Annotated in this window: 56 protein-coding genes, 1 tRNA gene, 3 pseudogenes and 1 riboswitch (2 of these 61 running past the window's edge); of the genes and pseudogenes, 36 read left to right on the top strand and 24 right to left on the bottom strand. The window is 67.9% G+C overall.

The window, feature by feature from the left end:
- Window positions 1-670, top strand: the 3' portion of a protein-coding gene (rbsK, locus tag ASC92_RS13900) for a ribokinase (protein WP_056516209.1). Its footprint begins 296 nt before the window's first position; only the last 670 of its 966 coding nucleotides appear in the window; the start codon falls outside the window, past its left edge; the stop codon is at window positions 668-670.
- Complete coding sequence (rbsD, locus tag ASC92_RS13895; protein WP_056516206.1) at window positions 667-1,059, top strand: D-ribose pyranase; 393 nt, start codon at window positions 667-669, stop codon at window positions 1,057-1,059. Before rbsK ends, rbsD begins: the two co-directional genes overlap by 4 nt.
- 10 nt (window positions 1,060-1,069) lie before the next feature.
- Here the strand turns inward: rbsD and ASC92_RS13890 are convergent, their stop codons facing one another.
- On the bottom strand, window positions 1,070-1,948 hold the full coding sequence (locus ASC92_RS13890; RefSeq protein WP_056516203.1) for an MOSC domain-containing protein: 879 nt from the start codon (window positions 1,946-1,948) through the stop codon (window positions 1,070-1,072).
- Between the two features lie 181 nt (window positions 1,949-2,129).
- Here ASC92_RS13890 and ASC92_RS13885 point away from each other — a divergent pair, with 181 nt between their 5' ends.
- The 6 genes and pseudogenes from ASC92_RS13885 to ASC92_RS28045 all read left to right on the top strand — a co-directional run bounded on the left by ASC92_RS13885 (window position 2,130) and on the right by ASC92_RS28045 (window position 7,107).
- Complete coding sequence (locus ASC92_RS13885) at window positions 2,130-3,266, top strand: FAD-dependent monooxygenase (protein ID WP_056516200.1); 1,137 nt, start codon at window positions 2,130-2,132, stop codon at window positions 3,264-3,266.
- Window positions 3,267-3,305: 39 nt separating this feature from the next.
- Complete coding sequence (locus ASC92_RS13880) at window positions 3,306-4,028, top strand: DsbC family protein (protein ID WP_056516194.1); 723 nt, start codon at window positions 3,306-3,308, stop codon at window positions 4,026-4,028.
- Window positions 4,028-5,854, top strand: a complete 1,827-nt coding sequence (locus tag ASC92_RS13875) for a M61 family metallopeptidase (RefSeq protein WP_056516193.1) — start codon at window positions 4,028-4,030, stop codon at window positions 5,852-5,854. The genes ASC92_RS13880 and ASC92_RS13875 overlap by 1 nt, the downstream gene beginning before the upstream one ends.
- 81 nt (window positions 5,855-5,935) lie before the next feature.
- Window positions 5,936-6,276, top strand: a pseudogene (locus ASC92_RS28050) (enoyl-CoA hydratase-related protein); the annotation flags it as partial.
- Between the two features lies 1 nt (window position 6,277).
- Window positions 6,278-6,831: pseudogene (locus ASC92_RS13870) on the top strand (enoyl-CoA hydratase-related protein); the annotation flags it as partial.
- Between the two features lie 27 nt (window positions 6,832-6,858).
- Entirely contained in the window at window positions 6,859-7,107 is a 249-nt protein-coding gene (locus ASC92_RS28045) for an enoyl-CoA hydratase-related protein (protein WP_082519590.1), read from the top strand.
- A gap of 21 nt (window positions 7,108-7,128) precedes the next feature.
- Here the strand turns inward: ASC92_RS28045 and ASC92_RS29070 are convergent, their stop codons facing one another.
- Both ASC92_RS29070 and ASC92_RS13860 read right to left on the bottom strand, forming a co-directional pair.
- On the bottom strand, window positions 7,129-8,316 hold the full coding sequence (locus tag ASC92_RS29070; protein ID WP_200935982.1) for a hypothetical protein: 1,188 nt from the start codon (window positions 8,314-8,316) through the stop codon (window positions 7,129-7,131).
- Window positions 8,313-8,978 (bottom strand): sigma-70 family RNA polymerase sigma factor, encoded by a 666-nt coding sequence (locus tag ASC92_RS13860; RefSeq protein WP_056516189.1) that lies wholly within the window; start codon window positions 8,976-8,978, stop codon window positions 8,313-8,315. The genes ASC92_RS29070 and ASC92_RS13860 overlap by 4 nt, the downstream gene beginning before the upstream one ends.
- Before the next feature lie 134 nt (window positions 8,979-9,112).
- On the opposite strand from ASC92_RS13860, the gene ASC92_RS13855 reads away from it, so the two are divergent.
- The 3 genes from ASC92_RS13855 to ASC92_RS13845 all read left to right on the top strand — a co-directional run bounded on the left by ASC92_RS13855 (window position 9,113) and on the right by ASC92_RS13845 (window position 11,589).
- A complete protein-coding gene (locus tag ASC92_RS13855) occupies window positions 9,113-10,609 on the top strand; it encodes a vWA domain-containing protein (RefSeq protein WP_082519589.1) in 1,497 nt (498 codons plus the stop codon).
- Window positions 10,610-10,663: 54 nt separating this feature from the next.
- Window positions 10,664-10,740, top strand: a tRNA-Met gene (locus ASC92_RS13850).
- A 399-nt stretch (window positions 10,741-11,139) separates the two neighbouring features.
- Window positions 11,140-11,589 (top strand): hypothetical protein, encoded by a 450-nt coding sequence (locus ASC92_RS13845; RefSeq protein ID WP_056516181.1) that lies wholly within the window; start codon window positions 11,140-11,142, stop codon window positions 11,587-11,589.
- Window positions 11,590-11,759: 170 nt separating this feature from the next.
- Here the strand turns inward: ASC92_RS13845 and ASC92_RS13840 are convergent, their stop codons facing one another.
- Window positions 11,760-13,400 carry a 3-(methylthio)propionyl-CoA ligase gene (locus ASC92_RS13840; RefSeq protein WP_056516178.1) on the bottom strand — a complete coding sequence of 547 codons (1,641 nt, stop codon included), beginning with the start codon at window positions 13,398-13,400 and terminating at the stop codon, window positions 11,760-11,762.
- Window positions 13,401-13,601: 201 nt separating this feature from the next.
- Here ASC92_RS13840 and ASC92_RS13835 point away from each other — a divergent pair.
- The 4 genes and pseudogenes from ASC92_RS13835 to ASC92_RS13820 all read left to right on the top strand — a co-directional run.
- Window positions 13,602-13,826, top strand: a pseudogene (locus ASC92_RS13835) (nitroreductase); the annotation flags it as partial.
- A 58-nt stretch (window positions 13,827-13,884) separates the two neighbouring features.
- A complete protein-coding gene (locus ASC92_RS13830; protein ID WP_056516174.1) occupies window positions 13,885-14,679 on the top strand; it encodes a phosphodiesterase in 795 nt (264 codons plus the stop codon).
- 24 nt (window positions 14,680-14,703) lie between these two features.
- A complete protein-coding gene (locus ASC92_RS13825; protein WP_056516171.1) occupies window positions 14,704-15,480 on the top strand; it encodes a helix-turn-helix domain-containing protein in 777 nt (258 codons plus the stop codon).
- A gap of 36 nt (window positions 15,481-15,516) precedes the next feature.
- Window positions 15,517-16,410 carry a DMT family transporter gene (locus ASC92_RS13820; protein WP_056516168.1) on the top strand — a complete coding sequence of 298 codons (894 nt, stop codon included), beginning with the start codon at window positions 15,517-15,519 and terminating at the stop codon, window positions 16,408-16,410.
- Between the two features lie 42 nt (window positions 16,411-16,452).
- On the opposite strand, the gene ASC92_RS13815 is transcribed toward ASC92_RS13820, so the two are convergent.
- Window positions 16,453-17,631, bottom strand: a complete 1,179-nt coding sequence (locus ASC92_RS13815) for an acetyl-CoA C-acetyltransferase (RefSeq protein ID WP_056516165.1) — start codon at window positions 17,629-17,631, stop codon at window positions 16,453-16,455.
- Between the two features lie 32 nt (window positions 17,632-17,663).
- Window positions 17,664-18,446 carry an SDR family NAD(P)-dependent oxidoreductase gene (locus ASC92_RS13810; RefSeq protein WP_056516162.1) on the bottom strand — a complete coding sequence of 261 codons (783 nt, stop codon included), beginning with the start codon at window positions 18,444-18,446 and terminating at the stop codon, window positions 17,664-17,666.
- A 102-nt stretch (window positions 18,447-18,548) separates the two neighbouring features.
- On the opposite strand from ASC92_RS13810, the gene ASC92_RS13805 reads away from it, so the two are divergent.
- Together ASC92_RS13805 and ASC92_RS13800 are read left to right on the top strand one after the other, a co-directional pair.
- Window positions 18,549-21,218, top strand: a complete 2,670-nt coding sequence (locus ASC92_RS13805) for a LuxR C-terminal-related transcriptional regulator (protein WP_056516159.1) — start codon at window positions 18,549-18,551, stop codon at window positions 21,216-21,218.
- A gap of 173 nt (window positions 21,219-21,391) precedes the next feature.
- Window positions 21,392-22,207 carry an AP2 domain-containing protein gene (locus ASC92_RS13800; protein ID WP_082519588.1) on the top strand — a complete coding sequence of 272 codons (816 nt, stop codon included), beginning with the start codon at window positions 21,392-21,394 and terminating at the stop codon, window positions 22,205-22,207.
- Between the two features lie 7 nt (window positions 22,208-22,214).
- Here the strand turns inward: ASC92_RS13800 and ASC92_RS13795 are convergent, their stop codons facing one another.
- The gene (locus ASC92_RS13795; protein WP_056516153.1) at window positions 22,215-22,397 is read right to left on the bottom strand and encodes a hypothetical protein; all 183 of its coding nucleotides are present in this window, start codon (window positions 22,395-22,397) and stop codon (window positions 22,215-22,217) included.
- On the opposite strand from ASC92_RS13795, the gene ASC92_RS13790 reads away from it, so the two are divergent.
- Window positions 22,396-23,106 carry an AP2 domain-containing protein gene (locus tag ASC92_RS13790; protein ID WP_056516150.1) on the top strand — a complete coding sequence of 237 codons (711 nt, stop codon included), beginning with the start codon at window positions 22,396-22,398 and terminating at the stop codon, window positions 23,104-23,106. The two genes, ASC92_RS13795 and ASC92_RS13790, sit on opposite strands and share 2 nt — an antisense overlap.
- 73 nt (window positions 23,107-23,179) lie before the next feature.
- On the top strand, window positions 23,180-23,557 hold the full coding sequence (locus ASC92_RS13785; protein WP_056516147.1) for a hypothetical protein: 378 nt from the start codon (window positions 23,180-23,182) through the stop codon (window positions 23,555-23,557).
- 12 nt (window positions 23,558-23,569) lie between these two features.
- On the opposite strand, the gene ASC92_RS13780 is transcribed toward ASC92_RS13785, so the two are convergent.
- On the bottom strand, window positions 23,570-24,718 hold the full coding sequence (locus ASC92_RS13780; protein ID WP_056516144.1) for an acyl-CoA dehydrogenase family protein: 1,149 nt from the start codon (window positions 24,716-24,718) through the stop codon (window positions 23,570-23,572).
- Between the two features lie 33 nt (window positions 24,719-24,751).
- On the bottom strand, window positions 24,752-25,864 hold the full coding sequence (locus ASC92_RS13775) for a CaiB/BaiF CoA transferase family protein (RefSeq protein WP_056516141.1): 1,113 nt from the start codon (window positions 25,862-25,864) through the stop codon (window positions 24,752-24,754).
- A gap of 257 nt (window positions 25,865-26,121) precedes the next feature.
- Between ASC92_RS13775 and ASC92_RS13770 the strand changes: the two genes are divergently transcribed.
- Window positions 26,122-26,358, top strand: coding sequence for a hypothetical protein (locus ASC92_RS13770; protein WP_056516138.1), 237 nt, complete (start codon window positions 26,122-26,124; stop codon window positions 26,356-26,358).
- A gap of 9 nt (window positions 26,359-26,367) precedes the next feature.
- On the opposite strand, the gene ASC92_RS13765 is transcribed toward ASC92_RS13770, so the two are convergent.
- The 3 genes from ASC92_RS13765 to ruvB all read right to left on the bottom strand — a co-directional run bounded on the left by ASC92_RS13765 (window position 26,368) and on the right by ruvB (window position 29,356).
- On the bottom strand, window positions 26,368-27,237 hold the full coding sequence (locus tag ASC92_RS13765; RefSeq protein ID WP_056516133.1) for a UDP-2,3-diacylglucosamine diphosphatase: 870 nt from the start codon (window positions 27,235-27,237) through the stop codon (window positions 26,368-26,370).
- 112 nt (window positions 27,238-27,349) lie between these two features.
- Complete coding sequence (dmeF, locus tag ASC92_RS13760) at window positions 27,350-28,285, bottom strand: CDF family Co(II)/Ni(II) efflux transporter DmeF (RefSeq protein ID WP_056516130.1); 936 nt, start codon at window positions 28,283-28,285, stop codon at window positions 27,350-27,352.
- A 6-nt stretch (window positions 28,286-28,291) separates the two neighbouring features.
- Window positions 28,292-29,356: a Holliday junction branch migration DNA helicase RuvB gene (ruvB, locus tag ASC92_RS13755; RefSeq protein ID WP_056516127.1), complete on the bottom strand. Its 1,065-nt coding sequence runs from the start codon at window positions 29,354-29,356 to the stop codon at window positions 28,292-28,294.
- Window positions 29,357-29,455: 99 nt separating this feature from the next.
- Here ruvB and ASC92_RS13750 point away from each other — a divergent pair, with 99 nt between their 5' ends.
- The 7 genes from ASC92_RS13750 to ASC92_RS13720 are packed head-to-tail and all read left to right on the top strand — an operon-like array spanning window position 29,456 to window position 35,925.
- The gene (locus ASC92_RS13750) at window positions 29,456-30,073 is read left to right on the top strand and encodes a CDP-alcohol phosphatidyltransferase family protein (protein WP_056516123.1); all 618 of its coding nucleotides are present in this window, start codon (window positions 29,456-29,458) and stop codon (window positions 30,071-30,073) included.
- A 32-nt stretch (window positions 30,074-30,105) separates the two neighbouring features.
- On the top strand, window positions 30,106-31,872 hold the full coding sequence (locus tag ASC92_RS13745; protein ID WP_056516121.1) for a bifunctional alpha/beta hydrolase/class I SAM-dependent methyltransferase: 1,767 nt from the start codon (window positions 30,106-30,108) through the stop codon (window positions 31,870-31,872).
- Window positions 31,869-33,218 (top strand): phosphatase PAP2/dual specificity phosphatase family protein, encoded by a 1,350-nt coding sequence (locus ASC92_RS13740; protein ID WP_056516118.1) that lies wholly within the window; start codon window positions 31,869-31,871, stop codon window positions 33,216-33,218. The genes ASC92_RS13745 and ASC92_RS13740 overlap by 4 nt, the downstream gene beginning before the upstream one ends.
- Window positions 33,208-33,654 carry a hypothetical protein gene (locus tag ASC92_RS13735; protein ID WP_056516115.1) on the top strand — a complete coding sequence of 149 codons (447 nt, stop codon included), beginning with the start codon at window positions 33,208-33,210 and terminating at the stop codon, window positions 33,652-33,654. Before ASC92_RS13740 ends, ASC92_RS13735 begins: the two co-directional genes overlap by 11 nt.
- A gap of 44 nt (window positions 33,655-33,698) precedes the next feature.
- Complete coding sequence (locus ASC92_RS13730; protein WP_056516441.1) at window positions 33,699-34,382, top strand: lysophospholipid acyltransferase family protein; 684 nt, start codon at window positions 33,699-33,701, stop codon at window positions 34,380-34,382.
- The gene (locus ASC92_RS13725) at window positions 34,379-35,335 is read left to right on the top strand and encodes a phosphatidate cytidylyltransferase (RefSeq protein WP_056516111.1); all 957 of its coding nucleotides are present in this window, start codon (window positions 34,379-34,381) and stop codon (window positions 35,333-35,335) included. The genes ASC92_RS13730 and ASC92_RS13725 overlap by 4 nt, the downstream gene beginning before the upstream one ends.
- Window positions 35,332-35,925: a YdeI/OmpD-associated family protein gene (locus ASC92_RS13720; RefSeq protein ID WP_056516438.1), complete on the top strand. Its 594-nt coding sequence runs from the start codon at window positions 35,332-35,334 to the stop codon at window positions 35,923-35,925. The genes ASC92_RS13725 and ASC92_RS13720 overlap by 4 nt, the downstream gene beginning before the upstream one ends.
- A gap of 231 nt (window positions 35,926-36,156) precedes the next feature.
- Here ASC92_RS13720 and ruvA read toward each other — a convergent pair whose 3' ends face one another.
- On the bottom strand, window positions 36,157-36,729 hold the full coding sequence (gene ruvA, locus ASC92_RS13715) for a Holliday junction branch migration protein RuvA (RefSeq protein ID WP_007827972.1): 573 nt from the start codon (window positions 36,727-36,729) through the stop codon (window positions 36,157-36,159).
- Between the two features lie 29 nt (window positions 36,730-36,758).
- On the opposite strand from ruvA, the gene ASC92_RS13710 reads away from it, so the two are divergent.
- Window positions 36,759-37,706, top strand: coding sequence for a PhoH family protein (locus tag ASC92_RS13710; RefSeq protein ID WP_056516436.1), 948 nt, complete (start codon window positions 36,759-36,761; stop codon window positions 37,704-37,706).
- Window position 37,707: 1 nt separating this feature from the next.
- Window positions 37,708-38,175 (top strand): rRNA maturation RNase YbeY, encoded by a 468-nt coding sequence (ybeY, locus tag ASC92_RS13705; RefSeq protein WP_007827968.1) that lies wholly within the window; start codon window positions 37,708-37,710, stop codon window positions 38,173-38,175.
- Window positions 38,176-38,181: 6 nt separating this feature from the next.
- Here the strand turns inward: ybeY and dtd are convergent, their stop codons facing one another.
- Both dtd and ASC92_RS13695 read right to left on the bottom strand, forming a co-directional pair.
- The gene (gene dtd, locus ASC92_RS13700) at window positions 38,182-38,625 is read right to left on the bottom strand and encodes a D-aminoacyl-tRNA deacylase (RefSeq protein WP_056516108.1); all 444 of its coding nucleotides are present in this window, start codon (window positions 38,623-38,625) and stop codon (window positions 38,182-38,184) included.
- A complete protein-coding gene (locus ASC92_RS13695; protein WP_056516104.1) occupies window positions 38,622-39,539 on the bottom strand; it encodes a cation diffusion facilitator family transporter in 918 nt (305 codons plus the stop codon). Before ASC92_RS13695 ends, dtd begins: the two co-directional genes overlap by 4 nt.
- Before the next feature lie 151 nt (window positions 39,540-39,690).
- Here ASC92_RS13695 and ASC92_RS13690 point away from each other — a divergent pair, with 151 nt between their 5' ends.
- Window positions 39,691-40,239: a FecR domain-containing protein gene (locus tag ASC92_RS13690; protein ID WP_056516101.1), complete on the top strand. Its 549-nt coding sequence runs from the start codon at window positions 39,691-39,693 to the stop codon at window positions 40,237-40,239.
- A complete protein-coding gene (locus ASC92_RS13685; protein ID WP_056516096.1) occupies window positions 40,236-40,856 on the top strand; it encodes an OmpA family protein in 621 nt (206 codons plus the stop codon). Before ASC92_RS13690 ends, ASC92_RS13685 begins: the two co-directional genes overlap by 4 nt.
- A 7-nt stretch (window positions 40,857-40,863) precedes the next feature.
- On the opposite strand, the gene tyrS is transcribed toward ASC92_RS13685, so the two are convergent.
- Window positions 40,864-42,096 carry a tyrosine--tRNA ligase gene (gene tyrS, locus ASC92_RS13680; protein ID WP_056516092.1) on the bottom strand — a complete coding sequence of 411 codons (1,233 nt, stop codon included), beginning with the start codon at window positions 42,094-42,096 and terminating at the stop codon, window positions 40,864-40,866.
- Window positions 42,097-42,256: 160 nt separating this feature from the next.
- Here tyrS and ASC92_RS13675 point away from each other — a divergent pair, with 160 nt between their 5' ends.
- Both ASC92_RS13675 and ASC92_RS13670 read left to right on the top strand, forming a co-directional pair.
- On the top strand, window positions 42,257-43,603 hold the full coding sequence (locus ASC92_RS13675; protein ID WP_056516088.1) for a M23 family metallopeptidase: 1,347 nt from the start codon (window positions 42,257-42,259) through the stop codon (window positions 43,601-43,603).
- A 42-nt stretch (window positions 43,604-43,645) separates the two neighbouring features.
- Window positions 43,646-44,770: an anhydro-N-acetylmuramic acid kinase gene (locus tag ASC92_RS13670; protein ID WP_056516085.1), complete on the top strand. Its 1,125-nt coding sequence runs from the start codon at window positions 43,646-43,648 to the stop codon at window positions 44,768-44,770.
- Between the two features lie 6 nt (window positions 44,771-44,776).
- Here the strand turns inward: ASC92_RS13670 and mdtD are convergent, their stop codons facing one another.
- The 4 genes from mdtD to rplM form a co-directional block, all read right to left on the bottom strand.
- Window positions 44,777-46,201 (bottom strand): multidrug transporter subunit MdtD, encoded by a 1,425-nt coding sequence (mdtD, locus tag ASC92_RS13665; RefSeq protein WP_056516080.1) that lies wholly within the window; start codon window positions 46,199-46,201, stop codon window positions 44,777-44,779.
- Between the two features lie 89 nt (window positions 46,202-46,290).
- Window positions 46,291-46,656 carry an iron-sulfur cluster insertion protein ErpA gene (gene erpA, locus ASC92_RS13660; protein ID WP_007827949.1) on the bottom strand — a complete coding sequence of 122 codons (366 nt, stop codon included), beginning with the start codon at window positions 46,654-46,656 and terminating at the stop codon, window positions 46,291-46,293.
- Between the two features lie 183 nt (window positions 46,657-46,839).
- The gene (gene rpsI, locus ASC92_RS13655) at window positions 46,840-47,232 is read right to left on the bottom strand and encodes a 30S ribosomal protein S9 (protein WP_007827948.1); all 393 of its coding nucleotides are present in this window, start codon (window positions 47,230-47,232) and stop codon (window positions 46,840-46,842) included.
- A gap of 12 nt (window positions 47,233-47,244) precedes the next feature.
- Window positions 47,245-47,676 carry a 50S ribosomal protein L13 gene (rplM, locus tag ASC92_RS13650; protein ID WP_007827946.1) on the bottom strand — a complete coding sequence of 144 codons (432 nt, stop codon included), beginning with the start codon at window positions 47,674-47,676 and terminating at the stop codon, window positions 47,245-47,247.
- 196 nt (window positions 47,677-47,872) lie between these two features.
- Here rplM and ASC92_RS13645 point away from each other — a divergent pair, with 196 nt between their 5' ends.
- Window positions 47,873-48,823: a 23S rRNA (adenine(2030)-N(6))-methyltransferase RlmJ gene (locus tag ASC92_RS13645; RefSeq protein ID WP_056516077.1), complete on the top strand. Its 951-nt coding sequence runs from the start codon at window positions 47,873-47,875 to the stop codon at window positions 48,821-48,823.
- 12 nt (window positions 48,824-48,835) lie between these two features.
- Here ASC92_RS13645 and ASC92_RS13640 read toward each other — a convergent pair whose 3' ends face one another.
- The 4 genes from ASC92_RS13640 to ahcY form a co-directional block, all read right to left on the bottom strand.
- On the bottom strand, window positions 48,836-49,405 hold the full coding sequence (locus tag ASC92_RS13640) for a septal ring lytic transglycosylase RlpA family protein (RefSeq protein WP_414820409.1): 570 nt from the start codon (window positions 49,403-49,405) through the stop codon (window positions 48,836-48,838).
- 113 nt (window positions 49,406-49,518) lie between these two features.
- Window positions 49,519-50,343 (bottom strand): methylenetetrahydrofolate reductase [NAD(P)H], encoded by an 825-nt coding sequence (metF, locus tag ASC92_RS13635; protein ID WP_056516069.1) that lies wholly within the window; start codon window positions 50,341-50,343, stop codon window positions 49,519-49,521.
- 10 nt (window positions 50,344-50,353) lie between these two features.
- On the bottom strand, window positions 50,354-51,148 hold the full coding sequence (locus ASC92_RS13630) for a TlyA family RNA methyltransferase (RefSeq protein WP_056516066.1): 795 nt from the start codon (window positions 51,146-51,148) through the stop codon (window positions 50,354-50,356).
- A gap of 10 nt (window positions 51,149-51,158) precedes the next feature.
- Window positions 51,159-52,598 (bottom strand): adenosylhomocysteinase, encoded by a 1,440-nt coding sequence (ahcY, locus tag ASC92_RS13625; RefSeq protein WP_056516063.1) that lies wholly within the window; start codon window positions 52,596-52,598, stop codon window positions 51,159-51,161.
- Between the two features lie 66 nt (window positions 52,599-52,664).
- A riboswitch (S-adenosyl-L-homocysteine riboswitch) is annotated at window positions 52,665-52,733 on the bottom strand.
- A gap of 197 nt (window positions 52,734-52,930) precedes the next feature.
- Here ahcY and phaP point away from each other — a divergent pair.
- Window positions 52,931-53,422, top strand: a complete 492-nt coding sequence (phaP, locus tag ASC92_RS13620; RefSeq protein ID WP_056516061.1) for a TIGR01841 family phasin — start codon at window positions 52,931-52,933, stop codon at window positions 53,420-53,422.
- A 193-nt stretch (window positions 53,423-53,615) separates the two neighbouring features.
- Window positions 53,616-53,951, top strand: the start of a protein-coding gene (locus tag ASC92_RS29305; protein WP_235505814.1) for a hypothetical protein. 843 nt of this gene lie beyond the right edge of the window; the window shows 336 of its 1,179 coding nt (coding positions 1-336); its start codon is at window positions 53,616-53,618; the stop codon falls past the right edge of the window.

The following is a 53,951-nucleotide window of genomic DNA, read 5'->3' as shown; positions in this document are numbered from 1 at the left end:
GGCCGGCGAGCCTACCGGCACGGCGCTGATCCTCGTGGAAGACAGCGGGCAGAATCGCATCGTGATGATTCCCGGCGCCAACGCCCGGGTAGAGGTGGACGAAGCCGCGCTGAAACAGCAGGTGCAGGGCGCGGCCTTTCTCGTCACGCAGTTCGAGACGCCGATGGACCAGGTCGCGCGCGCCATCGCGGTGGCGCACGGCGCGGGCTGCAAGGTGCTGCTGAACCCGTCGCCGGTGCGGGCGATCGCCGAGCCGCTGTGGCCGCTGATCGACACGCTGGTGGTCAACGAGATCGAGGCGCAGACGCTGTGCGGCCAGTCCGCCGACAGCCCGCAGGAAGCGGCGCAGGCTGGCCAGGCGCTGCGTGCCAAGGGCATCGCGCGCGTGGTCGTCACGCTGGGTTCGCGCGGCGCTGTGGCCGTCGATGCCGACGGCGCGCGCCACCATCCTGCGCCGAAGGTGCAGGCGGTCGACACCACGGCCGCCGGCGACACCTTCCTGGGTGCGCTCGCGGTCGCACTGAGTGAAGGCCAGTCCTTCGACGAGGCCGTGCGCCTGGGCATCCGCGCCGCGGCGCTGTGCATCCAGCAGCCCGGCGCCCAGCCCTCCATCCCGCAGCGCGACGCCGTGCTGCGCAGCCCATTGCCGCCCCACTGGATCACGCTGTGAAACGAACTGCCCTGCTGCACGCCGAACTGTCCCAGGTGATCGCCTCGCTGGGCCATGGCGACATGCTCGTGCTCGGCGACGCCGGCCTGCCGATTCCCGACGGCCCGCGCCGCATCGACCTGGCCGTGGCGCGCGGCGTGCCGCTGCTCACCGACGTGCTGAACGCCGTGCTGTCGGAGATGCAGGTAGAGAGCATCGTGGTGGCCGACGAAGCGCTGGGCGATGCGAAGAAGCTGCCGGGCTGGTATCCCCAGTCGCTGGGCATCGCGCCGCAGACCGTGTCGCACGAGGAATTCAAGCGCCGCAGCGCAAAAGCCCGCGCCATCGTGCGCACGGGCGAATGCACCCCTTACGCCAACATCATCCTGATCGCCGGAGTGAAGTTCTGAGCGCTCGCGCTCACTCGAACCGATAGTTCGCGCCCACCGGCTGCCCCACCTTGAGCATGTGCTCCACGCCCTGGATCACGATGCAGTTCATGCCGAAGGTGATGCCGCCATCCACGCGCGCATCGGCGCGGTAGGTGCGCAGCGTGTCGCCGACCTCGGGGCTGCTGACGGCCGTGGCCGGGTCGATGTCCGGAATCGGGCAGCGCGTGCAGGGCTTGACGGGGCGCAGTTCGGCCTCGCCTTCGCCGGTCGTGACGTGCAGCGCGTCGACGCGGTCCTCGTCGTGCGATTCGATGCCCGCGAGCACGATGTTGGGGCGGAAGCGCTCGATGCCCACGGCGCCGTGGCCCTGTGCCGCGAGGCGTTCGTTGAGCTCGGCCAGCGAGCCCTCGCTCGCTACCAGCAGCGGGTAGCCGTCGGCGAACTGGTTCTCCGCCTCGACGCCCTCGGTCCACTTCATGCTCGACAGGCGCTTGTGCTCGGGGTCGAAGCGCACGAGCCGCAGGGCCAGCGGCTTGCCGGGCTCCGAGAGGAAGTCGCTGAACCACTGCGCCGCGATGTCGCCCATGTCGTAGGCGGCCACCTCGTCTTTCCACACGCGCACCCGCACCGGCTTCTCGACCCGGTCGAAGGCCAGGTGCAGCGCCAGCATGCCGGGGGCGCGCAGCACCACTTCCATCTGCTTCATCTGCGGCTTGATCAGAGCCATGCGCGGCAGCTGCCGCTGGGTGACGAATTCGCCCTGGGCATCGACCACCATCCAGGCCCGGTCGAACTCCAGCCCGGTCTCGGTCAGCAGCACTTCGGGCAACTCGACCCCGGCGCAGGACTTGACCGGATAGATGAACAGGCGCGCGATGGTGGCTTCGAGGTCGAAAGGCTGGGACACGGTGGGGTTCCTTGGAATGCGGCGGCAATTGTCCCGCAGCTTTCGGAACCGTCGCAGCCCCTGCCAGGGATACCGCGGAACCGGCTCCGCCGGGCCGCAGGTATCGCCCCGGCGGGGGGGAAGGCGAAGCGACACGAAGTGCGCGCAGCCTGGGGGCGTGCATAGTTCTTACAATCGTTCGATGGCCCTCCCTCCAGAAGTTTGCATTCGCGGCGCCGGCATCGTCGGCCGTACGCTGGCCCTGCTGCTCGCGCGCGAGCGGGTGCGCGTCGCACTGGTGGTGCCGCCGGCCACGCCGGGCAAGGAAGACATCCGCGACATCCGTGCGTATGCGCTCAACACCGCCTCGCGCACGCTGCTCGAATCGCTGCGCGCCTGGCCCGATCCGGCCCACGCCACGGCCGTGCGCGAAATGCTGGTGCATGGCGACGAAGGCGGCCGGGTTCAGTTCAGCGCCGCGCGCCAGAAGGTCGATGCGCTGGCCTGGATCGTCGACGTGCCCGCGCTCGAACAGCAACTGGCCGACGCGGTGCGCTTCCAGCCCCTGATCGAGGTCGTGGCCGAGCCCGTGACCGCGCCGCTAACCGTGGTGTGCGAAGGCAAGGCCAGCACCACGCGCGAAGCCCTCGGCGTGAGCTACGAGGTCACGCGCTACCCACAGCATGCGATCGCGGCGCGCATGGAGGCCGAGCAGTCGCACGACGGCATCGCGCGCCAGTGGTTCAACGACCGGGGCGAGGTGCTCGCACTGCTGCCGCTCGGCGGCACGCACGGCAAAACGGTCGCGCTGGTGTGGTCGGTCGACCAGCTGCGCGCGCCCGACCTGCTCGCACAGGGCAACGACGAATTCAACGCCGCCGTCACCGAAGCCAGCCACAACTCGCTCGGTGCGCTCAAGCTCACGAGCGAGCGCGGCGCCTGGCCGCTGGCCCGCGCCATCGCCGACCGCTGGACCGGCGCGATGCCGGGGCAGCCGAACCGTTCGTGGGCGCTGGCGGGCGACGCCGCCCACACGGTGCACCCGCTGGCCGGCCAGGGCCTGAACCTGGGCCTGGCCGACGCGGCCGAGCTGGCCGACGTGATCAAGAACCGCGACTACTGGCGCAGCGTGGGCGATGCCCGGCTGCTGCGCCGCTACGAGCGCGCCCGCCGTGCCGACGTGCTGCAGATGAGTCTCGCGACCGATGGATTGCAGCAACTTTTCTCGCACAACCTCGGCCCGCTTCCTGCATTGCGCAACTGGGGCATGCGCGGTTTCGACCGCACGCGCCTCGTCAAGCACTGGATCACGGCACAGGCCATGGGCCTGAAGGCCTGACGCCCCGCCCCCTTTTCGAACCGACCAACGGATCTCCCGATGACACTCGTACGCAACCTCCTTCTCGCCGCCTGCACGCTGGGCGCGGTCGTGGCCGCCACCGCCGGCGAAGCCGAGATCCGCAAGAACCTGCCGGCGCGCATTCCGCAGTTCCCAGCCATCGACGAGGTGTCGAAGTCGCCGATTCCGGGCGTCTACGAAGTGCGCGTGAACGGCGCGCAGATCTTCTACACCGACGAGCAGGGCAACTACCTGATCCAGGGCAACCTGATCGACGTGAAGTCGCGCAAGAACCTGACCGAAGAGCGCGTGGAAAAACTCAGCGCCGTCGCCTTCGACCAGCTGCCGCTGAAGGACTCGATCAAGATCGTGCGCGGCAACGGCAAGCGCAAGCTCGCGGTGTTCGAAGACCCGAACTGCGGCTACTGCAAGCGCTTCGAAAAAGACATGAAGACGGTCGACAACGTCACCGTGTACCTGTTCCTGTACCCGGTGCTCGGGCCTGACTCGAACGTCAAGTCGCGCGACATCTGGTGCAGCAAGGACAAGGGCAAGGCCTGGGGCGACTGGATGGAAGCCAGCGCCAAGCCCACCACCGCACCAGGCAACTGCGACGTGACCGCGCTGCAGCGCAACGTCGAGTTCGGCCGCAAGTACAACATCACCGGCACGCCCACGCTGATCTTCAGCGACGGCACCCGCACGCCCGGCGCCATTCCCGCAGAGCAGGTCGAGAAGCAACTCGCCGCTTCGTCCAGCTGATGGCGGCGAAGGCTCCCGCGCGGCGCGCCGCAGGCGTGCGCTATCGCGTCGAATGTGCGGATCTTCACGCACACCTCTTCGACATCGCGCTCACCATCGACGCTCCCGCGGCGCAGCAGCGCGTGTCGCTGCCGGTGTGGATTCCGGGCAGCTACCTGGTGCGCGAGTTCGCCAAGAACCTGCAGGGCCTGCGCGCCACTCAGGGCCGCCGCAAGCCGGTGCTCACGCAGCTCGACAAATGCAGCTGGCTGGTCGAATGCACGCCCGGGCAGCCACTGGTGCTGCACTACCGGGTCTGCGCCTACGACAACTCGGTGCGCACCGCCTGGCTCGATGCCGAGCGCGGCTTCTTCAACGGCACCAGCGTGTGCCTGCGGGTCGAAGGCCAGACCGAGGCGCCGCATGCGCTGGAGATCGTCGCGCCCACGCTGGCCGGCGATGCCGCACGCTGGTCGTGCGCGACTGCCCTCGTGCCGCTGAAGGCCGACAAGCACGGCTTCGGCAGCTACCAGGCCTCCGGCTACGACGAGCTGGCCGACAGCCCGGTCGAGATGGGCGCCTTCTGGAGCGCGGGATTCGAAGCCTGCGGCGTGCCGCATCGCTTCGTGATTGCCGGTGCCGCGGCCTCGTTCGATGGCGAGAAGCTCATCGCCGACACCAAGGCCATCTGCGAAGCCGAGATGCGCTTCTGGCACGGTGACAAGGTCGGCAAGCGCGGCGGGCCGAAGCCGCCGATCGACCGCTACGTGTTCATGCTCAACGCGGTCGACGACGGCTACGGCGGGCTCGAACACCGCCATTCGACCGCGCTGATCTGCAACCGCCGCGACCTGCCGCAGCGCGGCGAGAAGAAGAAGCAGCCCGACGGCTACACCACGCTGATGGGGCTCATCAGCCACGAGTACTTCCACACCTGGAACGTCAAGCGCATGCGGCCGGCCGAGTTCGCGCGCTACGACTACAGCCAGGAGAACTACACGCAGCTGCTGTGGTTTTTCGAGGGCTTCACCAGCTACTACGACGACCTGCTGCTGCGCCGCGCCGGGCGCATCGACGATGCGGCCTACCTGCGCCTGCTCAACAAGACCATCAACCAGGTCATGCAGACGCCCGGCCGGCTGGTGCAGCCGGTGGCCGACGCGAGCTTCGACGCCTGGGTCAAGTACTACCGACAGGACGAGCAGACGCCCAACAGCACGGTGAGCTACTACACCAAGGGCGCGCTGGTGGCGCTGTGCTTCGACCTCACCTTGCGCCATGAAGGCAAGGGCACGCTCGACGACGTGATGCGCCACCTGTGGACGCACAGCGGCGGCGGGCCGATCAGCGAGGCCGACGTTGCCGCCGCGCTCGAGGCCGTGAGCGGCCGTTCGTATGCGGCGGAGTTGGGGCGCTGGGTGCATTCGACCGAGGAACTGCCGCTCGCGCAATTGCTGCGCGCGCACGGCGTGGCCACGCTCGAAGACCCGTCGCAGCAGGCGCAGGCGCTGGGCCTGCGCGTGGCCGAGGCCAACGGCAGCGTGCAGGTGAAGGTGGTGCTGCGCGGCGGTGCGGCCGAGAAGGCCGGCTTTTCCGCGAACGACGAGTGGATCGGCATCGAGCTGCCCGCCGTCGGCAAGAAGAGCCAGCAGCGGCCGGCGCAGGCCTGGCGCATCGCCAAGCTCGACGACCTCGCGCTCTACCTGGGCGACGCAACGAAGTGCACGGCCATCGTGGCGCGCGACCGCAAGCTGATCAAGCTGCCGCTGGTGCTGCCGGCCGGCGTGACGACCTGGCGCCTGTTCTCGCACGACGCCGCCAAGGTGGCAGGCTGGTTGGCCGGCTGACTGCCCCTTCGTGAAACTGGGCCCCTTCGGGCCATGCTGGGTATAGTGAAGCGCGTTTTTTCCCCTTCCCCCGGAGACACCATGAGCTACGAAAACATCGAAGTGCGGACCGAAGCAGGCAAGGTCGGCATCATCACCCTCAACCGCCCGAAGGCCCTGAATGCGCTGAACGACGCGCTCATGACCGAGCTGGGCCAGGCCCTCAAGGCCTTCGATGCGGACGACGCCATCGGCTGCATCATCCTCACGGGCAGCGAGCGCGCCTTCGCGGCCGGCGCCGACATCGCGGCGATGGCCAAGTACAGCTTCATCGACACCTACAAAGGCGACTACATCACGCGCAACTGGGAAACCATCCGCTCGATCCGCAAGCCGGTGATCGGCGCGGTGGCCGGCTTTGCGCTGGGCGGCGGCTGCGAGCTNTGGCAAAGTACAGCTTCATCGACACTACAAGGGCGACTACATCACGCGCAACTGGGAAACCATCCGCTCGATCCGCAAGCCGGTGATCGGCGCGGTGGCCGGCTTTGCGCTGGGCGGCGGCTGCGAGCTGGCGATGATGTGCGACTTCATCATCGCGGCCGACAACGCGAAGTTCGGCCAGCCCGAAATCAAGATCGGCGTGATCCCCGGCGCCGGCGGCACGCAGCGCCTGCCGCGCGCGGTGGGCAAGAGCAAGGCCATGGACATGGTGCTCACCGCCCGCATGATGGACGCCGCGGAAGCCGAGCGCGCCGGTCTCGTGAGCCGCGTGGTGCCGTTCGAGAAGCTCGCCGACGAGGCGCTGGGCGCGGCGCTGATCATCTGCGGCTACTCGCAGGTCTCGGTGATGGCGGCCAAGGAATCGGTCAACCGCGCCTTCGAGAGCGGGCTGAGCGACGGCGTGATGTTCGAGCGCCGGCTGTTCCACGCGCTGTTCGCCACGGCCGACCAGAAGGAAGGCATGGACGCCTTCCTCAACAAGCGCGCACCGGACTNCCGCGGAAGCCGAGCGCGCCGGTCTCGTGAGCCGCGTGGTGCCGTTCGAGAAGCTCGCCGACGAGGCGCTGGGCGCGGCGCTGATCATCTGCGGCTACCCGCAGGTCTCGGTGATGGCGGCCAAGGAATCGGTCAACCGCGCCTTCGAGAGCGGGCTGAGCGACGGCGTGATGTTCGAGCGCCGGCTGTTCCACGCGCTGTTCGCCACGGCCGACCAGAAGGAAGGCATGGACGCCTTCCTCAACAAGCGCGCACCGGACTACAAGAACGCCTGATCGCCCGACCGGGCCTCCGGCTCAGCGCGCCAGCAGCGCGCGCAGCGCATCGAGCGCCTGCGTCGGCGGCGTGCCGACTAGCGCGGTGCCGCCGGGGTGCGGCGTCCAGCGCACCTGGTCGCCCGCGATCTCGAGCACGGCGATGAGCGTGTCGCCGCGATAGAGCGACAGTCGCGCCTCCACCGGGGCGTCGAACGGTGCATCGGGTGTGGTGGCCGACCGCGCCACCGTGCCCACCAGGGCAGGCAAGCCTTCGACGTCGCCCCGCGCGCGCCGCGTGCCGGCGCCCGAGCTGAACGAAGTCCAGCGCTCCAGCGCGGAGAAAGACGGCGGCGCGTCGACTCGAGACGCCGCTGCCTTGGCCGCGCGCGGCGACGCGTCCTGCAACGCGCCGGAGGCTTGCCCGCTGGCACCGCTCTGGCTGGCAAGCGCCGAGGCGTCCTGCGACTGGCGGGAGAGCGGGGCGGCGGCCGGCGGCGATGCAACGGATGGCGCGGGCGCGGCCGGTGCGGGGGCGTAGGCGCGCCGGCGTTCGCTTTCCATGCGCTCTTCGCGACGCTCGTCCTGCGCGGGGACCTGTGCGGCCTGCTCGGCGACGACGGCGGGAGGCGCCGGCGAAACGGGCGTGGGCGCGGGCGCCGCCTCCCTGCGCGATGGCTGGGCGCGTACCGCTTCCTTGGCAGGCGCCGCGTCGCGCGACACCTTGGCGCGCTGTTCGGCAGCAGGCGCGGCCGGTGCCGGCGGGGCTTGCTTCGCCGCGGCAGGCGGCGGCGCGGGTTCAGGTGCGGCAGCCGTCGCGGGTGCAGGCGCTGCAGGAGCCGCGGGTGCTTCGGCCGCGGGCGCGGCGGCCCCGCCGACACGCGCCTCCCCGTCGAGCCGCGCATCGGGCACCGGTTCGCTGCGCCACAGCAGGGTGACGAACGCGGCCACCAGCACCGTCGCGAAGGCCGCGTTCCACGGCATGCGCGGATGCGGCTCTGCGCCACTGCCGAACAGGCGGCGCCACCACGGCCGAGCGCTCGCGGTGTTGGCGGCCGTGCCCGCAGTCGACACCGGCGCAGGAGCCAGGTTGTGCGCCATCTTCAGGATCGCGTCGCGCGTGCGCGGATCGGGCGTTGCCTCGCTGTCGGGCGCATGGTCCAGCGCGCGGCGCAGCGCCGGGTCGCGCAGGTCGCCGTCGTCGTCGAACTCGTTGTGGTTGCCGCTCATGCCCGTTGCTCCAGCACCGACAGGTAGCGTTCCATGCAGGCGCGCAGCTTCTGCAGGCCGTAGCGCAGGCGGCTGCGCACGGTCTCGAATCCAATCTCCAGGCTCGCGGCCAGCGCCTCGACGGTCAGGCCGTCTTCGTGGTGCAGCAGGAACGCGGCGCGCTGCTCGGCCGGCAGCTCGTCGAGGCAGGCCAGCAGGCGGCGGCCCGCGGCGCGCCAGAACGCAAGCTCTTCGGCCGACGGATGCGCGGCCGCATCGACAGCGCCGCGCACGCCGCGGTCGAGCGTGGGGACGGGATCGCTGTCGTCGTCCGCGTGCGCATCGAGCGCCACTTCGCGCCCGCTCACGCGCAGCCGGTCCATCGCGAGGTTGTGCGCGATGGTGAAGGCCCAGGTGCGCCACGCCGCGCCCTGCGGCGAGAAGCTCTCGCGCGCCGAGATGATCCGCACCCAGGTGTCCTGGAACACCTCGTCGGCCTGCGCCGCCAGCCGCGCACCCAGCAGCCGCTTGACGAAGCGGAACAGCCCGCCCTCGTGGCGCGCGTAGAGCACGTCGAACGCGGCGGCGTCGCCCTGCGCGTAGGCCAGCATCAACTGGTCGTCGGGCATGGCCTGGCGCTCGGGGGCGTTCTTGGCGGAAGGGGCGCGGGGAAGCGCGGACATCGGCGGATTTTCACCCGAGCTTGTACGGGCGGCGAAGCGCTGCGGGGTTCGGCACGGCAAAAAACTCACGCGGGCCTAACCCCGGCGGCGGCGGCCGGCCGTATCAGCCTGCACCAACCACTCGGAGCCCTTCCATGACCCAGCCTTCAGTTTCCCGGTTTCGCCGTCCGCTCGTCGCCCTGCTGTGCACCCCACTGCTCCTGACCGCCTGCGGCGCCACTGAGCCGCAGGCCGTTGCAAGCGCCACACGCTGGCCCATGCCGGCACCCGACAGCCGCTTGCAGATGACACGGACGATGCCGAACTTCGAGGCGCCTTCCGCCACGCACTGCGCAAGGCCGGTCCAGACCTACGAGACACCGGGCACGCCGCGCGTCGCCCAGGCCCGGCGCGAGCTCGCGGACACCGAGGCGGCCAGAGACTACAAGCTGGCCCGGCCGGTCCCGCCTTCGGTCGCGGCCGCCAGATCCATGCCGGCACCCGTTGCCGGCGCCGTCCCGGAAGCCCCACCTGCGCCCGCCACACCAGCCGCACCCGCAGCACGCCTGAGCGGTGGACTCCAGCCGCCGGCGCAAGCCCCACGCCCTGCCAACGAGCCCGTCACCGCCGGCATGGTCGACGACAACGCCGACTTCAGCGAATACCTGGCCTTCCGCGGCCGCACCCAGGTCGTCCATCGCGAGCGCGACATCAGCGCGCGCTACCTGCTCCAGGTGCGCGATGCGCGCGGCGCCGTCGTGCCCGATGCCGAAGTGGCCGTGCAGGCGGCGAACGGCGCCGCCATGTGGGCCCGCACCGACGCGGGCGGGCGTGCATGGCTGCATCCGAACGCCTTCGACAGCGCGCAGAGCCAGGTGTACGAAGTGACCGTGCGCAAGAACGGCCGCCAGAGCACCACCTTCCTGCAGCGCGGCCAGAAGAACGCGGTCGACGTGGTGCTCGACGGCAAGCCCGGCGCCGCGTCCGCACGGGCCCGGCTCGACCTCGTTTTCCTGATCGACGCCACCGGCTCGATGGATGACGAGATCGCCAAGCTCAAGGCCACACTGCGCACCATCGCCGACCAGGTCGCCAGGCTGCCGAGCCGCCCCGACACCTGCTTTGGCCTGGTGGCCTACCGCGACCGCACCGACGACTTCCTCGTGCGCCGCCACGACTTCACCAACGACCTGAACGCCTTCCAGGGTGTGCTCGACGCCCTGCGCGCCGCGGGCGGCGGTGACTACCCAGAGGCGATGAACGAGGCCCTGAACGAAACCGTCCACAAGCTGAGCTGGCGCGGCAACGGCGCCACCCGCCTCGTGGTGCTGCTGGCCGACGCACCGCCCCACCTCGACTACGGCGGCCCGCAGTACGACGACGACATGGTCGCCGCGCTGGGCAAGGGCATCAAGGTGTTCAGCGTGGGCGCCTCGGGACTCGACAAGCAGGGCGAATACATCCAGCGCCAGATCGCGCAGTACACCGGCGGGCGCTTCGTGTTCCTCACCTACAAGGAGGCAGCGAACCCTGCGAGCGGCCCCGGAACGCAGACCGTGCACGACGTCGGCAACTACTCGGTGCAGACGCTGGACAAGCTGATCGTGCGGCTCGTTTCCGAAGAATTGGGCAAGTTGCCCGCGGGTGGTTGAACTGAGCCCTCAGCCTGGGCTATAATTTTGGGCTCGGTGCAAAACTGCACTGACGGCTCTTTAGCTCAGTCGGTTAGAGCGATGGAATCATAATCCACAGGTCCGCGGTTCGAGTCCGTGAAGAGCCACCAACAAAACGAATAAGCCTTGCAAGTCAACGACTTGCAAGGCTTTTTTCCTTATGGGGCACGCCTGATTCCTCAGCCCGGGAGTGCCGGCGCGGGCGCCCCCCGGATACGCCCGCCATCTGGCCAAAGGGCATACCCAGTTTCGGTGATGGCGCCCGCCCGGGTGGTCCACAAGAATCGCCGGTATAACAAATATTCACAATCACACTCTCCTCGGCCACCGCCCTTCCGGAGGGCTGGTTTGTCCGGGGTGCGCATGAGTTGTCCAGGGAGTAGGGCGTTCTTGCAGTCCTTGTTCGGCTGGGCGGCGTGACGCGGCATCGATAGCCGGGGGGAGACGTAGACAGGGGATCTTCGGTGCCACTCAGTTACCTTCTCCAGCTGGAACATGCTCGCCTGCCGATGCACGTGACCGACGCGCAGGACGTGCGGCGCGTTTCCGTTCTGAAAGCGACCGGCCTCATCGAGGCCACCATCGACCCGGCTTTCGACACGGGGGGCTGCTACAGGCTGGCACAGGCGGCGCTGGTGATCTGCATCACCGATGAGGGACACGCCGAAATCCACAACCTGCGCGGCCGCAGCAGCACCGACCTGCCGGTGCCGAAGACGGCAAGGGCAGGCCCTGAACCACTCGACTACCTGCGCACGATCGAGCGTTCGACATTCCCGCTTCGCGTGCAAGACCCGCGGGAGATCGGTTGCGTCGAGACGCTGAAGCAGGCCGGGTTCGTCGATGCGGCGATCAGCCCCGCGCTGGCATGGAAGGACAGCAGCGAGCCGCAGGAGCTGGCGGTGATCCGGCGCATCACGCCGTTCGGGCGGGCGCATCTGGCGCGGCGCACCAAGTAGTTTCGCAGTGTCGTGAATGCACGGGGTCGATGCCGGCATTCATCGCCGGCGGCGCTGCCTATTCAACGGGCAACGTAGCGGGAAGCCACGCCAGCTCTCGCTCCGCCTCCTCGCCTCCACCCAAAACTCACAGAGTTGTCCACAGAAAAATCGAACAAGTCATCAAGACGTCAAACGGATGTCGCAGCGACGTAACCCTTGAACTGTTCGCGCAGCCTGGTCTTCAGCAGCTTGCCGGTGGCTGTATGCGGCAGGCTGTCGACGAAAGCCACGTCTTCCGGCAGCCACCATTTCACGACGCGCTCCGCAAGGAATGTGAGCAGTTCCTCCCGCGTCACTTCCGCGCCCGCACGCTTCACCACGATGAGCAACGGGCGCTCCTGCCACTTCGGGTGCGCGATGCCGATCACGGCCGCTTCGGCCACGGCGGGGTGCATGTTCGCGGCGTTCTCGAGCTCGATGGAAGAAATCCATTCACCGCCCGACTTGATGACGTCCTTCGCGCGGTCGACCAGTTGCACGTAGCCGTCCTCGTCGATGTTGGCGACGTCGCCAGTCGGAAAGAAGCCTTCGGCATCGAGCACCGGGCCGCCCTCGCTCTTGAAGTAACCACTCGCGATCCACGGGCCGCGCACGTGCAGGTGGCCGAAGGCCTTGCCGTCGTGCGGCAGGCGCTGGCCGTCTTCGCCGACGATCTTCAGTTCCACGCCCCACACCCCGCGGCCCTGGCGCATCTTCACGCGCGTCTGCTCTTCCTTCGGCATCGACAAGTGCTTGGGCAGCAGGTTGCCGATCACGCCGATGGGGCTGGTCTCGGTCATGCCCCAGCCCTGCACGAAGTCGGCGCCGAAGTCGCGCTCGAAGCGCTCAATCATGCTGCGCGGCGTGGCAGCGCCGCCCACGCCGATGCGCTTCAGGCCGATGGCGCGGGTGTCGATCTCGGGGTGCGCATCGAAGTACTGGAACAGCATGAGCCAGATGGTGGGCACGGCCTGCGAGAAGCCGACCTTCTCGTCGCGCATGAGCTCGTACAGGCTCTGGCCGTCCATGTGCGGACCGGGCATCACGAGCTTCATGCCGGTCATGGCTGCCGCATAGGGCATGCCCCATGCGTTGGCGTGGAACATGGGCACCGCGAGCAGCAGCGTCATCTGCGAGTTGACGCCGAAGGTGTCGGGCGCGCATTCCATCAGCGAGTGCAGCACCGTCGAGCGATGCGAGTACAGCACGCCCTTCGGATTGCCGGTGGTGCCGGAGGTGTAGCAGAGCGACGAGGCGGTGCGCTCGTCGAACTCGGGCCATGCGCAGGTCTCGCTCTGTGCGCCGACGAGCTCGTCGTAGCACAGCAGGTTGGGCACGTCGATGGCAGGCATGTGCGCGCGATCGGTCATCGCGATGAAGGCGCGCACCGACTTGAGTTGCGGCGCCAGCTTCTCGACCAGCGGCGCGAAGGTGGTGTCGAAGAACATCACCTTGTCTTCGGCGTGATTGACGATGTAGTCGATCTGCTCTGGAAAGAGCCGCGGGTTCACCGTGTGCAGCACCGCACCCGTGCCCGACACGCCGAAGTACAGCGCGAGGTGGCGCCAGGTGTTCCACGCGAGCGTGCCGACGCGGTCGCCAGGTTCGATGCCCAGCACCTTCATCGCATTGGCCACCTGCTTGGCACGGCGCTGTATCTCCGCGTAGTTGGTGCGGTGCACCGGGCCCTCCACGGCGCGGCCGACGACCTCGGCTTTCGGATGGAAGGTGGCTGCGTAGTCGATGAGCGACGAAATCAGCAGCGGGCGGTCTTGCATCAATCCGAACATGGGTCTTGTCTCCTGTACGCTGGGGCGATGCTAGGCAGGCGCCATGCCGCGACGCATCGTCGAAACGGACGATTGAGGGCGTTCGAGGGTTGCCCCTAGCATCGCCCTCAAGAGGACCTTTGCATGAACGTTCAGGACGCCATCGCCACCCGCCGCTCGGTGCGCGATTTTCTCGATACGCCGGTGCCCGGCAATGTCATTTTGATGCTGCAGAACGTGATGCTGCGCGGCGAAGGGCTCGACAGCTGCCCGCAGGAATGCTGGGCGATCTACCCGCAGACCGTCGGCCGCTTCATCGCGCTGCCGCCCGAACGCATGCTGTTCACGGGCATGGCCATCGGCTATGCGAACCGCAGCCGGCCGCTCGATGCGCTGGTGACCGAACGCGCGCCGCTGGCCGACGTGGCGGAGTTCGTCGGCATCTGAATCCGCGGGGGGGAACGGGTCGTGCTTGATGATGTGGCATCCGCAAGCAAGGCGCCGCATGCTCATCGCACAGATCTCCGACCCCCACGTCCGCCCCGCCGGCCAGCTCTACCAGGGCGTGGCCGATTCGAACCGCATGTTCGAGGAAGCCATCGACCACCTGAACGCGCTCGATCGCCGGCCGGACCTGGTGCTGCTGACAGGCGATCTCGTCGACGAAGGCCGGTCCGAGGAATACGCGCAGGTGCGGCGCCTGCTCGCGAAGCTGTCGCTTCCGTATCTCGTGATCCCCGGCAACCACGACCACCACGAGAACTTTCGTGCGGCCTTCGCGGACCATGCCTACCTGCCGGTCGAAGGCGCGCTGCACTACTGCATTGACGACCATCCCGTGCGCATTGTGGCGCTGGATTCGTGCATTCCCGGGCTTCACCATGGCGATGTCGATGCGCAGGGCCTGGCGTGGCTGCGCCGCACGCTCGAAGCCGACCGCATCAAGCCGACGCTGCTGATGCTCCATCACCCACCCTTCGCGAGCGGCATTCCCTACATGGACGCGTACCGCTACATGGACACGGCGCCGCTCGAAGCCATCGTGCACAGCGTCGACAACATCGAGCTGGTGCTGTGCGGCCACGTGCACCGCACCATGCTGCGGCGCTGGGCGGGTACGGTCGTGTGTTCGTGCCCGAGCAGCACGACGGAGATCGCGCTGCAGCTGGACGCCAGCGCGGCGTCGGCCTCGTACATGGGCCGACCGGGCTGCATGCTGCATCTGTGGAGCGAAGCGCACGGCATGGTGAGCCATGTGAGCCACATCGGGACGATGGAAGGACCGTTTCCGTTTGCGTGATGGCTCGGCGCGCAAAATCCCGCCATGCCCCAGGACCGCACCCTCCTCTACGCCGGACACGAATTCACGGTCGAGCACGTGCGTTCCCATGCGCAGCAGGGGCCCAACTGGAGCGCGCCTTACACCCTCGAATCGCGACGCATCATTTTTCCGACAGGCCGCACCGTGCTCGACGTACGCTCGGGCGACAGCACATGGCTGGTCGACGGACTCACCGCCATGCACTTCGGCGATGCGATGGTCTATCAGCTGCGGCTGGCGGCACGCGCGGCCAGGCACAGCATGGTGGTCAGCCGGCACCGCTTGCCTCGCGCGGATGCAGCGCCGGCGTTCTGCCTGCTGTCGCCCCGCTCGCTGTACCGCGTTCATGCGGCGCAGCGGCAGCTTCGCGCGGGCGATGCAGGTGCAGATGCCGTCGCTTCGCTGGTCGATGAACTCGGCGCGTCGCGCCGGCAGGCGCCGTTGACGGGTGCGGTCGCACGCGTCAAGCGGCTGCTCGCGGAAACCGCCGACTGCGAGGCGAAGCTTTCGCTGCGCGACGTGGCCGATGCGGTCTCGCGCTCGCCGTTTCACCTGGCGCGCAGCTTCCGGCAGCAAACTGGCTTGAGCCTTCATCAGTACCGGCAGCATCTACGGCTCGCAGCCGCCATGGAGCGGCTGGCCGATGGCGACCGCGACCTCGCGGGCATCGCGCACGACCTCGGCTATTGCAGCCAGAGCCACCTGGGCGCGGTGTTCCGGCGCGATGTGGGCGTCACGATGGGCGAGGCCCGCCGCATGCTGGCCAGCGCACGAATTTGATAGCCGCCGCGCGGCGCGATCGCGAGACTCGCCGCGATGGATCGCAATCTTTTCGCCGGCCTGCTCGCCGCACTGGCCGCAGCCGTCATCGGCAGCGCCTGGCAACTCGTCTCGCGCCACGGCGTGACCACCACGCTCGGGCCAATGGAGTTGGCGCTGATGCGCTATGGCATTCCTGCCCTGTTGCTCGCGCCGCTGTGGTTCGGCAAGAAGAGGCGCATCGCACCGAAGGCCTCGCGCGTTGCGCTCGTGCTGCTCGTCGTCGGCGGCGGTCTGCCCTTCGGTCTGCTGGTGCTGGCCGGTGCGCAATGGGCGCCCGCGAGCCACATGGGCATCTTCATGGCGGGCAGCCTGCCGCTCTTCACGGCCATTGGCGCGCGGCTGCACAAGGGGCAGAAAGTCGAAGGCATCAGGCTGGCCGGGCTGGCGTGCATTGCCATCGGCATGGCGCTGTTTGCCGCGGGGAGTTTTCGCGGCGGCTCGCTCGACTGGCGCGGTGACCTGCTCTTTCTGACCGCGGCCATGCTGTGGGCGGTGCACTCGCTCGCGTTCGCGCACTGCGGGCTCACCCCGTTGCAGGGCGCGGCGTTCGTGAACGGATGGTCGGCGCTGCTGCTGTTGCCTGTGCTGTCGACCGTCGGCGCGCCGCGGCTGCTCAGTGCGCCATGGCCCGATGTCGCGCTGCAAGCCGCGACGCAAGGCGTGGTCGCGGGACTGCTCGGGCTGGTTGTTTACATGGTGGCCGTCGTGCGGCTGGGTGCACCGCGCGCCTCGCTATCGGCGGCGCTGGTGCCGGTGCTGACCACGCTGGGCGCGGCGGCCTGCATGAACGAGCCGGTCACCGGTGCGGTGCTGCTGGCCTTGGCGTTGGTGGTGCCGGGGATCGTGCTGGCGAGTGGTGCGGTTCGATGGCGCGCGAAGGAGGCGTGAAGACCTGAGCCAGCTTTCCACTGACGCCTCGCCTTCGCACATTCACAGCCGCTCGACAATGGTCACGTTGGCCATCCCACCGCCCTCGCACATCGTCTGCAGGCCATAGCGCTTGCCGCGCTGGCCGAGCGCGTGGACCAGCGTGGTCATCAGCTTGGTGCCCGACGCGCCGAGCGGATGGCCCAGCGCGATCGCGCCGCCGTTCACGTTCAGCCGGGCCGGGTCGGCGTCCAGCACCTGCAGCCAAGCCAGAGGCACCGGCGCGAAGGCCTCGTTCACCTCGTAGAGATCGATGTCGTCGATCTTCATCCCCGCCTTCTTCAGCGCGCGCTGCGTGGCGGGCAGCGGCGCCTCCAGCATGATGACCGGGTCGTGGCCCATCACGCTCATGTGGTGTACGCGCGCCAGCGGCTTCACGCCCAGCGTCTTCAGGCCGCGCTCGTTCACCACCATCAGGCCGCTCGCGCCGTCGCAGATCTGGCTCGCGGTGGCCGCCGTGCAGCGCCCGCCTTCGGCGATGAGCTTGACGGCCGCGATGCTCTCCAGCGTGGCGTCGTAGCGGATGCCTTCGTCGGTGGTATGCAGTTCGCCGGGTTCGGTGCCGTCGGCCATGCGCACCGCCACGGGCACGATCTCGCGCTCGAAGTGGCCGGCCCCGGTGGCCGCAATGGCGCGCCGGTGGCTTTCGAGCGCATAGCGGTCGAGCTCGTCTTTCTCGATGCGGTAGTTCCTGGCGATTATCTCGGCGCCGGTGAACTGGCTGAACTGAATGCCGGGGTAGCGCTCGTGCATGAGCGGGCTCATGTAGAAGCCCAGTCCGTTCTTCAGCGGCAGCGTGGAGGGCAGGCCCATCGGCACGCGCGTCATGCTTTCCACGCCGGCGGCGATGACGATGTCCATGCTGCCCGACATCACGGCCTGCGCCGCGAAATGCAGCGCCTGCTGCGACGAGCCGCACTGCCGGTCGACCGAGGTGGCCGGCACCGATTCGGGCAGGCGCGAGGCCAGCACCGCGTTGCGTGCGATGTTCGATGCCTGCTCGCCGGCCTGGCCGACGCAGCCCATGATGACGTCCTCGACCAGCGCGGGGTCGGCGCCGGTGCGCGCCACCAGGGCATCGAGCACCTGCGCGGCGAGGTCGGCCGGGTGCCAGCCGGCAAGGCGGCCGTTGCGGCGGCCTCCGGCGGTGCGGGCGGCGGCGACGATGAATGCTTCGGGCATGGGGTTCTCCTGTGTTCGCAAGGTGGTTCGGGTCAGCGCGGCGCCATGCGAATGGCCCCATCGAGCCGCACGCTCTCGCCGTTGAAATAGCCGTTGGTGATCATCAGCTCGGCCAGCGTCGCGTATTCCGCCGGCTTGCCCAGCCGCTTGGGAAACGGCACCGACGCCGCCAGCGCGGCCTTCACGTTGTCGGGTGCGCCCTGCAGCAGCGGCGTGTCGAAGATGCCCGGCAGGATGGTGTTCACGCGGATGCCCTCGCCCATGAGGTCGCGCGCGATGGGCAGCGTCATGCCGACGATGCCGGCCTTCGATGCGGTGTAGGCCGCCTGCCCCATCTGCCCGTCCTGCGCGGCCACCGAGGCGGTGTTGACGATGGCACCGCGCTCGCCGTCTTCCAGCATGCCGAGCGTGAGCATGCCGGCCGCCGACTTGGCGATGCAGCGGAAGGTGCCGACGAGGTTGATCTGGATGATGCGGTCGAAGTTCGCGAGCGGAAAGTGCTTGATCTCGCCCGTCGTCTTGTCGCGGCTCGCGGTCTTCACCGCATTGCCGGTGCCGGCGCAGTTGACCAGCACGCGCTCCTGGCCGTGTGCGGCGCGCGCCCTGGCGAACGCTGCATCGACCTGCTCTTCGGAAGTCACGTCGACCTTGCAGAACACGCCGCCCAGTTCCTTCGCCAGGGCCTCGCCCTGTTCGGCGTTGAGGTCGAACAGCGCGACCTTCACGCCATGGCCGGCAAGGCGGCGTGCGGTGGCGGCGCCGAGGCCCGAGGCACCGCCGGTGACGACGGCGGCAATGCTGGAATCGAGTTGCATCTCTGGGTGTCCTTGAGGTGTCTTTGCGGGTTTGTCCCGCGCCAGTTTAGGAAGCAGAATCGATTGCACACATCGTCGGAAACGACGGGATTTCGGCGCCGCATGCAGCCCCCTACACCCCGGATTCTCGAAACCAAGCTCAATCCGCCGGCCTTCGTCGCCACGCAAGTGCCGCGCACGGCCATCGGCGAGGAGGTCGCCGCGGCGACCGTGAAGCTGGTACTCGTGCGGGCGCCGGCCGGTTTCGGCAAGACGACGGCCATGGCGCAGATCCGCGAGCGCAGGGAGGCGCATGGCGTGGCCACGGCATGGCTCACGCTGGACCGCGCCGACAACGACGTCTCGCGTTTTCTCAACTGCCTGGCCGAAGCCGTGCAGCGCCTGGGCGTGGAAGAGCCGCGCGCCAACGCACCTTTCGACGCAGTGGCGGCGCTGGCCGCGCACGACTCGCCTTTCACGCTGTTCCTCGACGACTTCGAAAGGGTGCAGGAGCCGGCGGTGCTGGGCGTGGTGCGCGAGATCGTCGAGCACCTGCCGCGCGGCGGACAGATCGTGATCGGCTCGCGCAGCCTGCCCGACCTGGGCCTGGGGCGGCTGCGCGCGCGCGGCCAGCTGTTGGAGATCGACACCGACCGCCTGCGCTTCAGCCTCGAGGAGACCAGCGCCTTCTTCGGCCTGCGCCAATTGCATGCGGCCCGGGTGCTGCCGGCCGACATGGTGTCGCAGCTGCACCGCAAGACCGAAGGCTGGGTGGCCGCGATCTGGCTCGCGTCGATGGCGCTGGAGCGGCATGGCACCGGGACCGGTTTTATCGAACGCTTCTCGGGCTCGGACCGCGCCGTGGCCGACTACCTGGCCGAAGACGTGCTCGCGCACCAGCCGAAGGACATCCGCGACTTCTTGCTGCGCACCAGCATCCTGCGGCAGCTCGATGCATCGGTGTGCCAGGCGCTGTGCCCGCGCGTGGACTGCGCAGCCATCCTCGAACGGCTGGCCGCGTCGAACCTGTTCCTCACGCCCGTGAGCGGCGACGGCGATGCGTGGCGCTATCACAGCCTGTTTGCCGACTTCCTGCGCGCGCAACTGGCGCGCGAACTGCCTGGCGAGCTGGAGCGCCTGCACCTCGCGGCTTCGGGCTGGTACGAGTCGCACGACCGCCCCGTGCCCGCCATCGACCACGCGATCGAAGGCGGCGACCATCCATATGCGCTGACCCTGCTGGACAGCTACGCGACGCAGTTCCTGGAGCAGGGCCGCATGCGCATGCTGGCACGCTGGTTCTCTGCCATTCCCGAACACCAGCTGCGCGAGCATCCGTTCCTGCAGCCCATCTCGCTGTGGGCCACCTGCTTCACGCACGGCCCGTGGGACGCCATGCGGCAGCTCGAAAAGTCGGGCTGCCTCGACAGTCCCATCGCCGAGGTGCGTGCAAGCGCCCACACGCTGGTGCCCCTGCTGCTGGCCATGCAGGACCGCCACGACGAAGCCTACGAGGCCGGCCGCCAGAGCCTGGCGCGCCTGCCCACCGGCCTGGCCTTTGCCGACAGCGTGCTGCTCAACGCCATGGCCCACATCCTGGCCGTGCGCGGCGACCCGCACGAGGCGCGGCGCCTGCTCGACGCCGCGCGGCGCGAGCAGGGCAACAGCACCTTCAACCGCATGTACACCGAGTCGCTGGCCGGCCTGTTCGACCTGCAGGAAGGCCGCTTGCGGCAGGCCACCGCGCGGCTGCGCATGGCGGTCGATTCGACGCATGCGGTGTCGTACAACCACAGCCATGGCAATGCATGGGCCGGCGTGCTGTACGCGGGCGCCGTGTATGAGACCAACCAGCTGGTGCAGGCCGAGCACCTGTTGAACGTGTACCTGCCGCTGGCGCGCGACGTGGGCCTGCCGGACCACATGATCCTGAGCCACGTGATGCGCTCGCGGCTCGCGTTCCATGCGGGCGACATCGACGCCGCGTTCCAGGCGCTGACCGAGCTCGAATACCTGGGCCACCACGGGCAGCTGCCGCGCGTGGTGGCGGGCGCAAAACTGGAGCGCTCGCGCATGCTGCTTCTGCAGGGCAACGGCCCCGCATCGCACGACGAACTGCTGCGCGCCGACGACCCCGCGCTGTGGGACAGCGAGCGGCGGCAGCGCCTGCCTGCGCACGACCTCGACTACCTCGCGCTGGCAAAGGCCCGCTGGGAAATCGCCTTCGGCGATGCGCGCACGGCACTGGGCGCGCTCGACGCCGAGCTGCATGCGGCGCTGGCCTCAGCCCGCAACCGGCGCGCACTCAAGCTCAGGGTGCTGCGCGCGCTGGCACTGCAGCGCATCGGCGACGCGGCCGCCGCGATCGAGCAGATCGGCGAGGTGCTGCGGACGGCGAGCCAGGAAGGATTCATGCGGCTGATCCTCGACGAAGGCCCGACGGTGAGCACGCTGTTGCACCGGTATGCGGCGGCCATGCACGAGGGCACGCGCGGCAGCAGCGATCCGATACTCGCCGATCACCTGCAGCGACTGCTGCAGGCGGCCGGGCCGGCCAGCAGTGGCGAGGCGGAGGCACCCGCGGCCGATGCGATGAAGGAGCCGCTGACCCGCAAGGAAATCCGCGTGCTGCAGCTGCTGGCCGAGGGGTACTCGAACAACGCGATGGCTGAAAAGCTGTTCGTGTCGGACAGCACGGTGCGCACGCACCTGCGCAACATCAACATGAAGCTCGATGCGAAGAGCCGGACGCAGGCGGTGGCGATTGCGCGCAAGCTCGGCGTGATCCGTTAGGCGGACACCGTCGGCGCTGCCCTGTCGGGCCGGTGCTCCCGATTACTACTGATTCCGGTGATTCCCCGACCACTGGCCAATCCCTAGCATTCCTCCAGAGGTCAGAGTCTTCCAACTGCCGCGACAGCAGGCAACAGATAGCGAGTAAGGGAGCGGCGAAAGCCGGAGCCATCATGCCCAAAGGAACCCCGAATCCTGCCGCCATGTACGGCATCTACTCTCGCCCCTGGGGCTTCGAGGTGTCGATCGTGCGCAACGGCACGCGCTACTACAAGCAGTTCGGCCGCGCCAGCTACGGCAGCGAGGAACAGGCGCTGCTTCAGGCGCAGGACTGGCGCGACGGCATCGTGCGCAGCGTGCCACCGGTGCCGCGGCGCACCCGGGCCGAGAAGCTGCGAATCAACAACACCACCGGCGTGTCCGGCGTCTTCTGCCAGGTCGCCTCGGACGGCAGGGTGCGGGCCTGGGTCGCCAAGACCTACATCGGGCACGACGAGATCCTGCGCACCGACTTTGCGGTGAACGCGGTGGGCGAGGCCGCGCAGGAGTTGGCCGTCGAGGAGCGGACGCGGCAGCTGGAGCGCATGGCCGGGCTGGCCAGGCTGCATCCGGCCGAGGAAACGATCCGCAAGGGCCCGCCGGCCCTTCCCGCCGGGCTGCTGTCGCCCAAGCGCTCGAAGTCTGAGATCAGGCGCAGCACCAATTCCAGCGGTGTGAGCGGCGTGCATTTCAAGGCGCCCAACCCGGGCCACCCGGGCTACTGGCTCGCCATCACCTACACCACGGGCAAGGGCAGCGTGAGCAAGGCTTTCTCCATCAAGGAGCACGGCCCCGAGAAGGCCAAGCTGATGGCCATCGAGGAGCGCGAGCGTCAGCTCGAGCAGAAGCTGATGCCGGACACCGCCGCCACCTGCACGCTCGCCCTTTCCCTCCAACGGGAGGCCAGCCGGCACGGCCAGGCCGCCGTCGAGGCGAGGCCGCAGCAGTGAGGCCCTTTCACTGCGTTGTCCCGTGCATGACTGCCTCCGCGGAGTTGTCATTGCGCTTCGGCCAAAATAGCTGCGAAATGCGTGCGCCAACGAGCGGCAGGCAACTCGGGGAGTCCATCGAAATCAGCACCGCTGAGAGCAGCAGCATCACGTCGAGAATGCCCAAAGGAATCCCCAATCCGGCAGCCATGTACGGCATTTACTCCAGGTCCTGGGGTTTCGAAGTTTCCATCGTACGCAACGGTGTTCGCCACCACAGGCTGTTCGGCAAGGCCAGCTATGGCGGCGCGGAGCAGGCGCTGCTCCATGCGCAGGACTGGCGCGACTTCATCGTGCGCAACGTGCCGCCACAGGCGCGCCGCGTGCGGGCCGAGAAGCGCCGCGTCAACAACAGCACCGGCGTGCCAGGCGTGTTCCACCACGTGGCGCCGGGCGGCCGGGTGCGGGCGTGGATGGCCAAGACCTACATCGCGCCGGACGAAATTCTTCGCACCGACTTCCCGGTTGCGGAGCTGGGCGACTCCGCGCAGGCGCTGGCGGTCCAGGAGCGCGCGCAGCAGCTCAAGCGCATGACGGGGCTGGCGCGCATACACCCGGCCGAGGAGGCGATCCGCATGGGGCTGTCGGCTCATGCGCCCGGGCCGCGCACGGCCAAGCGCTCGAAGTCGGAGATCACCCGGCGCAACAACACCAGCGGCGTGAGCGGTGTTCACTTCAAGACGCCCAAGCCGAGCCATCCCGGCTACTGGCTGGCCATCACCTACACCACGGGCAAGGGCAGCGTGAGCAAGGCGTTCTCGGTGAAGACGCACGGCGCCGACGAGGCCAAGAACCTGGCCATCGCCGAACGGGAGCGCCAGCTCGCCGACAAGCAGCGCACCGAGAAAGCCGGCGAATGAGAGTCTTGCAAGAAAACGGCTTCGCTGAAGCGGCGAAGCCCGGGACCAGCCACGTGCACGGAGCGACCTGCCCATGAAATACAAGCAGCTTCACCGACTGCTGCGCGTGGCCTCGCACTTGCTGGACCAGGCCGCGACGGATGTGCGGGCGACCGATCTCGGCCCTGTGGACGAGAACATCCAGCGCATCGGCCGCGCGCTGATCGAGGTGATCGAGGTACAGCGCAAGATCTACACCGCGCAGCCCGAGCTGCAGCCCAGGTCGCTGGCCGCGTCGCCGCGCGAGAACGATGCCAATCGGCTCTTCACCCAGTTCACGCTGGAAGCGCTGGAGCTGGAAGACGCGGGCCACCCCGATGCGGCGCGCGACAAGTACACGCAGTTCATCGGCCTCTCGCCGTCGTACCACCACCGCGAAATTGCGCGGGCGGAGATCCGGCGGCTGTCCTGAACGCGCTGCTGCTCACAGCGCCCTCGAGATCACCTCCTTCATGATCTCGTTGGTGCCGCCGTAGATGCGCTGCACCCGGGCGTCGGCGTACATGCGCGCCACCATGTATTCGCTCATGAAGCCGTAGCCGCCGAACAGCTGCAGGCACTCGTCGACCACGCGGCCCTGCGTCTCCGAGCCCCAGAGCTTGGCCATCGAAGCGGTGGCGGTGTCGAGCCTGCCGGCCACGAGGTCTTCCACGCAGCGGTCGATGAAGGCGCGGCCCACCTTGATCTGCGTGGCGATCTCGGCCAGCTTGAACCGGGTGTTCTGGAACTCGGCAATCGGCTTGCCGAAGGCCTTGCGGTCGCGTACGTAGTCGAGCGTGGCCTGGTAGGCGCCTTCCATGGTGGCCTGCGCGCTCAGGCCGATGATGGTGCGCTCGTACGGCAGGTCGCCCATGAGCTGGAAGAAGCCCTGCCCTTCCACGCCGCCCAGCAGGGCGTCGGCGCCCACGCGCACGTCGTCGAAGAAGAGCTCCGAGGTGTCCTGCGCCTTCATGCCGATCTTGTCGAGCACGCGGCCCACGCGAAAGCCCGGGCAGCCCCCGGTCTCGACGATGAGGATCGACGTGCCCTTTGCGCCCTGCGACGGATCGGTCTTGGCCACCACCAGCACCACGCCGGCGAGAAAGCCATTGGTGATGAAGGTCTTGGAGCCGTTGATGAGGTAGCCGCCATCCTTCTTCTCGGCGCGGGTGCGCACGCCCTGCAGGTCGGAGCCTGCGCCGGGCTCGGTCATGGCGATGGCGCCCACCAGTTCGCCGCGCGCCATGCGCGGCAGGTAGTTCCGCTTCTGTTCTTCAGTGCCGTGGTTCAGGAAGTAATGCGCCACGATGGCGTGCACCGACGTGCTCATGCCGCTCAGGCCGCGCCGCGCGCACTCCTCGTAGAACACGGCCTCGTGGCGGAAGTCGCCGCCGCCGCCGCCGAACTCTTCGGGGATGTCCGCGCACAGCAGGCCGAGCGCGCCGGCCTTGCGCCAGATCTCGTGGCCGACGTGGCCGCGCCTGCGAGCTTCCTCGTCGTGCGGGAGCATCTCGGTCTCGATGAAGCGCACCACGTTGTCGCGGTACAGCTCGAGGTCTTCGTCGCTCCAGGAGCGGCGGAAATCGATGGGCATGTTGTCTTCCTTCGTTGTCGTCGGCTTGCTTCGTCAGGAAGCGCACGGCGGTGCGATGGCGTGGGCCGCCACGCCCCAGCGGCGCAGCACGGTCTCGCCGTCGTCGCGCGCGGCGGCCGGGGGCACGACCGGCGCGGTGCGGCTGAAGCGCGGCGCGGGCGCGGGCTGCACCACGCCGCCCACGGTGGCGAAGGTGCCGCGCGCCACGTTGTGCGGGTGCTCGGGGGCCTCGTCCCAGTCGAGTACGGGCGCGAAGCAGGCGTCGCTGCCTTCGAGCAGCACGCACCACTCGTCGCGCGTGCGGGTGCGGAACACGTCGGCCATGCGCAGCTTGAGCAGTGGCCAGCGGTCGGCGTCCATCTGCGCGTCGAAAGCGGGGTCGTCGGCGATGCCGCAGCGCTCGCGCAGGAGCGCGTAGAACTGGGGCTCGATGGCGCCCACCGCCACGTACCGGCCGTCGGCGCAGGCGTAGGTGTCATAGAAATGCGCGCCGCCGTCGAGCATGTTCTCGCCGCGCTGGTTGCTCCAGCGGCCGGCCGACCTGAAGCCATACATCATGGCCGACAGCAGCACAGCGCCATCGGTCATGGCGGCATCGACCACCTGCCCTTGCCCCGACTGCTTCGCCTCGTGCAGCGCGGCGAGAATGCCGAAGGCCAACAGCATCGCACCGCCGCCGAAGTCGCCCACGTAGTTGAGCGGCGGCACGGGCGGCTCGCCCGCGCGGCCGATGGCATGCAGTGCGCCGCTGATGGCGATGTAGTTGATGTCGTGCCCCGCGGCATGCGCCAGCGGCCCGTGCTGGCCCCAGCCGGTCATGCGGCCGTAGACCAGGCGCGGGTTGCGCGCGTGGCAGGGCGCGGGGCCAAGGCCCAGGCGCTCCATGACGCTGGGGCGGAAGCCTTCGATGAGCACGTCGGCCTTCTCGACGGCATCGAGCACGGATTGCGCCGCGCCTTCCGCACGCAGGTCGACCTGCAGCGTGCTGCGGCCGCGCGCGAGGATGTCGTGCGCATCGGCCTGCGTGCCGGGCCGGGCGATGCGGATCACCTCCGCGCCCATGTCGGCGAACAGCATCGCGCAGAACGGGCCGGGGCCGATGCCCGCCATCTCGATGACCCGCAACCCCTGCAGTGGACCTGCCATGCCTCGTCTCCTTCGGCTCCGCGCGGAGCGCCTGCCGTGTAGCGCCATCTTGGCGCGCAGGCGCCCCGCAGGCATCGTCGGAAGCGACGAATGCGCATGTGCGATGAGCCGCGCTTCGCGCGCCAATCGTCGACGAAGACTTTTGTTTTCATTTATTCGGGATAGTCCGATGGCCCGCCGCGCAGGCCGATGTTTCAATTCGTACGGGAGTCGTTCCGGGCGTCACAGAAAGTGCGCCACCTTCGAAGGAAGCAACCTTGAGCTCTGTCATTCCCGGCTTCTCGCACGCCAGCGTCGAACGGCTGTGCGACTACGAACTGCCCGAACCACCGGCCCCTTCTCTTCAGGAGGCGGCGGACATCCCGGGGCCCGAGAACCTCGCGCTGGCTTGGTGGCTGTGGATGGACGAGGTGAGCAAGAGCATGTTCAGGCACTACGACGCCTGGCGCGATCAGCTCGGCCACCCGGCGAACGGACCTGTCCGCAAGCGCTGAGCGCCGCGTTCAGGCCGCGACCGCTTCGCGCTGCGGCGCCGCCTTTGCCGGCACGGGCATGTGCTGGGCCCAGTCGATGATTTCCAGCGTGCCATCGGCATGCTCGGCCAGCGCCGTCAGGCTCTCGACCCAATCGCCGTCGTTGCAATACAAGATGCCGTCGATGTCGCGCATCTCGGCATGGTGGATGTGGCCGCAGACCACGCCCTGCGCGCCGCGCTTGCGGGCCTCGCGGGCCACGGCGTTCTCGAAGTCGCCCACGTAGCTCACCGCCCGCTTGACCTTGCCCTTGAGGTACTTCGAGAGCGACCAGTACGGCAGCCCCATGCGCGCGCGCAGCGAGTTGAGGTGGCGGTTGAGCTTGAGCGTGAATTCGTAGAGCGAATCGCCGACGTAGGCGAGCCATTTGGCGCACTGGATCACGCCGTCGAAAAGGTCGCCGTGAATGATCCAGAGCTTGCGGCCATCGGCGGTTTCATGAATCCATTCCTCGGCCACGTCGATGCCGCCGAAGTTGTGGTGCAGGTACTTGCGGGCGAACTCGTCGTGGTTGCCCGGAATGAAGATCACGCGCGTGCCCTTGCGCGCCTTGCGCAGCAGCTTCTGGATCACGTCGTTGTGCGCCTGCGGCCAGTACCAGTGCCGCTTGAGCTGCCAGCCGTCGATGATGTCGCCGACCAGGAACAGGGTCTCGCACTCGGTGTGCTTCAGGAAGTCGAGCAGCGCACGCGCCTGGCAGCCGGGCGTGCCCAGGTGCAGGTCGGAGATCCACAGGGTGCGGAATTGCAGGGGTGGACGAGCGCGATCGTCGTCCTCCGGGTCGAGGGCCCGGGTCGCGGTGTCGCGCCATGCGCGAAGGAAAGCGTCGTCGCGTTGCATGGACGGGTAGGCTCCCACCGCGGCGTGACGGCGCGATGGCGAACCCGTGACATCCTCGTGACGCAGACCAGGCATTTCTCCCTCCCCTTCCGGGGGAAGGAGCAAGAACCACTCAATCCACGCAGCGCTGGATTTCCACCGTCGAGTGGCGGATTTCCTCGTGCATCGAGAAGCAGGCGCGCACCTCGTCGGCTGTCAGCGTCATCGAATGCGTCACCACCGTCAGCGCGCAGGCATACGCATCGCGCCCCACGCGCCACACATGCAGGTCGGCCACGCGCGTTTCCGACTCGGCCAGCATCGTCTCGACGCCTTCGCGGATTTCCTCTGTGACGGGGTGGTCCATCTCGCGGTCGAGCAGCACCTTGCCGGTTTCCTTCAGCAGCCCCTTGGCCCAGACCGCCACCAGCACCGCGCCGACGATGCCCATCGCCGGGTCGAGCCAGGCCCAGCCGTAGAACCAGCCGCCGAGCAGCGCCGCGATGGCCAGCACCGAGGTGGCGGCGTCGGCCACGACGTGCATGTAGGCGGAGCGCAGGTTCAGGTCGTGACCATGCCCATGCCCGTGGTCATGCCCGTGATGATGGTGGTGATGCGCCCCGCCCAGCAGCCGCGCGCAGGCCAGGTTGACCACCAGCCCCAGCACCGCCACCGAAATGGCTTCGGGGTAGTGGATCGCCGAAGGCGACCACAGCCGCTCCAGCGAGCCCGCGACCATCAGCACCGCGATGCCCAGCAGCACCAGCGCGCTGGCGAAGCCCCCGAGCACCTCGATCTTCCAAGTGCCGAAGGCGAAGCGCGGGTCGCGCGCATAGCGCCGCGCGGCGGCATACGCAAACGCGCTCAGCCCGATGGCCAGTGCATGCGAACTCATGTGCCAGCCGTCGGCCAGCAGCGCCATCGAGTTGAACCACCAGCCGGCACCGATCTCGATCACCATCATCGCCGCGGTGATCCACATCACGAGGCGCGTGCTGCGCTCGGCGGAGGCGGTGTCGGAACCGAAATGGTGGTCGTGCCGCCAGGCGCTCAGGTCATGGGTGTGCATGCGTCTTCAGACTCCAAACAGGTCTTGTCCGTCGGAACGGCTCGAAGGCGGCGTAACGCCCAGGTGCCGGTACGCCGCCAGGGTGGCGATGCGCCCGCGCGGTGTGCGCTGCAGGTAGCCCTGCTGGATGAGGTAAGGCTCGATCACGTCCTCGATCGTGTCGCGCTCCTCGCCGATGCTGGCCGCGACGTTGTCGAGCCCCACCGGGCCGCCGTCGAAGCGATGGATCACGGCTTCGAGCAGCTTGCGGTCCATCAGGTCGAAGCCCTGCGGGTCGACGTCGAGCATGGCGAGCGCCCTGTGCGCGATGTCTTCGGTGATACGGCCGTCGCCCTTCACCTCTGCATAGTCGCGCACGCGGCGCAGCAGGCGGTTGGCGATGCGGGGCGTGCCGCGCGAACGGCGTGCGATCTCGAAGCCGCCGGCCGCATCGGTCTCGACCTTGAGCAGGCCGGCGCTGCGGCGCACGATCAGCGCCAGCTCTTCGGGCGTGTAGAACTCCAGCCGGGCGACGATGCCGAAGCGATCGCGCAGCGGATTGGTCAGCATGCCGGCGCGGGTGGTGGCGCCCACCAGCGTGAAGGGCTGCAGGTCGAGCTTGATGCTGCGCGCCGCGGGGCCCTCGCCGATCATGATGTCGATCTGGTAGTCCTCCAGCGCGGGGTAGAGAATTTCTTCGACGACCGGGCTCAGCCGGTGGATCTCGTCGATGAAGAGCACGTCGTTCGGTTCGAGGTTGGTCAGCAGCGCCGCCAGGTCCTTGGGCTTCTCGAGCACGGGGCCCGAGGTCTGGCGCAGGTTCACGCCGAGCTCGGCCGCGATGATGTGCGACAGCGTGGTCTTGCCCAGGCCGGGCGGGCCGAACAGCAGCACGTGATCGAGCGCCTCCTGGCGTTTGCGCGCGGCGCCGATGAAGATCTCGAGCTGCTCGCGCACCTTGGCCTGGCCGACGTACTCGTCGAGCAGCTTCGGGCGCAGGGCCCGTTCGATCGCCTCTTCGTTGGGCGAAGCGGGGGCAGCGGACACCACGCGTTGGGGGGCGGGCGCGAAGTCGTCGGTCTGGATGGTCATTGCGAGGGGGTTCTTCGACGGCGAGTTTAGTGCCTGCCACACTGGCAGAATGCTCCGGCCGTGTATCCGGCCATATAACAAACGAGGAGAAGCCAGCACGTGTCGATCTACGAACTGAAGCCGCGTTTCCAGGCCCTGCTGCGGCCGCTGGTGGTCCGCCTGCATGCGATGGGCGTCACCGCCAACCAGGTCACGCTGGCGGCATGCGTGGTGTCGGTCGCGCTCGGGCTCTGGCTGTTCTTCGCGGCGCCTTCTCTGCGCGCCTTTGCGCTCATCCCGTTGTGGATGTTCCTGCGCATGGCCTTCAACGCCATCGACGGCATGCTGGCGCGCGAGCACAACCAGCAGAGCAGGCTGGGCGCCTTTCTCAATGAACTGACCGACGTGGTCTCGGACGCCGCGCTCTACCTGCCCTTTGCGCTGGTGGCGCCGTTCAGTCCGTTCTGGGTCGGCACGGTGATCGTGCTGGCCGGGCTGAGCGAATTCGCCGGCGCGCTGGGCCCCACGGTGGGCGCCTCGCGCCGCTACGACGGCCCGCTGGGCAAGAGCGACCGGGCCTTCGTATTCGGCGCGCTCGGCCTGTACGTGGCGTTGGGCGGGCCGCTGCCGGGCTGGACGGCCTGGCTGATGCCGCTGCTGGCCGCGCTGGTGGCCTGGACCACCGTCAACCGCATCCGCCGCGCGCTGGCCGAGGCCGACGCGGCCGGCCGCTACTGAACAAGACAAGAACCAAGGATCACAGGGATTCAATGAACGACACCACTCCACGCCTTGCCGCCGAGCATCACTTCCAGACGCACGACGGTGAATCGCTTTTCTACCGCCACTGGCCGGCCACCGGCGCCACGCGGCGCGGCGCCATCGTGCTGTTCCACCGGGGCCACGAGCACGGCGCGCGCATGGCGCACCTGGTCGACGAGCTGGACCTGCCCGACTTCGACTTCTTCGCCTGGGACGCCCGCGGCCACGGCCGATCGCCCGGGCAACGCGGCTACAGCCCCAGCTTCGGCACCTCGGTGCGCGACGTGCAGACCTTCGTGCAGCACATCGGCAGCGCGCACGGCGTGCCCGAGCAAGACATCCACGTCGTCGCGCAGAGCGTGGGCGCGGTGCTGATCGCCACCTGGGCGCACGACTACGCACCCAAGGTGCGCGGCCTCACGCTCGCCTCGCCGGCCTTCAAGGTGAAGCTGTACGTGCCCTTCGCGCGCGCCGGGCTCGGGCTGATGCACAAGCTGCGCGGCCTGTTCTTCGTCAACAGCTACGTGAAGGCGAAGTTCCTCACGCACGACCCGGAACGCATCGCGAGCTACGAGAGCGACCCGCTGATCTCCCGCCCCATCGCGGTCAACATCCTGCTGGGCCTGTACGAAGCCGCCGACCGCGTGGTGGCCGACGCCAATGCGATCACGCTGCCGGTGCAGTTGCTCATTTCGGGCGCCGACTGGGTGGTGCACCACAAGCCGCAGCACCAGTTCTTCGAGCGGCTGGGCAGCGCGGTGAAAACGAAGACCGAGCTGCCGGGCTTCTTCCACGACACGCTGGGCGAGAAAGACCGGGCGCCGGCGGTGGCATCGATCCGCGAATTCATCCTGCAGCGCTTCGACGAGCCGGCCGTGCCGGTCGACCGCCGCGAGGCGCACCTGAGCGGCGACACGGCCGACGAGTCGCGCGCGCTGGGCGAGCCGCTGTCACCCCTGTCGCCGCGCGGCGCCTACTGGGCCATGACGCGCGCGGGCCTGAAGCTGGGCGGCACGATGTCGGAAGGCATCAAGCTGGGCCACGCGACCGGCTTCGACTCGGGCAGCACGCTCGACTATGTCTACCGCAACCATCCGCAAGGCAAGGGCCCGTTCGGCCGGTCCATCGACAACACGTACCTGAACTCCATCGGCTGGCGCGGCATCCGCCAGCGCAAGATCCACGTCGAGGAGCTGTTGCGCATCGCGATGGAGCACCTGGCCGAAATGCACCGCGAGGTGCGCGTGATGGACATCGCCGCCGGCCACGGCCGCTACGTGCTCGACGCGGTGCTGGCCAGCCCGGTCAAGGCCAGCTCGATCCTGCTGCGCGACTACAGTGACATCAACGTGCGCGACGGCCGCGCACTCATCGCCGAGAAGGGCCTGGAAGACGTCGCGCAGTTCGTGCAGGCCGACGCCTTCCACCGCATGAGCCTCGCGAGCGTCACGCCGCGGCCCACGCTGGCCGTGGTGTCGGGCCTGTACGAGCTGTTCCCCGACAACGAGATGGTGCGGCGCTCGCTCGCGGGCGTGGGCGATGCGGTGGAAGACCGCGGCTATCTCGTCTACACCGGGCAACCCTGGCACCCGCAGCTCGAGATGATCGCGCGCGCCCTCACCAGCCACCGCCAGGGCGAAGCCTGGGTGATGCGCCGCCGCACGCAGCACGAGATGGACCAGCTGGTGGAGGAAGCGGGCTTCCGCAAGATCGACCAGCGGGTCGACGAGTGGGGCATCTTCACGGTGTCTCTGGCGGTTCGCGTCACGCAATGACCGCCGCTGCGGCACGACGACCCTGGAAGCGCGCGGCCGCATGGCTGGTGTTCTTGGGGCCGCTGTTCTATGCGACCTACGGCCTCGCCAACTGGTGGGCGACCACACGTGCCAACGTGCCGTCGATGGCTTTCGCGTGGGAGCGGCAGGTGCCCTTCTGGCCGTGGACGATCTTCCCTTACTGGACGATCAACGTGTTCTACGCGCTGTCGCTGTTCCTTGCGCGCAGCCGGCACACGCTGGACCGGCATGCGCTGCGGCTGGTGACTGCCACGCTCGTCGCCTGCACCTGCTTCATCGTCTGGCCGCTGCACTTCAGCTTCGGGCAGCCGCCGGTCGAGGGGGCGCCGGCCTTTTTGTTCAATGCGCTGCGCGGCTTCGACCAGCCGTTCAACCAGGCGCCCTCGCTGCACATCGCGCTGGCCGTGATCCTGTGGGACTGGTATCGGCAGTTCCTGCGCGCGCCGTGGGCGCGGCTGGTGCTGCATGTGTGGGCGTTCGCCATCTGCGCTTCGGTGCTCACGACGTGGCAGCACCACTTCATCGACATTCCGACCGGCGCGCTACTCGGCCTGTTCTGCGTGTGGCTGTGGCCGCTGGAGCGCGTGGTGTCGATGCCGCGCGCATGGTGCTGCACGCGCGACGCCCAGCGCTGGAAGCTGGCGGTGTTCTATGCGGCCGGTGCGGCGCTGTTCCTGGCTGCCGCGCTGTGTAGTGGCGGCGTCGCGCTGTGGCTCGCATGGCCGGCCGCATCGCTCGCGCTGGTGGCGCTGAACTACGTCGGCTTCGGCGCACGCGGCTTTCAAATGGACGGCCGTGGCAGCATGGGCTGGGCGGCGCGCTGGATGCTGGCGCCCTACCGCCTCGGCGCCGCCGTCAACGCCTGGCTCTGGACGTGCAGGCTGCCGGCCTCGGTCGAGGTGGTGCCTGGCCTGCGGCTCGGCCGCCGACCGACGCGCGCCGAATGGCTGGCGGCCGGGCAGCCCCGGCTGGTGAGCCTGTGCGCCGAGTTGCAGACGCCGGCCGGTGTGCCGCATGCGCGCTGCGTGCCGCTGCTCGACCTCACGGTGCCGCCGACCGTGCGCCTGCAGCGCGCGGCGGCCGTCATCGAAAGCCAGCGCCGCAGTGCGGATGGTGCGACAGTGTGGGTCTGCTGCGCGCTCGGCTTCTCGCGCAGCGCGGCTGCGGCGATCGCCTGGCTGGGCCGCTATGGCGCGGCCGGCGGCGTCGCCCAGGCCGAGGACGCGGTGCGCCGCGCACGTCCGCAGATCGTGCTGCGGGGTGCGTGGCGCCTGTCGCTGGAGCCCTTCAAGCCCTTGCCGGAGGTGCCGCCCCATGACCGATGACAACGAACGAACCACCTGCGCCGCGCTGGCGGGCCTGCTGCGCGCCATCGCGCTGCTGGCCCTCTGGGGCTTCGCGCTCACCTGCATCTCGGCGCTGGTGCTCGCGCTGACGCTGCGCTCGCTCTCGGCCACGGCCGCCATGAGCTTCGGCGCGGTCGTGATCCTCGGCGCGCTGGAACGCTACTTCGCATTCCGGCTGCGCTTCGACGGGGCGCTGTTCGACGGCCTCGCGCGCGGCACCGTCGCCTCGCTTGATGCGCTCGACCGCGCGCTCTCGGCCCTCGGGCTGCGCGAGCCGCCGCCGTCGCAGCACGCCCCCCGCCCGCTCGACGACCGCGTGCAGGGCACCCGCCAGCTCATGCAGCGCCACGCCATCGTGGTGGCCTGCCAGAGCGCCCTGTTCCTACTTGCCTTGATGACACAGGATCTGTCTTGACCACAGAAGAAAACAAGAACAACGACAACACTGCCGACAGCACCGTGCTGCGGCGCGGCCTCGCCGTCGTCGCCGGCAAGCTGATCATCGGCGCGGCCGGCCTGCTGACCGGCGTGCGCGCCATCTGGTCGGGCACCACGCCGAAGGCCGAGCAGACGCTGTACTTCGCCAACCACACGAGCCACGGCGACTTCGTGCTGCTGTGGGCCACACTGCCGCCCGACCTGCGCGGGCTCACGCGGCCGGTGGCGGGGCAGGACTATTGGGAAGCCTCGAAGCTGCGCAACTTCATCGGCAAGGACGTGTTCAACGCGCTGATGATTCGGCGCGACGGCTCGGGCCAGGGCGGCAACCCGGTCGAGCAGATGAAGGAGGCGCTGGAGGGCGGCGACTCGCTCATCATGTTCCCCGAAGGCACGCGCAACACGGGCGAAGACATCCTGCTGCCGCTGAAAAGCGGGCTGTTCCACCTGGCGCGCGCCTGCCCCCACGTGCGGCTGGTGCCGGTGTGGATCGAGAACCTGAAGCGCGTGCTGCCCAAAGGCGTTCTGGTGCCGATTCCGCTGGCCTGCACGGTGCGCTACGGCACGCCGATCACGCTGGCGGAAGGGGAGGACAAGGTGTCGTTCCTGGCCCGCGCGCGCACGGCGATGCTCGACCTGCGACCCGAATACGACCGCATTGAATCCAACGGCCAGAACAACCAGAACGCAGGGACCGCCGCATGATCGAGCTATCCCCTTTCGCCTGGACCACCTTCAAGCTCTTCGGCGGCGTCTTCGGCGTGCTGGTGCTGGCCTCGTCCATCGGCGCGCTGCTCAAGTGGCGGGTGGCGAGCGGCCAGCCGCATTCGGTGATCGACAACCTCAACTCGCGCGTCAACGCGTGGTGGGTGATGGTGGCGGTGATCGGCATTGCCTTCGCCTTCGGCAAGGGCGGCGTGATCGTGCTGTTCTACCTGATCTCGTTCTACGCGCTGCGCGAGTTCATCAGCCTGGCCTACACGCGGCGCGGCGACCACGGAGCGATCGCGCTGGCCTTCTTCGTTGCGCTGCCGGGGCAGTACTTCCTGATCTGGATCGACTGGTACGGGCTGTACGCCATCTACATTCCGGTTTATGCCTTCCTGCTGCTGCCCATTCTTGCGGCGATGGGCGGCGACACGCAGCGCTTCCTGGAGCGCACATCGAAGATCCAGTGGGGGCTGATGGTGTGCGTGTTCTGCATCAGCCACGTGCCCGCGCTGCTCACGCTGCAGATACCGGGCTTCGAGGGCCGCAACCTGCTGCTGATCGCGTTCCTCGTGATCGTGGTGCAGGGCAGCGACGTGCTGCAGTACGTGTGGGGCAAGCTCTTCGGCAAGCGCAAGGTGGCGCCCGAGCTGTCGCCCTCCAAGACCTGGGAAGGCCTGGTCGGCGGTGTGGCGAGCGCCACCGCGCTGGGCGCGGCGCTGTACTGGGCCACGCCGTTCAACCCGTGGCAGGCGGCGCTGATGGCGCTCATCATCTGTTTGATGGGCTTCTTCGGTGGCCTCGTGATGTCGGCCATCAAGCGCGACCGCGGCGTGAAGGACTGGGGTTCGATGATCGAGGGCCACGGCGGCATGCTCGACCGGCTCGACTCGGTGGTCTTCGCGGCGCCGATCTACTTTCACGCGCTGCGCTACTGGTGGGTGCCGTGAGCAAGGCGGAAGAGCGCGTTGCGCACGACACGCCCGTGGAGTGCACCAATGCCGCCTCGTGGGCGCGCTGGCTCAAGCGGCACCATGCCACCGCCGCCGGCGTGTGGCTGCGCATCGCGAAGAAAGACAGCGGCCTCGCTTCCATCGACCACCCCACCGCACTGGAAGAAGCGCTGTGCTGGGGCTGGATCGACGGCCAGCGCAAGAGCGAGGACGCGCAGTACTTCCTGCAGCGCTTCACGCCGCGCACCAGGCGCAGCATCTGGTCGCAGATCAACCGCGCCAAGGTGCTGAAGCTCATCGAGGAAGGCCGCATGCAGCCGGCCGGCCATGCCGAGATCGAGCGCGCGAAGGCCGACGGCCGCTGGGACGCGGCCTATGAGGGCGTCAGCGCGGCGACGGTGCCACCCGACCTGCAGGCTGCGCTCGATGCGAACAAGAAGGCCGCGAAGTTCTTCGCCACGCTCGATTCGCGAAACCGCTTCGCGGTGCTGTTCCGCACGCAGGGCGCGAAGAAGCCCGAGACGCGGGCGCGGCGCATTGCGCAGTTCGTGGAGATGCTGGCGAAGGGCGAGAAGATCCATCCCTGAGTGTTTTGGCGCGTGCTTGATTCAGGGGGCGTGCGAATGACACCGGGTACTCCCCTCCGCGAATGTCATTCGCACACGAGCGCTCTGCTTGTGCCGGGGCGGTTCGACCGCAGCGTCCATCGCTCACGCCGATGGGGTGCCTTGCGCAGCGAAATAAAGGAGGAGGCCGCAGGCCGGGGGACATTCGCGGAGCAAGGTACCCCGTCGGCGTGAGCGCGCCCTGAATCACGCTCACTTAGCCAGCGACTTCAGCGCCAGCTTGATCCCTTCGCTCACAGTCGCATCCTTCGGCAGCGCCTTGAGCGCGAGCGCAGCCTCCTTGTCGCTGTACCCGAGCGCGACCAGCGCCTGGAGGATATCGGCCTGCGCGTCCGATGCCGCATGCGCCGGCAGGCCGATGTCGGCGCCGAGCTTGCCCTTGAGTTCCAGCAGCAGCCGCTCGGCGGTCTTCTTGCCGATGCCCGGTATCTTCACGAGCCGGCCCAGCTCCTGCGTCGTGATCGCTTGCGACAGCTCGCCCACGCTCATGCCCGAAAGCAGGCCCAGGGCCGTGCGCGGTCCCACGCCGGTGATCTTGATGAGCTGGCGAAAAGCCGCGCGCTCCTCGGCCGTGCCGAAGCCGTAGAGAATCTGCGCGTCCTCGCGCACGACGAAGTGCGTGAGCAGCGACACGCGCTCGCCGGTGCCAGGGAGGTTGTAGAACGTGCTCATCGGCACGTCGACCTCGTAGCCGACGCCGTTGCAGTCCACCACCACCTGCGGCGGATTGCGCTCAGCGAGCGTGCCGGTCAGTTTGCCTATCATGGGTGCCCTTTTTCCTTGAAATGTCCGGCGTGATTCTGCGACACACCTTTACCCCACTGAACAACTCGCGCCTCGGCCACCTGTGCGGACCTCTGGACGCGCACCTGCGCCGCATCGAGGAAGCGCTGGGCGTGAAGATCGCGCACCGCCACGAACAGTTCAAGGTCGACGGCCCCAAGGCCTCCGCGCAGCGCGCAATGGACGTGCTGCAGGCGCTGTACGAAATCGCCCAGCGCGTCATCGATCCGGCCGTGGTGCAGCTCACGCTGGCCGGCGACGGCTCGATGCTCGACGGCGACGACGACCTCGCGATGCTCGTCACCCGCCGCACCGACCTGCGCGCGCGCACGCCCACGCAGGCGCAGTACCTCGACAACATCGCGAAGCACGACATCACCTTTGGCATCGGCCCTGCGGGCACGGGCAAGACGTATCTCGCGGTGGCCTGTGCGGTCGATGCGCTGGAGCGCGCCGCCGTGCAGCGCATCGTGCTGACGCGGCCCGCGGTGGAAGCGGGCGAGCGGCTCGGCTTCCTGCCGGGCGACTTGACGCAGAAGGTCGACCCCTACCTGCGCCCGCTGTACGACGCGCTCTACGACCTCATGGGCTACGAGAAGGTGCAGAAGGCCTTCGAGCGCAACGCCCTCGAAATCGCCCCGCTGGCCTTCATGCGGGGGCGCACGCTGAACAACGCCTTCGTGATCCTCGACGAGGCGCAGAACACCACGGTCGAGCAGATGAAGATGTTCCTCACGCGCATCGGCTTCGGTGCGAAGGCGGTGGTGACGGGCGACGTGAGCCAGATCGATCTGCCCAAGCAGCAGCTGAGCGGCCTGATCGACGCCGAGCGCGTGCTGCGGCGCGTGAACGGCATCGCGATCACGCATTTCACGAGTGCCGACGTGGTGCGGCATCCGCTGGTGGCGAAGATCGTCGACGCCTACGACGGCCAGCGCAAGCGCGCGGGAGGCCACTGAGATGGCCGCCTCCAGGCTCCCCGCGCTTTCTCTCTCGCTGCAGTTCGGGCGCTTCAAGGGCGTGGAGCGCCACCGCGCCGCGCTGCCGCGCCACAGCGTGACGCGCTGGATCCGCCACGCGCTCGACATCGACGGCGAGATCACCGTGCGCATCGTCGATGCCGACGAGGGCCAGCGCCTGAACCGCGAGTTCCGCGGCAAGGACTACGCGACCAACGTGCTGACCTTCGACTACGCGCAAAGCCCGCTGGTGATGGCCGACCTCGTGCTGTGCGCGCCGGTGGTGGCGCGCGAGGCGAAGGAAAACCGCAAGACGCTCGCCGACCACTACGCGCACCTGCTGGTGCACGGCACGCTGCATGCGCAGGGCTGGGACCACGAAACCAGCGAGGCCGACGCCGACGAGATGGAAGCCTACGAGATCGAGATCCTCGCGGGGCTGGGCATCCGCAGCCCTTACGGCAAATAGCGCCCGCTACGCCGCCATCTGCAGCGGGATGGTGACGGGCCCGTCGTTCAGCAGGTGCACCTGCATGTCGGCGCCAAACTCGCCGGTGGCCACCACCGGATGCACGGCGCGCGCCTGCGCCACGAAGTACTCGTAGAGCCGGCGGCCCTCGTCGGGCGGCGCGGCCTGCGTGAAGCTGGGGCGGTTGCCGCCGCTGGCGTCGGCCGCCAGCGTGAACTGGCTCACCACCAGCAGGCCGCCGCCGATGTCCTGCACGCTGAGGTTCATCTTGCCGGCCTCGTCGGAAAAGATGCGCAGCTTGAGGATCTTGGCGAGCATGCGGTCGGCCAGCGCATCGGTGTCGCCGCGCTCGGCGCAGAGCAGCACGAGCAGGCCCGCGCCGATGGCGCCGACAGTGCTGCCGGCAATGTCGACGCGCGCATTCGCCACGCGTTGAAGAACAGCTTTCATAGGGGGTGATGTTCGCCTGCCTGGGTGGCGCGGGCTTCCATGGTCAGGGGCAGGAGCTGGATCGTGACGCGCAGGCCGGGCACCGCGTCCATCAGGGCCTGCTCCAGTTCGTCGCGCATGCTGGCGGCGTGCTGCAGGGTCCAGTGGCCCGGCACGTGCATGTGCAGGTCAGCGAAGCGGCGCTGGCCGGCGCTGCGCGTCACCATGTCGTCGAAGCGCAGCCGCGTGCCTTCGGGCATGCGGGCGGCAAAGGCGTCGAGCGTGGCGCGCACGGTGGCGAGGGTCTCGGCATCGAGAGCTTCATCCATCAGGCCCTGCGACGAGCGCCACACCAGCTTGACGCCCTCGCGCACGATGTTGAGCGCCACGCCGATGGCCAGCACCGGGTCGAGCCAGAGCCAGCCGCTGAACTGCACGCAGACGATGCCGACGACCACCGCGGCGGAAGTCCACACGTCGGTCATCAGGTGGCGGCCGTCGGCCTCCAGCGCGATCGAGCGATGCGTGCGGGCCGCGCGGAACAGCAGGAAGGCCAGGCCGGCGTTGAAGCCCGAACTGACCACCGACAGCGCCAGGCCCCAGCCCAGTTGCTCGAGCGGTTGCGGCGACAGCAGGCGCTGCACCGAGACCCAGAGGATCGCGATGGCCGCGCCCACGATCAGGATGCCCTCGAAGCCCGAGGAGAAGTACTCGGCCTTGTGATGGCCGTAGGGATGGTCGTCGTCGGCCGGCCGCTCGGCGATGGTCACCATGGCGAGCGCGAACATGGCGCTCGCCAGGTTCACGAAGGACTCCATCGCGTCGGAGATCAGGCCCATCGAGTTCGTCACGTAACCCGCCAGGCCCTTGAGCACGATCGTGATCAAGGCCACGGCAACAGACACGCGCAGCAGCGCCTTTGGGGTAAACGTCATGCAAAAACCATGGGAAATTGGGCAATAGGCCACATGAAAAGCGGTAAAAGGCCGCAAGAGCCGCCTGAATTATCGGCCTCGTGTCTTCGTGTAACCCCTTCGCATTAACATTTGTGACCGTTGCGGAACACCGTTTCGCAGAGAGCCCCTGATGATGAAAAAATTCGTGACCGCCTTGAGCGGCCTGGCCATTGTGGGCTCGGCCGCTCTGGCCCAAGCCCAGACTCCTTCGACCGCCCCGGTGGCGGCGCCCCCCGCCTTGCCCGCGGTGGCGCCTGCCGCCCCGCCCGCAGCAGCCGCGCCGGCCAAGGCCGATCCCCCGGCGGGCTTTGTGAAATCCGTGCGCGGCAACGTGCAACTGCTCAATGGCGCCGGCGCCACGCGCCCCGCCAGCCCCGGCGATGCGCTGGGCGCCGTGGACCGCATCGTGACCGGCCCCGATTCGTCGGCCTCCGTGGTGCTGCGCGACGACACGACGCTGGTGGTCGGCCCCTCGTCGCGGCTCGACCTGAAGGAATTCCACTTCGACGGCACGACGTACGAGGGCGGCATGCTGGTCTCGCTGCTGCGCGGCTCCATGCGCATGATCACGGGCCTGATCGGCAAGACCAACCCCGACGCGGTCCGGGTCGAAACGCAGACGGCCACCATCGGCATTCGCGGCACCGACTTCATCGTGCAAGCCGACGGCAAGCCATGAGCATCTCGTCCAAGTCTCTTTCCCCCTCCCTCTTCATCGCCACGCTGGCAGCCGCGCTGCTGGCAGGCTGCTCGACGCCGGGCACGCGGGTGGTGCTGCTGCCGCAGGCCGACGGCAAGCCATCGGCGGTGGTGGTGCGCGCCAAGGATGGCGAAGAAGTGCTCTCCAAGCCCTACCAGCGCGCCACGGCCGCAGTGGGCGCGAGCGGCGCCCCGGCGGTCGACCAGGTCGATCCGGCCAAGGTGCAGGCCGAAAACAAGCCGCTGTTCGACATGCGCCCGCCCCCGCCGCAGCGCTATACGGTGTATTTCGATATCGGCGGCACCACACTGACCCCGGCGTCGCAGCAGATCATGACCGAGGCATTGGCCGCGGCCCTGGCACGCAGCGGCGGCGACATCGTGGTCACGGGCCACACCGACACCAAGGGCAGCGGCGAGCAGAACGACCAGCTGTCGCACCGCCGCGCGCAGGAAGTGGTCCAGCTCTTCGTGGAGCGCCAGTTCCCGGCCAATCGCATCGAGGCCGTGGGCCGCGGCGAGCGCGACTTGGCCATTCCCACCGCCGACGAGGTGGACGAGCCGCGCAACCGGCGCGTCACCATCGAGGTGCGCTGAGCGGCGCTCAGCTCAAGGTCACGCGGGCGAACTTGCGCTTGCCGACCTGAACCACGTAGCTGCCCGCGGGCAGCTTCAGGGCCTTGTCGCTGACCACGGCCGAATCGATCCGCACGCCGCCGCCGTCGATCAGGCGGCTGCCTTCCGAAGCCGAAGAAGCGAGGTTCGCCTGCTTGAGCAACTGGGCAATGCCCAGCGGAGCACCCGACAGCGCCACATCGGGAATCTCGTCCGGCACGCCGCCCTTGCTGCGGTTGATGAAGTCCTGCTCGGCCGCGTCCGCCGCCGCCGTGCTGTGGAAGCGCGCGGTGATTTCCTTGGCCAGGGCGACCTTGGCGTCCTTCGGGTTGCGGCCGCCCTCGATCTCGGCCTTGAGCGCTGCGATCTGCTCCAGCGACTGAAAGCTCAGCAGCGTGTACCAGCGCCACATCAGGTCGTCGGAGATCGACAGCACCTTGGCGAACATGGTGTTGGCGTCCTCGCTGATACCGATGTAGTTGTTCTTGCTCTTGGACATCTTTTCGACGCCATCGAGCCCCTCGAGCAGAGGCATAGTGAGTATGCACTGCGGTTCTTGCCCGTATTCCTGCTGGAGATGCCGGCCGACGAGCAGGTTGAACTTCTGATCGGTGCCGCCCAGCTCGAGGTCGCTCTTCAACGCGACCGAGTCGTAGCCCTGCATCAGCGGATAGAGAAATTCGTGCACCGAGATCGACTGGCCGCTCTTGAAGCGCTTGCTGAAATCGTCACGCTCCATCATCCGGGCGACCGTGTACTTGGCGGCGAGCTGGATCATGCCGCGGGCGCCCAGGGGGTCGCTCCATTCGGAGTTGTAGCGGATCTCGGTCTTTTCGGGGTCCAGCACCAGGCTGGCCTGCTTGTAATAGGTCTGGGCGTTGGCCTCGATCTGCTCGCGGGTGAGCGGCGGGCGGGTGCTGTTGCGCCCGGAAGGGTCGCCGATGGTGGTGGTGAAGTCGCCGATCAGGAAGATCACCCGGTGCCCCAGGTCCTGCAACTGGCGCATCTTGTTGAGCACCACGGTATGGCCGATGTGAATGTCCGGCGCGGTCGGGTCCAGGCCCAGCTTGATGCGCAGCGGCGTCCCGGTGGCCTCCGAACGCTGCAGCTTGCGTACCCATTCGTCCTGCGGGAGCAGCTCGTCAGCGCCCCGGAGGGATATTTCGAGCGCGCGTCCTACACTATTTGAGAGGGCTGTGGATGTAACAGATTCGGCGTTCATGGGCTTTTTTAGCTGACTTTGGGGGTGCCGAAGCTATACTCAGCCCGACTTGTCAAGCGCCGAATTCTAAGCGGCGCTTTTTTCCGCACCGTCTGCTGCCGCCCTGAACGTACTGGGCCTTGCAGGGCGGATTTGCAGAACCTGAGCTGGAATTCAAAGTTTGATCAACGGCATCCTTGCCGCCGAGGAGCTTCTCGCTTCTCGCGTGGCCTATACATTCCGAACGTATCCCAAGCAGATCACCGCGGTCATTGCGGCGGCGCTGCTGAGCGCCGGCACGCTTGCGGTCGCATCGCTGGGCCCTGACGCCTCCGACCTCCCGGTCCACCAGATTCTCGAAGCAACGGCGCCGATGTCGTTCGCCGACCAGAGCGAATCGCTGGAAAACTTCAGCTTCACCCTGTTCCGCACCGACGTCACGCGTTCGAGCGACACGGCCGAAGCGCTGATGAAGCGCCTGGGCATCTCCGACCCGGCCGCCACCGCCTTCGTGCGCGGCAGCGTCGAAGCCCGCAACGCGCTGTTCTCGCGCGCCGGCCGCAGCGTGACGGCAGAGGCCACGCAGGAAAACCAGCTCAAGAAGCTCAGCGCCCGCTGGATCCCCGACGGCGACGGCGGCTTCAAGCGCTTCGTCATCGAACGCACGCCCACCGGCTTTGCCGGCGTGACCGAGCGCGACACGCTCACGCCGGGCACCCGCCTGGCGAGCGGCACCATCCGCACTTCGCTGTTCGCAGCCACCGACGACTCGCGCATTCCCGACGCGGTGGCGAGCCAGCTGGCCGACATCTTCGCGGGCGACGTCGACGTGCGCGCCCTGCGCAAGGGCGACCGCTTCGCCGTGGTGTACGAAACCTTCGAAGCCGACGGGCAGGCGATGCGCAGCGGCCGCGTGCTGTCGGCCGAATTCGAGAACAACGGCAAAATCCACCAGGCCGTCTGGTTCCAGCCTCCGGGCGCAGGCCAGAAGGGCAGCTACTACCGCCCGAACGGCGACAGCCTGCGCAAGGCCTACTTGGCGACGCCGGTCGAGTTTTCGCGCGTGTCCAGCGGTTTCGCGATGCGCATGCATCCGATCCTGAACAGCTGGCGCCAGCACAACGGCGTCGACTATGCGGCGCCCACGGGCACCTCGGTGCGCTCGGTCGGCGACGGCACGGTTGATTTCGCGGGCACGCAGAACGGCTACGGCAACATCGTCATCATCAATCACCGCAACAACCAGCAGACGGCCTACGCGCACCTGAGCCGCATCGACGTCAAGGCCGGCCAGGCAGTGAGCCAGGGCCAGACGGTTGGCGCGGTGGGCTCAACCGGCTGGGCCACCGGCCCGCACCTGCACTTCGAATTCCGCGTGGGCGGCGTCTACCAAGACCCGGCATCCATCGCACAGGAAGGCGGTGCGCCGATCACTGCGGCGCTGCGTCCGGCCTTCGAACGCATCGCCGTGGGCGCGCGCACCGAGCTGGCAGCTGCCTTCTCGGTCATCCAGGCCAGCGCCGACTGATTCCGCCGCGGCAGGCAGCCTCTCTCAAGACCTGATCCAGGGATGGCCGCCGAACTCTTCATCGGCCTGATGTCGGGCACCTCGCTCGATGGCGTCGACGGTGTGCTGGCCGACTTTTCCGGCGGCCGCATCGCGGTGCGGGCCTATGCCACGGCGCAATTTCCCGTGGCCCTGCGCGCCGAACTGCTCGCGCTGAACACGCCCGGCGACAACGAACTGCACCGTGCGGCACTGGCGGGCAACGGGCTGGCCCGGGCGTACGCCGGCGTCGTCGCCCAGTTGCTGGCGGACAGCGGCACCGATGCCAGCGCCGTCGCCGCCATCGGCGCGCACGGCCAGACAGTGCGCCACCGGCCGCTCGAGTTCGACGAGGTCGGCTACACCCTGCAGATCAACAACCCCTCGCTGCTGGCCGAGTTGGCCGGCATCGACGTGGTCGGCGATTTCCGCAGCCGCGACCTCGCGGCCGGCGGCCAGGGCGCGCCGCTGGTGCCGGCCTTCCACCATGCGCTGTTCGCACGGGCTGACGAGACGGTCGCGGTGCTGAACATCGGCGGCATCTCCAACCTGAGCCTGCTGCCGGCCACCAATGCGGCCAGCGGCGTCAGCGTGCTCGGCTTCGACTGTGGTCCGGGCAATGCGCTGATGGACCATTGGTGCCAGACCCACCAGGGCCAGCCCTTCGATCGTGGCGGCCAATGGGCTGCCAGCGGACAGGTGCTGCCTGATCTATTGGCGCAAATGCTGGCGGACCCGTACTTCGCCAAGCCCCCCCCGAAAAGCACCGGGCGCGACCTGTTCAATCCGACCTGGCTGGCCGCGCAGCTGGGCACGGTGGCGATGGCGCCTGCCGATGTGCAGGCGACATTGGCCGAACTGACCGCTCGTGCCTGCGCAGCAGATGTAAGCAGCTATGGAAAAGATAGCGAGCTGCTGATCGTCTGCGGAGGCGGCGCCCTCAACGACCACCTGCTGGACCGCCTGCGCGCGTTGCTGCCCCGCGTCGACGTGGCGGCCTCGACCGAACACGGCCTGCCGCCCCAGCAGGTCGAGGCGGCGGCATTTGCATGGCTGGCCCGCGCCACCATCCGGCGAGAGGCGGGCAACCTGGCCAGCGTCACCGGCGCCCGCGGGCCGCGGGTGCTCGGCGCGATCTACCCCGCCTGAAACGGATCAGCCCTGGCCGGAAACCTCCGGCTGCGCGGGGCGTGTCGCGCGCACTTCCGAGGGCAGATGCCAGAAGATCAGCGCAGAAGCCACCGTGATCAGCCCCATGCTCGCGAAAGTGGCGTGAAAAGCATCCAGCGTGTGCGCCGGCGTCTCGGTGCCGAAAATGCCGTTATAGCCCGTTAGCACGGCGCCCGCGGCGGCAACGCCCAGGCTCATCGCGAGCATCTGCACCATCGACAGCAGGCTGTTGCCGCTGCTGGCCATGCTGCCATCCAGGTCCTTCAGCGTGATCGTGTTCATCGCGGTGAACTGCAGCGAATTGACCGCTCCGAAAGCCAGCAGCTGCAGCACATGCAACGCCATCGGCTGGCCCGGCGCCGTCAGCCCGAAGCTGGCCATCGTGCAGCCCACGAGGATGGTGTTGGCAACCAGCACCTTGCGGTAGCCGTGGCGCGTGATCAGCGGCGTGGCGAAGCGCTTCATGGCCATGCCCGCCAGCGCGATCGGCAGCATCATCAGACCGGCGCGCACCGGCGAATAGCCCATCGACACCTGCAGCAGCAGCGGCACCAGGAAGGGCATGCAACTGCTGCCCAGCCGCGAGAACAGGTTGCCGATCAGGCCGATGCTGAGCGTCGGCACATGGAAAAGCGATGGCGCGAACAGCGGCTCGGGCGTGCGCGCGGCGCGCAGCCAATAGGCGACGATGCTGGCGAAACCGAAGATCAGCACGACCAGCACGCCGCCCTGGTGCAGGCCCGCGCCGTCGAGCGAGAGCGAAATCGCCACCATGCCGAAGGCCAGCATCGCGTAGCCAATGCTGTCGAAGCGCTTCTGCACGGCACCGCGCAGGTCGGGCATGTACTTGAGCGTGGCAATGCAGCCCAGCAGCCCCACGGGCACGTTGATCAGGAAGATCCAGTGCCACGAGGCGTACTGCACCAGCCATCCGCCCAGCGTGGGGCCCAGCAAAGGCCCTATGAGCCCCGGGATGGCGACAAAGCTCATCGCCTGCAGGAACTCCCCGCGCGGCACGGTGCGCAGCAGCGCCAGGCGCCCCACAGGCAGCAGCAGCGCGCCGCCCAGGCCCTGCACCACCCGCGCGGCCACCAGCTGGCCCAGCCCGTGCGAGAGCGCGCACAGCACCGATCCGGCGGCAAACAGCACGATGGCCGAGAAGAAGACACGCCGGGTGCCGAAGCGGTCGGCGATCCAGCCCGAGGCGGGAATCAGCATCGCCATGGTGAGCGCATAGGCCACCACCACCGACTGCATGCGCAACGGACTCTCGCCGAGGCTCGCGGCCATCGACGGCAGCGCCGTGTTGATGATGGTGGCGTCGAGCGTCTGCATGAAGAAGCCGACGGCGACGAGCCACAGCAGGCTCTTGCGAACGGGATCGGCGGCGGTTTCTGCCTCGGGTGTCATGGGAGGAATGGCAATCGGAAAAACGAACGGGCAGCAAAAAGCCGCCCGGAGGCGGCTTTCAGAGGGGCCGGGTCAGCAGCATCCAGGCATCAGGCCGAGAAGCTCGATCCGCAGCCGCAGGTGCTGGTGGCGTTCGGGTTCTTGATCACGAACTGGGCGCCCTGCAGGTCTTCCTTGTAGTCGATCTCGGCGCCGACCAGGTACTGGTAGCTCATGGCGTCGATCAGCAGTGACACACCGTTCTTGGTCATGGTGGTGTCGTCTTCGTTGGTGATTTCATCGAAGGTGAAACCGTACTGGAAGCCGGAGCAGCCGCCACCCTGCACGAACACGCGCAGCTTCAGGTCGGGATTGCCTTCCTCGGCGATCAGGTCGGCGACCTTGGCGGCCGCGCTGTCGGTGAAGACGATCGGCTCGGGCATCTGGGTCTGGATGTTTTCGGCAACGGCGCTCATGGGGTGATAACTCCTAGGGGGCCGGACATGCGGCCAATGAAACGAATGCTACTGCAATGCCGCATTTCCGGCAGGCGGGGTACGGCGTGCACCCCAATGCAAGTGGGGTTGGAGCCCCTTGCACCAAGAGGGCCTCCAATGAAAAAGCCGCCCGAAGGCGGCTTTTTGTTCGCAGTGAACAGATCAGCGCTTGCTGAACTGCTTGCGGCGACGGGCGGAGTGCAGACCGACCTTCTTACGCTCGACTTCACGCGCATCGCGCGTCACGAAGCCGGCTTGGCTCAGCACGGGCTTGAGCGTCGCGTCGTAGTCGATCAGGGCACGGGTGATGCCGTGGCGCGTGGCGCCGGCTTGACCCGATTCGCCGCCACCATTCACGTTGACCATCACGTCGAAAGCTTCGAGGTTGTTGGTCAGCGCCAGGGGCTGCTTGGCGATCATGATCGAGGTTTCGCGGCCGAAGAACTCTTGGATGTCCTTGCCGTTGACCGTGATCTTGCCGGTGCCTTTTTTCAGAAACACGCGGGCGACGCTCGATTTGCGACGGCCGGTGCCATTGTTCCATTCACCAATCATTCTCAAGGCTCCTTACAGTTCCAGCACTTTGGGCTGTTGGGCGGTATGCGGGTGCTCAGCGCCACCGTACACCTTGAGTTTCTTGATCATCGCGTAACCGAGCGGGCCCTTGGGCAGCATGCCCTTGACAGCCTTTTCCAGGGCGCGGCCCGGGTGCTTGTTCTGCATGTCGCGGAAGTTCGTCGCGGTAATACCGCCCGGGTAACCCGAGTGACGGTAGTACACCTTGTCGATCGACTTGGCGCCGGTGACGCGCAGTTGCGCGGCGTTGATGATGACGATGAAGTCACCGGTATCGACGTGAGGCGTGTAAATGGCCTTGTGTTTGCCGCGCAAACGGAGAGCAACTTCGCTGGCTACTCGTCCGAGGACCTTGTCGGTCGCGTCAATCACAAACCACTCGTGCGTCACGTCAGCGGGCTTGGCGCTGAACGTTTTGGTCATGAGTTTTCTCTTGAAAAGAGGGTTTGGCGGGCCCTTTTCCACGGTCGGCGTTCCTCTGGTGGGAATCTCTTAGGTGGGGTTAACGTCCTCGCCGCGGGGCCACAAAAACGCTGCGAAGCCCGCGATTATATAAAGAATGGCCCTGTGCTGGCAAATTCGCATATGCGGGGCCCAACACCGTTACCATCCTCCCCCTATGTTCAGTTACCGCCACGCCTTCCATGCCGGCAACCACGCCGACGTGCTCAAGCACACGGTGCTGATTGCCACGCTCGACCATCTGCTTGAAAAAGAGGCCGCCCTGACGGTCGTCGACACCCACGCCGGCGCGGGCCTGTACCGGCTCGACGGCGACTACGCCGGCACCAGCGGCGAAGCGGCCGATGGCATCTTGCGGCTTCTTTCGGGCAAGAAAACGCCCAATGCGCCAGCCCCTGCCGCGAAGTCCGCTACCAAAAAAGTAGCGCCAGAAGCCGAAATTCCAGTCGCCGACGCCATTGCGCGCTACCTGGAAGTGATTCACGACTTCAACCCCAACGGCGGCGCGCGCGTCTATCCCGGCTCTCCATTCATCGTGCAGCACCTGCTGCGCGACCACGACAAGCTCAAGCTGTTCGAGCTGCACCCGACCGACGGCCGCGCGCTCAGCGCCAACATCGCCCAGCTCGAGGCCGGTCGCCAGATCGCCGTGTTGAACGAAGACGGCTTCGGCAGCGCCACCAAGTTCCTGCCGCCGCCCTCACGCCGCGCGCTGGTGCTGATGGACCCGAGCTACGAGATGAAGACAGACTACGGCCGCGTGCTCGACTTCGCGGCCGAGGCGCTCAAGCGTTTCGCCACCGGCACCTACGCGGTCTGGTACCCGATCATTCCGCGCCCCGAGGCGCACGACCTGCCGCGCCGGCTCAAGACCATGGCGACGAAAGCCGGCAAGTCCTGGCTGCACGCCACGCTGACGGTCAAGTCCAGCAAGATCACCACTGACGCATCGGGCGAAACGCACCGGCCGGGCCTGCCGGCCAGCGGCATGTTCCTGATCAATCCGCCGTACACGCTGAAGCCGCTGCTGGCGGCCGCGCTGCCGCAGTTGGCGGAGCGCCTGGCGCAAGACCGGCACGCCGCCTTCTCGCTCGATTCGGGCGGCTGAGCCTTCCGGCCCTTATTTCTTGCGGCGGGGCGGCACGACCGCCTTGCGGCGGGCGGGCGCCGGCGACCGGGTCCGTTGCGGCGCAGCCGGTACTGTTGCGGACGCCAGCGCATCGCCCGCCTCCACCGGCAATCCACCGCAACGCATCCCCTCGCGATCGACGACCGTCAACGCCACCTGCTTGATGCCCATGCTCGTCAGGCCGATGCGGTCAGCCGCCGCGCGGCTCAGGTCGATCACGCGACCCGCCGCGTACGGCCCGCGGTCGTTGATGCGCACCAGCACCTCGCTGCCGTTGACGAGGCTGCGCACGCACACGCGCGTGTTGAAGGGCAGGGTCTTGTGGGCCGCCGTCATGGCTGCCATGTCGAAGCGCTCGCCGTTGGCGGTCTTGCGCTGGTGGAATTGAATGCCGTACCAGGAAGCACCGCCGCGCTCGAAGACTTCCCGCGCCCCCTCATCGCCCGGGATGCCGTCGTCCGGCGGCAGTTCGCCCGTGCCGGACACCGCAAGGTCATAGCGCACCGACGGCACGCTCGAACGCGCTGCCGCGCCCGGCGGCACCGCGATGGCGCGAGGCAAGGGCCTCAGCTTCGCCGTCGCCCCGCCTTCGGCGTCCGTCGCCGGCGGCACGGCACAACCCGCGAGAACGCAGGTCGCAGCAGCGAGGGCTGCGCGAAGTCCCGCGCCCCCTCTCAATCGAGGCGCTCCAGCACAGCCAGCGTGGCCGCCGACTGGTTCATCGTGTAGAAGTGCAGCGCTGGCGCGCCACCTTCCTGCAGACGCGCGCACAGGTCGGTGACCACGTCGAGGCCGAAGGCCTTGATCGACGCCGTGTCGTCGCCGAAGCCCTGCAGCCGCAGGCGGACCCAGCGCGGAATCTCGGCGCCGCAGGCGTCGGAAAAGCGCATGAGCTGCGTCGAGCTCGTGATCGGCATGATGCCCGGCACGATCGGCGTGTCGAGCCCCAGCTTGCGCACGTCGTCGACGAAGCGGAAGTAGGCTTCGGGGCTGAAGAAGTACTGCGTGATCGCCGAGTCGGCGCCTGCCTTCACCTTGGCGGCAAAGGCCTGCAGATCGGCTTCGGGCGAGCGGGCCTGCGGATGGATCTCGGGGTAACAGGCCACCTCGATGTGGAAGTCGCTGCCCGTCTCTTCGCGGATGAAGGCAACGAGGTCGCTCGCATACAGGAACTCGCCGCCGATGCCGTAGCCGCTGGGCAGATCGCCGCGCAGGGCCACGAGGCGCTTTACGCCCATGTCCTTCAGTTCGGCGAGCTGCTCGCGCACCGTGGCGCGCGTGGCGCCAATGCACGAGAAGTGGCTCGCGGCGTCCACGCCTTCGGACAGGATCTCCTGCACCGCACCAAAGGTGCCCTGGTGCGTGGAGCCGCCCGCGCCGTATGTGACCGAGCAGAACTGCGGCTTGCGCGCATACAGCTGCTGGCGCGCGGCGCGCAGCTTGACCGCGCCTTCGGGCGTCTTGGTCGGGAAGAATTCGAAACTCAGCGGAAGGCGCACCTGCGTCTCCTTAGGAACCGTCGTTCGCGTCTTGAACAGCACGAACGGCGTGAATGAAAAACTCGCGATTGCCGTCGCCCCCGGCGATCGGGCTGTCGAACCATTGCAGCACCCGCAGGCCCAGCGCCTCGCAGGCATCGTGCAGGCGCTTCTCGACCACCGCGTACATCGACTCGTCGCGCACGATGCCGCCCTTGCCGACCTGGCCGGGCTGCAGCTCGAACTGCGGCTTGACGAGCATCAGCAGGCGGCCGTCGTCGGCCAGGAACTCGACGACAGCCGGCAGCACCAGCGTGAGCGAGATGAACGACAGGTCGCCGACGATCAGGTCGAAGCGCAGGTCGGATGGTTCCTCGCCCTCTTCCTGCAGGTCGTCGGCCGACAGCGCACGCGCATTGACGCCTTCGATGGCGACCACGCGTTCGTCCTCGCGCAGCTTCGCATGCAGCTGCCCGTGGCCGACATCCACGCCGACCACTTTCACGGCGCCGCGCTGCAGCAGGCAGTCGGTGAAACCGCCGGTCGACTGGCCCACGTCGAGGCACAGTTTGCCGGAGGGATCGACCCCGCTCACGGCGAGCGCACCTTCCAGCTTGAGCCCGCCGCGCGACACGTACCGGGCCTCGGCCGCATCGACCAGCTCGAGCTCGGCCGATTCGGGCACGTCGTCCTTGTTCTTGGCGACCGAGCGCCACGCGTCGCTGGTGCCCGCGTCGCGCCAGCGCAAGCCGCCGGCAATCAGCCGCACAGCCTGCGAACGCGACGCGGCCAGGCCGCGCTCTACCAACAGTTGATCGGCGCGCATGCGCTGTCGATCAGTAGCGGTACGTGTCCGGCTTGTACGGACCGCTCTTGCTCACGCCGATGTAGGCGGCTTGCGCGTCCGTCAGCTCGGTGAGCATCGCGCCGACCTTCTTCAGGTGCAGGCGCGCAACCTTCTCGTCGAGGTGCTTGGGCAGCACGTAGACCTTGCCGGCCTGGTAGGCATCGGGCTTGGTGAACAGCTCGATCTGGGCGATGGTCTGGTTGGCGAACGACGACGACATCACGAAGCTCGGGTGGCCCGTGCCGCAGCCCAGGTTCACGAGGCGGCCCTTGGCCAGCAGGATGATCTTCTTGCCGTCCGGGAAGGTGATGTGGTCGACCTGCGGCTTGATTTCTTCCCACTCGTACTTCTCGATCGACGCGACGTCGATCTCGTTGTCGAAGTGGCCGATGTTGCAGACGATGGCCTGGTCCTTCATCCTGACCATGGTGTCGTGCGTGATCACGTCCTTGTTGCCGGTGGTCGTCACGAAAATGTCGGCCTTGTCGGCGGCGTATTCCATGGTGACGACCTTGTAGCCTTCCATGGCGGCCTGCAGGGCGTTGATGGGATCGATCTCGGTCACCCACACCTGGGCGCTCAATGCGCGCAGTGCCTGGGCCGAGCCCTTGCCCACGTCGCCGTAGCCGGCCACGCAGGCCACCTTGCCGGCGATCATCACGTCGGTCGCGCGCTTGATGCCGTCGACCAGCGATTCGCGGCAGCCGTACAGGTTGTCGAACTTGCTCTTGGTGACCGAGTCGTTCACGTTGATGGCGCGGAACAGCAGCGTGCCCTTGGCCGACATTTCATTCAGGCGGTGCACGCCGGTGGTCGTCTCTTCGGTCACGCCAATGATCTCGGCCGACTTGCGGGTGTACCAGGTCGAATCGACAGCCAGCTTGGCCTTGATGGCAGCGAACAGGATGCGCTCTTCTTCGCTGGTCGGGTTGGCCAGTACGCCCAGGTCCTTCTCGGCGCGCTGGCCCAGATGCATGAGCAGCGTGGCGTCGCCGCCGTCGTCCAGGATCATGTTGGGGCCTTCGCCCTTCGAGCCCTTGGGGCCGAAATCGAAGATGGCGTGGGTGTAGTCCCAGTAGTCCTTCAGCGACTCGCCCTTGATCGCGAACACCGGCGTGCCGGCGGCGGCGATGGCCGCGGCGGCGTGGTCCTGCGTCGAGAAGATGTTGCACGAGGCCCAGCGAACGGTGGCGCCCAAGGCTTGCAGGGTTTCGATCAGCACGGCCGTCTGGATGGTCATGTGCAGCGAGCCCGTGATGCGCGCGCCCTTGAGCGCCTGGCCCTTGGAGAACTCTTCGCGGATGGCCATCAGGCCGGGCATTTCGGTTTCCGCGATCTTGATTTCCTTGCGGCCCCAGGCGGCGAGGGACAGGTCGGCAATCGCCTGGTCGGCGGTCGAAACGGGGGTGGGCTTGAGAACGGCGCTCATGGGAACTCCAACAAAACTGGTTTGAAAGATGCCACTGCCTACGGGGAAAGACTCACCGCGAAGAACAGCGGGTGAGCGTGGTTGCGATGTGGTCCGAGCCTCACGCCTGATGGCGCTGCAACGCTCCTCGGAACCGTGGATTGTAGACGGGGCGGCAGGGCGAGCCAATCGCCATGACACCCCACCCGCCGGCAGGCGCGTTTCGCCACGACCAAGGGAAATCCCGCAGGCGAAATTTCCGGGCGGGCACCCTCTGCGATGTCCGCCCGGCGTATCGTGGCACCGGTCCTTGTCACCCCTCACAGTTCACACGACACCAGGAGATAGCGCCCATGGCCACTGCCAAGAAAGCCGCCGCGAAGACCACTGCCAGCAGCAGCAACACCAAGGTGGCTCCCAATGCCGCCGAGATGCTCAACCCGCTGAAGAACCTCAAGGCCATGACCGACCGCCTGCAGGAACTCAATCTGACCGGTGGCGCGAGCAAGCTGCTCGAAAGCGGACAAAAGGACCTCCAGGCGCTGATGCAGGCGAATGAGAAGTCCTACCAGGGCCTGCAGACCGTGGTTCAGCGGCAGACGGAAATGATCAAGAGCGCCATCGCCGAGTGGCAAACGGCTGCCAAGGAAATGCCCGGCAAGGATGCCAAGGCCAACCTCGCCAAGCTCGACGAGCTCGGCCGCCAATCGTTCCAGCGCGCCATCGACGACATCAAGGAGTTGTCCAACCTTGCCGCCAAGTCGCAGGCGGACGCGTTCGAACTGGTGCGCCAGCGCATCCAGGCCAATGTGGACGAAGTAACCAAGATGCTTCAGCGCAAATAGAACCTCGGCGTAGTAATTATTTAGTTTTGGTTCTTTTTAGATAACGCCACCTGATCGGCAATCCACGCGCTGATTTGTGGCGAAATTTCGAATTTCCGTGCCATTTGCACGGCAGACACACGGCGAAATTTAAATAAAGGCCTGCCTTACCGGACAATTACGTGTCAATACGTAACGTCCAGGGAGGCAAGGTATGCGCGCAAGCGTCGGAATAAGTTTGAGCACGGTCATGTTGTCAGTTTTGCTGACCGCATGTGGAGGATCAGGCAGCGGCGGTGGATCCGCCCAACCCGCCGCGGTGTCGGGCACCGAAACGGCAGCCAAGAACACGGAGCCGAGCCCTTCCGCCAGCGCCGCCCCCGCACTGATCGAGTCGAGGGTGCAGACGCCGGAACTCGCGGCAACAGACGTCAGCCCTTTCAAGGATCGTCCCGTGGGGCGCGCCCCGACGCCACGGCATGTGGTCCTGCCGGCGCTTCCCCCAGAGAGCGCCGTTCCCCTGAAGTCGGCACCTGCGATCTTCGGCACT

Source organism: Variovorax sp. Root411 (assembly GCF_001425205.1).
Classification (GTDB): domain Bacteria; phylum Pseudomonadota; class Gammaproteobacteria; order Burkholderiales; family Burkholderiaceae_C; genus Variovorax.
The sequence above is the reverse complement of the archived record's forward strand: the minus strand, read 5'-3'. Positions and strand labels throughout refer to the sequence as shown.

What these genes read in the sequence shown, in the direction of transcription:
- ASC92_RS13885 (WP_056516200.1), top strand. Translation starts at nt 2,130, where the DNA reads ATGGCCCTCCCTCCAGAAGTTTGCATTCGCGGCGCCGGCATCGTCGGC.
- ASC92_RS13880 (WP_056516194.1), top strand. Translation starts at nt 3,306, where the DNA reads ATGACACTCGTACGCAACCTCCTTCTCGCCGCCTGCACGCTGGGCGCG.
- ASC92_RS13875 (WP_056516193.1), top strand. Translation starts at nt 4,028, where the DNA reads ATGGCGGCGAAGGCTCCCGCGCGGCGCGCCGCAGGCGTGCGCTATCGC.
- ASC92_RS29070 (WP_200935982.1), bottom strand. Translation starts at nt 8,316, where the DNA reads ATGAGCGGCAACCACAACGAGTTCGACGACGACGGCGACCTGCGCGAC.
- ASC92_RS13860 (WP_056516189.1), bottom strand. Translation starts at nt 8,978, where the DNA reads ATGTCCGCGCTTCCCCGCGCCCCTTCCGCCAAGAACGCCCCCGAGCGC.
- ASC92_RS13855 (WP_082519589.1), top strand. Translation starts at nt 9,113, where the DNA reads ATGACCCAGCCTTCAGTTTCCCGGTTTCGCCGTCCGCTCGTCGCCCTG.
- ASC92_RS13845 (WP_056516181.1), top strand. Translation starts at nt 11,140, where the DNA reads ATGCACGTGACCGACGCGCAGGACGTGCGGCGCGTTTCCGTTCTGAAA.
- ASC92_RS13840 (WP_056516178.1), bottom strand. Translation starts at nt 13,400, where the DNA reads ATGTTCGGATTGATGCAAGACCGCCCGCTGCTGATTTCGTCGCTCATC.
- ASC92_RS13830 (WP_056516174.1), top strand. Translation starts at nt 13,885, where the DNA reads ATGCTCATCGCACAGATCTCCGACCCCCACGTCCGCCCCGCCGGCCAG.
- ASC92_RS13825 (WP_056516171.1), top strand. Translation starts at nt 14,704, where the DNA reads ATGCCCCAGGACCGCACCCTCCTCTACGCCGGACACGAATTCACGGTC.
- ASC92_RS13820 (WP_056516168.1), top strand. Translation starts at nt 15,517, where the DNA reads ATGGATCGCAATCTTTTCGCCGGCCTGCTCGCCGCACTGGCCGCAGCC.
- ASC92_RS13815 (WP_056516165.1), bottom strand. Translation starts at nt 17,631, where the DNA reads ATGCCCGAAGCATTCATCGTCGCCGCCGCCCGCACCGCCGGAGGCCGC.
- ASC92_RS13810 (WP_056516162.1), bottom strand. Translation starts at nt 18,446, where the DNA reads ATGCAACTCGATTCCAGCATTGCCGCCGTCGTCACCGGCGGTGCCTCG.
- ASC92_RS13805 (WP_056516159.1), top strand. Translation starts at nt 18,549, where the DNA reads ATGCAGCCCCCTACACCCCGGATTCTCGAAACCAAGCTCAATCCGCCG.
- ASC92_RS13800 (WP_082519588.1), top strand. Translation starts at nt 21,392, where the DNA reads ATGCCCAAAGGAACCCCGAATCCTGCCGCCATGTACGGCATCTACTCT.
- ASC92_RS13790 (WP_056516150.1), top strand. Translation starts at nt 22,396, where the DNA reads ATGTACGGCATTTACTCCAGGTCCTGGGGTTTCGAAGTTTCCATCGTA.
- ASC92_RS13795 (WP_056516153.1), bottom strand. Translation starts at nt 22,397, where the DNA reads ATGGCTGCCGGATTGGGGATTCCTTTGGGCATTCTCGACGTGATGCTG.
- ASC92_RS13785 (WP_056516147.1), top strand. Translation starts at nt 23,180, where the DNA reads ATGAAATACAAGCAGCTTCACCGACTGCTGCGCGTGGCCTCGCACTTG.
- ASC92_RS13780 (WP_056516144.1), bottom strand. Translation starts at nt 24,718, where the DNA reads ATGCCCATCGATTTCCGCCGCTCCTGGAGCGACGAAGACCTCGAGCTG.
- ASC92_RS13775 (WP_056516141.1), bottom strand. Translation starts at nt 25,864, where the DNA reads ATGGCAGGTCCACTGCAGGGGTTGCGGGTCATCGAGATGGCGGGCATC.
- ASC92_RS13765 (WP_056516133.1), bottom strand. Translation starts at nt 27,237, where the DNA reads ATGCAACGCGACGACGCTTTCCTTCGCGCATGGCGCGACACCGCGACC.
- dmeF (WP_056516130.1), bottom strand. Translation starts at nt 28,285, where the DNA reads ATGCACACCCATGACCTGAGCGCCTGGCGGCACGACCACCATTTCGGT.
- ruvB (WP_056516127.1), bottom strand. Translation starts at nt 29,356, where the DNA reads ATGACCATCCAGACCGACGACTTCGCGCCCGCCCCCCAACGCGTGGTG.
- ASC92_RS13745 (WP_056516121.1), top strand. Translation starts at nt 30,106, where the DNA reads ATGAACGACACCACTCCACGCCTTGCCGCCGAGCATCACTTCCAGACG.
- ASC92_RS13740 (WP_056516118.1), top strand. Translation starts at nt 31,869, where the DNA reads ATGACCGCCGCTGCGGCACGACGACCCTGGAAGCGCGCGGCCGCATGG.
- ASC92_RS13735 (WP_056516115.1), top strand. Translation starts at nt 33,208, where the DNA reads ATGACCGATGACAACGAACGAACCACCTGCGCCGCGCTGGCGGGCCTG.
- ASC92_RS13725 (WP_056516111.1), top strand. Translation starts at nt 34,379, where the DNA reads ATGATCGAGCTATCCCCTTTCGCCTGGACCACCTTCAAGCTCTTCGGC.
- ruvA (WP_007827972.1), bottom strand. Translation starts at nt 36,729, where the DNA reads ATGATAGGCAAACTGACCGGCACGCTCGCTGAGCGCAATCCGCCGCAG.
- ybeY (WP_007827968.1), top strand. Translation starts at nt 37,708, where the DNA reads ATGGCCGCCTCCAGGCTCCCCGCGCTTTCTCTCTCGCTGCAGTTCGGG.
- dtd (WP_056516108.1), bottom strand. Translation starts at nt 38,625, where the DNA reads ATGAAAGCTGTTCTTCAACGCGTGGCGAATGCGCGCGTCGACATTGCC.
- ASC92_RS13695 (WP_056516104.1), bottom strand. Translation starts at nt 39,539, where the DNA reads ATGACGTTTACCCCAAAGGCGCTGCTGCGCGTGTCTGTTGCCGTGGCC.
- ASC92_RS13690 (WP_056516101.1), top strand. Translation starts at nt 39,691, where the DNA reads ATGATGAAAAAATTCGTGACCGCCTTGAGCGGCCTGGCCATTGTGGGC.
- ASC92_RS13685 (WP_056516096.1), top strand. Translation starts at nt 40,236, where the DNA reads ATGAGCATCTCGTCCAAGTCTCTTTCCCCCTCCCTCTTCATCGCCACG.
- tyrS (WP_056516092.1), bottom strand. Translation starts at nt 42,096, where the DNA reads ATGAACGCCGAATCTGTTACATCCACAGCCCTCTCAAATAGTGTAGGA.
- ASC92_RS13670 (WP_056516085.1), top strand. Translation starts at nt 43,646, where the DNA reads ATGGCCGCCGAACTCTTCATCGGCCTGATGTCGGGCACCTCGCTCGAT.
- mdtD (WP_056516080.1), bottom strand. Translation starts at nt 46,201, where the DNA reads ATGACACCCGAGGCAGAAACCGCCGCCGATCCCGTTCGCAAGAGCCTG.
- erpA (WP_007827949.1), bottom strand. Translation starts at nt 46,656, where the DNA reads ATGAGCGCCGTTGCCGAAAACATCCAGACCCAGATGCCCGAGCCGATC.
- rpsI (WP_007827948.1), bottom strand. Translation starts at nt 47,232, where the DNA reads ATGATTGGTGAATGGAACAATGGCACCGGCCGTCGCAAATCGAGCGTC.
- rplM (WP_007827946.1), bottom strand. Translation starts at nt 47,676, where the DNA reads ATGACCAAAACGTTCAGCGCCAAGCCCGCTGACGTGACGCACGAGTGG.
- ASC92_RS13645 (WP_056516077.1), top strand. Translation starts at nt 47,873, where the DNA reads ATGTTCAGTTACCGCCACGCCTTCCATGCCGGCAACCACGCCGACGTG.
- ASC92_RS13630 (WP_056516066.1), bottom strand. Translation starts at nt 51,148, where the DNA reads ATGCGCGCCGATCAACTGTTGGTAGAGCGCGGCCTGGCCGCGTCGCGT.
- ahcY (WP_056516063.1), bottom strand. Translation starts at nt 52,598, where the DNA reads ATGAGCGCCGTTCTCAAGCCCACCCCCGTTTCGACCGCCGACCAGGCG.
- phaP (WP_056516061.1), top strand. Translation starts at nt 52,931, where the DNA reads ATGGCCACTGCCAAGAAAGCCGCCGCGAAGACCACTGCCAGCAGCAGC.